This is a genomic window from Hydrogenophaga sp. T66 (assembly GCF_057219855.1).
This window is the reverse complement of the sequence record NZ_JBXVVX010000001.1, coordinates 323,001-378,763: the sequence shown is the minus strand read 5'-3', so window position 1 is coordinate 378,763 and position 55,763 is coordinate 323,001. Positions and strand designations below refer to the sequence as shown.

Below are 55,763 nucleotides of genomic sequence, written 5' to 3'. Positions count from 1 at the left end.
CTGGTTGACCACCAGGCGGGAACTGATGTCCATGATGCGCTCCACCTCGACGAGGTGGTTGGCCTTGAGGGTGTTGCCGGTGGAGACGAGGTCGACGATGGCGTCGGCCAGGCCGGTCAGCGGCGCGAGTTCCATGCTGCCGTACAGCTTGATCAGGTCCACGTGCACGCCCTTGGAGGCGAAGAATTCGCGGGCGATCGTCGTGTACTTGGTGGCCACGCGCAGGCGAGATCCCTGGCGCACGGCACGGGCGTAGTCGAAGTCGGCACGCACCGCCACGCTCACGCGGCAGCGGGCGATACCCAGGTCCAGCGGCTGGTAGAGGCCCTGACCGCCGTGCTCGATGAGCGTGTCCTTGCCGGTCACGCCCAGGTCGGCGCCACCCTGCTCCACGTAGGTCGGCACGTCGGTGGCCCGGACCAGCACCACGCGCACGTTCGGCTGGTTGGTCGGCAGGATCAGCTTGCGCGATTTCTCGGGGTCTTCAAGCACCTCGATGCCAGCCGCGCGCAGCAACGGCAGCGTCTCGTCGAAGATGCGGCCCTTGGACAGCGCCAGGGTCAGGGTGGGGGCGGACATGCTCATGAGATCCGTTCGATGTCGGCGCCGATGGCGCGCAGCTTGAGCTCCATCTGGTCGTAACCGCGGTCCAGGTGGTAAATGCGATCCACCACCGTTTCACCCTCGGCCACCAGACCGGCGATGACCAGGCTGGCGGAAGCGCGCAGGTCGGTGGCCATCACGGTGGCGCCGGACAGGCGCGGCACGCCCTCCACCACCGCGACCTTGCCGTCGGTCTGGATCTTGGCGCCCAGACGCACCAGCTCGTTGACGTGCATGAAGCGGTTTTCGAAGATCGTCTCGGTCACCTTGCTGGCGCCTTCGGCGATGCAGTTGAGCGCCATGAACTGGGCCTGCATGTCGGTGGGGAAACCGGGGTATTCGGTGGTGCGGAAGCTCTGGGCCTTCATGCGACCCGCCGCGCGCACGCGGATGAACGGGCCGGCCGCGTTGCTGCCGGCTTCGATGTCCACGCCGGCCTCGTGCAACTTGTCGATGACCGCGTCGAGGTGGTCGGCGCGGCCATGGCGCAGCAGCACATCGCCGCCGGTGGCAGCCACCGCGCACAGGAAGGTACCCGCCTCGATGCGGTCGGCCACGACCGCGTGTTCCGCCCCGTGCAGGCGCTCCACCCCCTGCACATGGATGCGGCTGGTGCCGTGGCCTTCGATCTTGGCGCCCATGCGGATCAGCAGCTCGGCCAGATCGGCGATCTCGGGCTCCTGCGCGGCGTTCTCCAGCAGGGTTTCGCCCTCAGCCAGGGCGGCCGCCATGAGAAAGTTTTCCGTGCCCGTCACGGTCACCATGTCGGTCGCGATGCGCGCGCCGTGCAGGCGGCTGCGGCCGGCTGGCAGGCGGGCCACCATGTAGCCGTGCTCCACCTCGATCTGCGCGCCCATGGCCTGCATGCCCTTGATGTGCTGGTCCACCGGCCGCGAACCGATGGCGCAGCCGCCGGGCAACGAGACCCGCGCATGACCAAAACGGGCCAGCAGCGGACCGAGCACCAGCACCGACGCGCGCATGGTCTTGACGAGGTCGTACGGCGCTTCCGGCTTGATCGCGCCGGCCGCGCGCAGACTGATGCCCCCGCGCTCGCCGTGGGTCTGGGTCTTCACGCCCATGTTGTCCAGCAACTGGCGCATGGTGGCCACGTCGCGCAGCCTCGGCACGTTGTGCAGCGTGACCGTGTCCTCGGTGAGCAGTGCCGCGCACAGCTCGGGCAGGGCAGCATTCTTGGCGCCGGAGATCGGCACCTCGCCGGTGAGGGTACGTCCGCCGCGGATGCGCAGTTTGTCCATGGGTGGCTTTCGGGGCGCTCAGGCCTGGGCGGCCCATTCGGCCGGGGTGAGGGTCTTCATGGACAGCGCGTGCACCTCGTCGGTGTGCATGCGCTGGCCCAGCGTGGCGTAGACGGCCTGGTGTCGCTGGATGAGGCGTTTGCCTTCGAACGCGCGCGAGACGATCACGGCCGACCAGTGGCGTCCGTCGCCGGTGACTTCGAGGTGGTCGCAGGCCAGGCCGGCGGCGATCAGGGATTGCAGGTCTTCAGCGGTCATCGCAGCGGGTGTGTCAGCGGGTGGGTCAGTGGCGGATCTTGTAGCCGGTGCGCAGCAGGTACAGCGCAAACGCGCTGACCACCGCCAGCGCCACCGACACCAGCGCCAGGCTCAGCCAGGGGGAGACGTCGCTCACGCCGAAAAAGCCGTAGCGGAACCCGTCGATCATGTAGAAAAACGGATTGAGGTGGCTCACCGTCTGCCAGAACGCCGGCAGGGAGTGGATGGAGTAGAACACGCCCGAGAGGAAGGTCATGGGGACGATCACGAAGTTCTGGAACGCCGCCATCTGATCGAACTTCTCGGCCCAGAGCCCGGCGATCACGCCCAGCGCGCCCAGCAGCGCGGCACCCAGGAGCGCAAACGCCAGAATCCACAGCGGCGCCACCACCGTGGGACGCGCAAACCACCAGGTGAACAGCATCACGCCGGCGCCCACGGTGAGGCCACGCAACACGGAGGAGCCGACGTAGGCGACAAACCAGGCGCGGTGCGACAGCGGCGTGAGCAGCAGGAAGACCAGGTTGCCCATGATCTTGCTCTGGATGAGGGACGAACTGCTGTTGGCGAACGCGTTTTGCAGCACGCTCATCATCACCAGCCCGGGCAGCAGGAAGGCGGTGTAGTTCACCGCGTCGTACACCTTGACCTGGTCCTCCAGGACGTGGCCGAAGATCATGAGGTAGAGGATCGCGGTGACCACCGGCGCGGCCACGGTCTGAAAGCCGACCTTCCAGAAGCGCAGCACTTCCTTGTAGAACAGGGTCTGCCAGCCGGTCATGCGGCGGTCTCCGGCGAGGCGGGTTGCGGGACTGCAACGGGCGGGCGCGGTGCGGCGCCGGTGAGGTCAAGGAACACGTCTTCGAGGTCCGCTTTGCGGATCTCGATGTCTTCGGGGGTGATCCCGGCCTGGCGCAATTGGCCCAGCAGCGCTTCCACGGCCGAGGCGTCGGGGGCGGGCAACTGCACCACGCGGCCGGTCACGCGGGCCTGCGCGGCGATCGCCGGGGGCAGGGTCGCGTCCGTCTTGAAGCGCAACACGTTCGAGGCCGCGCGGGCCAGCAGGCGGGAGGTGGCTTCCAGCGCCACCAGTCGTCCCTGCTTGAGCATGGCGATGCGACCGCACAACGCCTCGGCCTCTTCGAGGTAGTGGGTGGTCAGCAACACCGTGCTGCCCAGGCGCTTGTTGAGGCCGGACACGAACTGCCAGAGCGTCTGGCGCAGCTCCACATCCACACCCGCGGTGGGTTCATCCAGCACGATGACCGGCGGGCGATGCACCAGCGCCTGCGCGATCAGCACACGGCGCTTCATGCCGCCCGAGAGCTGCCGCATGTTGGCCTCGGCCTTGTCGGCCAGGCCCAGTCCGGTCAGCAGTTCGTCGATCCAGTCGTCGTTGTGGCGAACCCCGAAATAGCCCGACTGGATGCGCAAGGTTTCGCGCACGTTGAAGAACGGGTCAAACACCAGTTCCTGCGGCACCACACCCAAAGCCTGCCGGGCCGCGGCGTAGTCCGACTGCACATCGTGGCCCATCACCGTGACCCGACCGTCGGAGGCGCGGGTCAGGCCGGCCAGGATGCTGATCAGCGTGGTCTTGCCCGCACCGTTGGGACCGAGCAAACCGAAGAACTCGCCGGGCTCGATGTCGAACGTGACCGACTGCAGCGCGGAGAACGGGCCGCGCGCGGTGCGAAAGGTTTTGGAAACGTGCTGGAAAGAGACGGCAGACATGCGCGGGCGACGCCACGGGGTTCCACGGGGTTCACCGGCAAAGCGCAGACGGTCTGCGGCGGCGGGTGACCCGCGATTTTACGGCGGGGGCGGGTGGCGCGCCGGGCAAGGCGGCGGTGGCCCTCCGCGGAGCGGGCGCGCTCAGTGGGCCGGGAGCAGCGATTCCACGCCGTAAAGCGCCACCAGGTCGCGCAGGCGCGGCGGCCAGCCCGTGACCCGCAGACCGCGGCCGTCGGCGTCAAGCTGGCGGGCCAGTTCGAGCAGCACGGCCACGGCCGACGAGTCGAACGCGCTGAGCGCGGTGGCGTCGACGGTGAACGCCCCACGCCCGCCGCGCGCAGCCTGCACCAGACTGGCGAGCGTGGCGTCGGCCTCCGCCAGGGTGAGGCGCTCGGGCAGGCGGGCGTCGGCCATCGGCGTGGAGGAAGGCATCAGCTGGTCTTGGCGGTGGCGCCGGCGTTGCTCTTGTTGCGCTGGGCCAGCGAGGCAATCAGGCCGTCGATGCCCTTGGCGCCAATCTCCTGCGCAAACTGGGTGCGGTAGGTTTCCACCAGCCAGACACCGAGCACGTTCAGGTCGTAGATCTTCCAGCCGTCGGCGGCCTTCTCCAGGCGGTAGTCGAGCTGAATCGGCTCGCCGCGACCGCGCACTTCGGAGCGCACCACCACCTCGGTGTCGGCGGGCGCCATGCGCAGGGGGCGGAAGCTCAGGGTCTGGTCCTTGACCTCGCCCAGCGCGCCGGCGTAGGTGCGCACCAACAGGGTCTTGAACTCGTCCTGCAGCTTTTTCTGCTGCTCGGGCGAGGCCTGGCGCCAGTGGCGGCCCACCGCCGAGGCGGTCATCCGCGTGAAGTTCACGTGGGGCATGATTTTGGTGTCGACCAGGTTGACGATGCGGTCGATGTTGCCGGCCTGGATCGCCGGGTCGGCCTTCACCGCGTTGAGCACCTCGGTCGACACCCGCTTGACGAGCGCGTCAGGTGCCTCGTCGTTGGCCCAGACGGGCCACGCGGTGGCAGCGGCGGTGAGGGCCAGGGCGGTCAGGGCGGAGCGGCGGTCAATCATCGGAAATCCTTTCGTGCCCCGCGACGGCGGGGTGTGGGTCGCATGCTAGGCATGCGGCGCGGCGGGTGTGTGTCGGGGGGCTGGCGATGCGTGTCGAGAGGTATCGGCGCGATGGATGTTGGCACCCACTCACTCGCCGTCGCCCAGGCCAATGCCTTTGTCGATCATGCGATCGATCTGGCTCTGCCGGCGGTTGAGATAGAGGTCGCGGGTGAAACTGTATTTGTCGAGCGCGGCGCCCTCCAGCACCGTGGTGGCGCCCAGCAGGTTGGCGCGGGTGTCGACCACCCGCAAGCCGGTCAGGACGTTGCGGTTCGCCACGCGGTCCACGTCGCCCACCGGATCGGCCTGGGCGTCCACCACGAGACCGGCGGTGTCACGCACCGTCGACGGCCCGAGCAGGGGCAGCACGAGATAGGGGCCAGGGGGCGCGCCCCAGCGGCCGAGCGTCTGGCCGAAATCGATGCGGGTGCGCGGAATCTGCATTTCGCTGGCGATGTCGAGCACACCACCCAGCCCCAGCACGGTGTTCACGCTGAACCGCATCAGGTTCTCGCCGGCTTCCTGCGGACGCAGCTGGAACAGCGCGTTCGCGGCCGACCACAGGTCGGTCAGGTTGCTGAAGAAGTTGCTCACGCCGGTGCGCACCGGCGAGGGCGCGACCTCCACGTAGGCGGTGGCGACGGGCTTGAGCACCGCCTCATCCACCGCTTCGTTGAACGAGGAGACGCCCCGGTTGAAAGGCTCGAACGGGTCGCGCGGGTTGGCGTCCGGGCCCGTGGCGCAGCCGGTCACCAGCGCCAGCGCCGCCACGGCGCCGAGGGACTTCAACCAGGAAAACAGAAATGGCATGGTGTCGCTCCCGCAAAGCCGGATCAGGGTTTCTTGTCGTCGCTGCCCTCGGCCGCCCGGTTGAACAGGAACTGGCCGATCAGGTTTTCCAGCACCAGGGCCGACTGGGTCTGTGTGATCACCGCGCCCTCGGCGAAGTTCTCCGGGTCGCCGCCCGGCTCGATGCCGATGTACTGCTCACCAAGCAGGCCGCTGGTGAGGATCTTCATCGAGCTGTCGCGCGGGAACCCGTAGCGCTTCTCCAGGCGCAGCGTGATGCTGGCCTGGAAGGTTTTGTCGTCGAAAGCGATCTGCTCGACCCGGCCCACCACCACGCCGGCGCTGCGCACCGCCGCGCCGGGCTTGAGCCCACCGGCGTTGTCGAAGCGCGCCGTGACGCGGTACGTGGGCTCAAAGCTCAGGCTGAGCAGGTTGGCCGACTGCAGCGCGAGAAAGAGGATGGCGACACCGCCGATGAGCACGAACAGGCCGACCCAGAAATCGTTTTTGGAAGAGGTCATGCGGAACTCCGAGAAATGCGTCGGCCGTCAGATGCTGAACATCATGGCGGTGAGAATGAAGTCCAGCCCCAGCACGGACAGCGAGGCCACCACCACCGTGCGGGTGGTGGCGCGGGACACGCCTTCGGGCGTGGGTTGTGCGAGGTAGCCCTGCAACAGGGCGATGAAGGTCACGGCAAAACCGAACACCACGCTCTTGATGACGCCGTTGCCCACATCGGCCCAGACGTCCACGCCACCCTGCATCTGGCTCCAGAACGCACCGCCGTCCAGCCCGATCAGGCCCACGCCGACAATCCAGCCGCCGATCACGCCGACCGCGCTGAACACCGCCGCCAGCAGTGGCATCGTGATCACCCCGGCCCAGAAACGCGGCGCCAGCACGCGGCGGATGGGATCGACCGCCATCATTTCCATGGCGCTGAGCTGCTCGCCCGCCTTCATCAGGCCGATCTCGGCGGTCAACGAGGTACCGGCCCGCCCGGCAAACAGCAGGGCACTCACCACCGGCCCCAGCTCACGCACCAGCGACAAGGTCACCAACAGCCCCAGCGCCTCGGTCGCGCCATAGCGCTGCAGCGTGTAGTAGCCCTGCAGGCCCAAGACAAAGCCAACGAACAGGCCCGACACGCCAATGATGGCCAGCGAGTAGTTCCCCAGGAAATGGATCTGGTCGCGCACCAGGCCGAAGCGCCGCAGCGCCACGCCGGCCAGCCCCACCAGGCGCACGAACAGCCGGGCAGCGAAACCGAGCGCGGTGATCGTTTCGCGCACGGCGCGGCCGACGCGGACGGGATGCAGGGCGTTCATGGGCGCCCTCCCCGGCCGAAATCGGCGGCGAGCTCGGGCGCCGGGTGGTGAAAACGCACCGGTCCGTCGGGCAGGGCGTTGACGAACTGGTGGACCAAGGGGTCGGCGCTGTGGCGGACTTCGTCGGGCGTGCCCTGCGCGGCGATGCGGCCGTTGGCCAGCACGATCACCTGATCCGCGATGTGAAAGGTCTCGTCGAGATCGTGGGACACGATCACGCTGGTCAGGCCCATGGCGTTGTTGAGCTCGCGGATGAGTCGGGCGGCGGTGCCCAGCGAGATCGGGTCGAGCCCGGCGAACGGCTCGTCGTACATCACCAGTTCCGGGTCCAGCGCGATCGCCCGCGCCAGCGCGACGCGTCGCGCCATGCCGCCCGACAGTTCGCTGGGCATGAGCTGGCGAGCGCCGCGCAGGCCCACGGCGTTGAGCTTCATCAGCACGATGTCGCGCACGAGCGGCTCGGGCAGCCGGGTGTGCTCGCGCAGCGGGAACGCCACGTTGTCGAACACGCTCATGTCGGTGAACAACGCCCCGAACTGGAACAGCATGCCCATGCGACGGCGCGCGGCGTACAAGGCCTCGGGCGTCATGGTGGTGATGTCGGCGCCGTCGAACAGGGTTTGCCCCCGCTGGGCCCGGATCTGGCCGCCAATCAGGCGCAGGACGGTCGTCTTGCCACCGCCGGATGCGCCCATCAGCGCCGTGACCTTGCCGCGCGGCACGGTCAGGGACACGTCGTCGAGAATGACCCGCGCCCCGTACCCGAAGGTCACGTTGCGGAGTTCGACGAGGGGGGGCAACTGGGTGGTGCTCATCAATGAAAAGCCGGGTGTTCCAACCCGGCGTTTCATGATAAGCGAAGCGCTGTCGGCGCGCCGCCACAGGGTCTGGCGCCCGGCCCGGCCCTCAGGACACGGGGGCGGCGTCGGCCCGCGTCAGCGCGGCAGGTCGGAATAACCCATCAGGAACTCGTCCACCGCCCGCGCGGCCTGGCGGCCTTCGCGGATCGCCCAGACCACCAGGCTTTGGCCGCGCCGCATGTCGCCGGCGGCGAACACCTTGGGCACGTTGGTGGCGTAGCCGCCGGTGAACTCGGTGGTGGCGCGGGCGTTGCCGCGGGCGTCCTTGTCCACGCCGAAGGCGTCCAGCACGGTGGCCACCGGGTTGGTGAACCCCATGGCCAGCAACACCAGATCGGCCTTGTATTCCTTCTCGGTGCCCGGAATCTCGACCAGTTTGCCGTCCTTGAACTCCACGTGGACCGTCTTCAGGCCGGTGACCTTGCCGTTCTTGCCCAGGAATTCCTTGGTGGAAATGGCGAACTCGCGCACGCAGCCTTCCTCGTGGCTGGAGCTGGTGCGCAGCTTCATCGGCCAGTAGGGCCACACGAGCGGCTTGTTCTCCTGCTCGGGCGGTTGCGGCATCACCTCGAACTGCGTGACGCTGGCCGCGCCGTGGCGGTTGCTGGTGCCCACGCAGTCGGAGCCGGTGTCGCCGCCGCCGATGACGATGACGTGTTTGCCGTCGGCACGCAGCTGGCCCTTGAGCTTGTCGCCGGCGTTGACCTTGTTCTGCTGGGGCAGGAACTCCATCGCGAAGTGGATGCCTTCCAGATCGCGGCCGGGCACCGGCAGGTCACGGCTCTGCTCCGCGCCACCGGCCAGCAGCACCGCGTCGAACTCGGCCTGCAGCTGCTCCGGGCTCACCGTCTGCTTGGCCCAGTTCGTCACCTTGCTGCCCTCGGGCATGGTCCCCACCAGCACGCCGGTGCGGAAGGTGACGCCCTCGGCCTCCATCTGCGCCACGCGGCGGTCGATGTGGGTTTTCTCCATCTTGAAGTCGGGGATGCCGTAGCGCAGCAGACCGCCGACACGGTCGTTCTTCTCGAACACCGTCACGTTGTGGCCGGCGCGGGCGAGCTGCTGGGCCGCGGCGAGGCCGGCCGGCCCGGAGCCGATCACGGCGACCTTCTTGCCGGTTTTGTGGCGCGGCGGCTGCGGCAACACCCAGCCCTCAGCCCAGGCCTTATCGATGATCGCGTGCTCGATCGACTTGATGCCCACCGCGTCGTCGTTGACGTTGAGCGTGCAAGCGGCCTCGCAGGGCGCCGGGCAGATGCGGCCGGTGAACTCGGGGAAGTTGTTGGTGCTGTGCAGCACCGTGATCGCGTTCTTCCAGTCGCCCTGGTACACCAGATCGTTGAAGTCCGGAATGATGTTGTTGACCGGGCAACCGTTGTTGCAGAAGGGCGTGCCGCAGTCCATGCAGCGGGCGCCCTGTACCTTGGCCTGCTGCTCGTCGAGGCCGATGACGAATTCCTTGTAGTGCTTCACGCGTTCCGGCACGGGCGCGTAGCCCTCTTCCAGACGCTCAAACTCCATGAAGCCGGTGACTTTTCCCATGATGCGTGTCCTTGCGGGTGTGCGTTGTCGCGGGGGATTCTTCGCGGGTTGACTGGGTGGGTTTACTTGGCGGCGGCCACGGCCTTCTTCGCCGAACCCTGGGCCTTGCCGGTGGCGGCGGCTGCGGTCTGGCGGGCGTGGATCTCGCCCAGCGCGCGCTTGTACTCGTTCGGGAAGACCTTGACGAACTTGCCGCGCGCGGTCGCCCAGTGGTCGAGCAGTTCGCGGGCGCGCTTGCTGCCGGTCCAGCGGTTGTGCTCTTCGAGCAGCTTCTTCAGCTGGGCCTCGTCGGTCTGGCCGCGGTGCCACACCGCCTTGTCGACGGTGGCTTCCTGGTCCTTGGCGCTGAGCACCGGCTCCAGGCTCACCATCGCGGTGTTGCAGCGGCTGGCGAAGCTGCCGTCTTCGTCATAGACGTAGGCCACGCCGCCGCTCATGCCGGCGGCGAAGTTGCGGCCGGTCTTGCCCAGCACGGCCACCGTGCCGCCGGTCATGTATTCACAACCGTGGTCGCCCGTGCCCTCCACCACCGCGGTGGCGCCCGACAGACGGACCGCGAAACGCTCGCCGGCCACGCCGCTGAAGAAGGCCTCACCGCTGGTGGCGCCGTACATGACGGTGTTGCCGACGATGATGTTGCGCGTGGCTTCGCCGCGGAAATCGATGCTCGGGCGCACCACCACGCGGCCGCCCGACAGGCCCTTGCCGGTGTAGTCGTTGGCATCGCCGATCAGGTAGAGCGTGATGCCCTTGGCCAGGAAGGCGCCAAAGGACTGGCCGCCCGTGCCTTCGAGCTGGATGCGGATCGTGTCGTCCGGCAGGCCTTCGGGGTGGTGTTTGGTCACTTCGCCGGACAACATCGCGCCGACCGAGCGGTTGACGTTGCGGGCCACTTCGATGAATTGCACCCGCTCGCCCTTGTCGATGGCGGCGCGCGACTTCGCGATCAGCACGTTGTCCAGGGCCTTCTCCAGGCCGTGTTCCTGCGTTTGCGTGTGCAGACGCGGCACGTCGGCGGGCACGGCCGGCGTGGCCAGCAGGCGGCTGAAGTCCAGGCCGCGTGCCTTCCAGTGGGCGATGCCGGCGCGCATGTCGAGCAGGTCGGCGCGGCCCACCAGCTCGTCGAAGCTGCGGATGCCCAGCTGCGCCATGATCTGGCGCGCTTCCTCGGCGACAAAGAAGAAGTAGTTGACCACGTGCTCGGGCTTGCCCTGGAACTTGGCGCGCAGCACCGGGTCCTGCGTGGCCACGCCCACCGGGCAGGTGTTCAGGTGGCACTTGCGCATCATGATGCAGCCCTCGACCACCAGCGGCGCGGTCGCGAAGCCGAACTCGTCGGCGCCCAGCAGCGCGCCGATCACGACGTCGCGGCCGGTTTTCATCTGGCCGTCGGCCTGCACGCGGATGCGGCTGCGCAGGCGGTTGAGCACCAGGGTCTGCTGGGTCTCGGCCAGACCGATTTCCCACGGGCTGCCGGCGTGCTTGATCGACGACCACGGCGAGGCGCCCGTGCCACCATCGTGGCCGGCGATCACCACGTGATCGGCCTTGCACTTGGCCACGCCCGCAGCGATCGTGCCCACGCCCACCTCGGACACCAGCTTGACGCTGATGTCGGCGTGCGGCGCGACGTTCTTGAGGTCGTGGATCAGCTGGGCGAGGTCTTCGATCGAGTAGATGTCGTGGTGCGGCGGCGGGCTGATCAGACCCACGCCCGGCACGCTGTAGCGCAGCTTGCCGATGTAGTCCGACACCTTGCCACCGGGCAGCTGACCGCCCTCGCCCGGCTTGGCGCCCTGCGCCATCTTGATCTGGATCTGGTCGGCGCTCTGCAGGTACTCCGCGGTCACCCCGAAGCGGCCCGACGCGACCTGCTTGATCTTGGAGCGCAGGCTGTCGCCGTCGTTGAGCGGGAGATCCACCTCGACCACGTCCTCGCCGATGATCGACTTCAGGGTCTCACCCTTGGTGATCTTGATGCCCTTGAGCTCGTTGCGGTAACGGCGCTCGTCCTCGCCGCCCTCACCGGTGTTGCTCTTGCCGCCGATGCGGTTCATCGCCACCGCCAGCGTGGCGTGGGCCTCGGTGGAGATGGAGCCCAGCGACATGGCGCCGGTGGCGAAGCGCTTGACGATTTCCTTGGCCGGTTCGACCTCGTCGATCGGAATCGCCTTGCTCGGGTCGATCTTGAACTCGAACAGGCCGCGAAGCGTCATGTGGCGGCGGTTCTGGTCGTTGATGATCTGGGCGTATTCCTTGTAGGTGTTCCAGTTGTTCGCGCGGGTGCTGTGCTGCAGCTTGGCGATCGCATCCGGCGTCCACATGTGCTCCTCGCCACGGGCGCGCCAGGCGTATTCACCGCCGGCGTCCAGCATGGTCGCCAGCACCGGGTCGTCGCCGAAGGCCGCCTTGTGCATGCGGATCGCTTCTTCGGCGATCTCGAACACGCCGATGCCTTCCACGCGGCTGGCCGTGCCGGTGAAGTACTTGTCGATGGTTTCCTTGTTGATGCCGATGGCTTCAAACAGCTGGGCACCGCAGTAGGACATGTAGGTCGACACGCCCATCTTGGACATGATCTTCGACAGCCCTTTGCCGATGGCCTTGGTGTAGTTGTAGATGGCCTTCTCGGCCGACAGGGCGCCGGGCAGGTCCTGGTGGATCGCCATCAGCGTTTCCATGGCGAGGTACGGATGCACCGCCTCGGCACCGTAACCGGCCAGCACCGCGAAATGATGGACCTCGCGGGCCGTGCCGGTCTCCACGACAAGGCCGGCGGTGGTGCGCAGGCCCTCACGCACCAGGTGCTGGTGGATGGCGGACAGCGCCAGCAGCGCCGGGATGGCGATCTGCGTGGGCGAGACCGCGCGGTCGCTGATGATCAGGATGTTTTTGCCACCCTTGATCGCGTCCACCGCCGCGGCGCACAGCGACGCCAGCTTGGCCTCCACACCCTCACGGCCCCAGGCCGCGGGGTAGGTGATGTCCAGCGTCGTGCTGCGGAACTTGCCCTGCGTGACGGCTTCGATGTTGCGCAGCTTGGCCATGTCGGCGAAGTCCAGCACCGGCTGGCTCACCTCCAGCCGCATCGGCGGGTTCACCTGGTTGATGTCGAGCAGGTTCGGCTTGGGCCCGATGAAGGACACCAGCGACATCACGATGGCTTCGCGGATCGGGTCGATCGGCGGGTTCGTGACCTGGGCAAACAGCTGCTTGAAGTAGTTGTAGAGCGGCTTGTTCTTGTCGGACAACACGGCCAGCGGGCTGTCGTTGCCCATCGAGCCAATGCCCTCCTCGCCCGCTTGCGCCATGGGCGCGAGCAGGAACTTGATGTCTTCCTGCGTGGTGCCGAAAGCCTGCTGGCGGTCCAGCAGGGTCACGCTGCTGGGCTCAGGCAGGTTGTCCGCCGCGCCCGGCAGGTCGTCGAGCTTGATGCGCAGGTTTTCGATCCATTGCTTGTAGGGCTTGCTGTTGGCGAGGTTGGCCTTGAGCTCCTCGTCGTCGATCATGCGGCCCTGTTCCAGGTCGATCAGGAACATCTTGCCCGGCTGCAGGCGCCACTTGCGCACGATCTTGTTCTCCGGCACCGGCAGCACGCCGGATTCCGAACCCATGATCACGAAGTCGTCGTCGGTGATGCAGTAGCGCGACGGGCGCAGACCATTGCGGTCGAGCGTGGCGCCGATCTGGCGGCCGTCGGTGAACACGATCGAGGCCGGACCGTCCCACGGCTCCATCATGGCGGCGTGGTACTCGTAGAAGGCCTTGCGGCGCTCGTCCATGGTGGTGTGCTGCTCCCACGGCTCGGGGATCATCATCATCACGGCCTGCGCCAGCGGGTAGCCGGCCATGGTCAGCAGTTCGAGGCAGTTGTCGAACGTGGCCGTGTCGGACTGGCTGGGGAAGCTGATCGGGTAGAGCTTTTTGAGGTCCTCGCCGAGCACCGGCGAGCTCATCACGCCTTCGCGCGCCTTCATCCAGTTGTAGTTGCCCTTGACGGTGTTGATCTCACCGTTGTGCGCGACGTAGCGGTACGGGTGCGCCAGCGGCCACTCCGGGAAGGTGTTGGTGGAGAAACGCTGATGCACGAGACCCAGCGCCGACACGCAGCGCGGGTCTTGCAGGTCCATGAAATAGGTGCCGACCTGGTCGGCCAGGAGCAGGCCCTTGTAGACCACCGTGCGGCTGCTCATGCTCACCACGTAGTACTCCTTGGAGTGCGTGAGCTTGAGACGCTGGATCGCGGCGCTGGCGGTCTTGCGAATGACATAGAGCTTGCGCTCCAGCGCGTCCTGCACGATCACGTCGTTGCCGCGGCCGATGAAGACCTGGCGGATGATCGGCTCTTTCTCGCGCACGGTGGGCGACATCGGCATGTCGCGGTTCACCGGCACATCGCGCCAGCCCAGCAGCACCTGACCCTCGGCGGCAATCGCCCGCTCCATCTCCTGTTCGCAGGCCAGGCGGCTGGCGTGTTCCTTGGGCATGAAGATCATGCCCACGCCGTACTCGCCGGCCGGGGGCAGCGTGACGCCCTGCGCGGCCATTTCTTCACGGTACAGCGCGTCGGGCATCTGGATCAGCAGGCCCGCGCCATCGCCCATGAGCTTGTCGGCGCCCACGGCACCCCGGTGATCGAGGTTCTCCAGGATCTTCAGCGCCTGCTCGACGATGGCGTGGCTCTTCTCGCCCTTGATGTGCGCCACGAAACCGACGCCGCACGCGTCGTGTTCATGGGCCGGGTCGTACAGACCGGTGTGCTGGAGGTGCTGCTGCTCGGCTGCCGTGGTCATGGCGCTTCCTTCCGACGTCGGGGGTCGATCAAAAATGGAAGCGTGAGGATATTGCAACGCAGCACGCGCGACAATGAATTTATTTGGGGTCAGACTCCGATTAATTCGACGATGGATCGTCGTCGGTGTTTTATTGGGGACAGATACAAACCCGGCTCCCGGGTTTCGGTGCGTCAAGGTCACGGAGGCGCCGGATGAACCGCCGCCCGCGCCGCATCCCCGCCATCAGTCCCCGGCCTGCCCGCCAGCGTCGGGGATGCGGCGGGGGCGTCCGGCGCGGGCGGGAACCAGCCGCCGCGGGGTTCGTGCCTGCAGGGCGGCGCGGAAGGACTCGTCGCCGAGCGGCCATCCCTTGAGCGTGGCGTCGGTGAGCTGGGCCACCTGGGCGCTGGCCAAGCCGCCATTCACCCAGTCGGCGTAGGCCGCTTCGCGGGCGAATGGCGTGTTGCCGAGCGCCCAGTACACGGCGTGGGGCGTGAGGCTCCGGTCGTTGGTCAGGCCGACGTGGTGGCGGTGGCTGGACCAGGGGTACTGCCGGGCCTCGGGGACCAGTCCGGCTCGCACCGGATTGAGGTCGATGTAGGCCATGCAAGCCAGCAGGTAGCGCTCGCTGTCGACCAGCGTGGACCGGTAGCGCCCTTCCCAGAGCGTGCCGGTGCGGTGGTGGCGGTCGTTGAAGTAGCGCACATACGCCCGGCCGAGGCCCTGCATCATGGCGGGGAGCCCGTCGTCGGTGGACGGCGTGAGCAACAGATGGAGGTGGTTGTCCATGATCACCCAGGCGTGCAGCGCCACCCGCTGCCGCTGGGCGTGGTCGCGGATCAGGTCAAGCAGGCGCTCCCGGTCGGCGTCGTCGAGGACGATGGGCTGGCGGTTGTTGCCGCGGTGGATGACGTGGTGCGCGTAGCCGGGGACGGTCAGGCGGGGCAGACGGGCCATGGGGGAAGCGGTGCAGGGCGACGGGGATCGGGGCCGACGAAGGCCGCGGGCGATGGGGGCGGCGATGGGGGCGGCGATGGGTGTGGCGATGGGTGTGGCGGTGGGCGTGGCGGTGGGCGTGGCGGTGGGCGTGGCGCGGTGGGTGCTGTGGAGTCTGACCCCGATTTATAAGCGCGATTGTGCGCCCACAGCCGCCGCGCGCGACCCGACGCGGCCAGTCGGTCGGTCGGTGGCTGAAGCGGCGCCAATCCAGCCGGAGGTCGAGCCCGGTCAGGCCGCGCCGGTGCGCAAGCGGCGCGACAGCGCCAGCGAGATCCCCACGCCGGCGAGGGCGGCGGCGCCCGTGAGCCAGGGCGTGACCTGCCACCCCCCGGTGGCGCTGGCGGCCGACGCCACGGCCAGCGGACCGACGAACTGCCCGAAGGCCGAGCCTTGTTGCATCCAGCCCACCGTGACCGCCACCGTGTCCGGGCGGGGCGCCACCCGAACGGCCGTGGCAAACAGGGTACCGGGCACCAGACCGCCGGCGGCGGAAAAGAGCAGGAATCCCGCCGCCCGCAGCCCGCCATCCAGCGTCGGCGCGAACGCCCATGCGGCGCCAAGCGCCATCGCGCCAAATCCCAGCACCAGCAGCTGTCCCGGCGGGCGCCCGCGCGCCAGGCCACGCCCGGCCGCGATGTTGCCGGTCATGTTCACCAGCGCGACCAGCGCCGCGGCCGGTCCGGCGTACGCCGCCGGCACGGCCGCATCGGCCAGCACGGTCGGCAGGAAGCCGATGACCGCGATCCATTGGCTGGAATAGGCCAAAAAGGCGCCCGCCACCAGCCAGGGGCCGGCACATCCGAGCGTGGCGCGCAAACGCGCAGCACTCGCCCCTGCGACCGGACGAACGCGGGCATCGTCCGGCACCGCACGACTCAGCGCCCACGCCGCCGCCAGCGACAAACCCGCCAAAGCCACCCACAGCGACCGCCAGCCGCCCGCCGCGGCCCACGGGCCGCCCACCGCCAAGGCCAGCGCCGTGCCCAGCGGCATGTAGGCGCCCCACGCGCCGAGCGCCTTGGATTGCGCCTCACCCGACGGCAACAAACGGCGCAACACGGCCGGCGCCGGCAACACCGCCCACAGAAAACCCAAACCCTCCAGCGCCCGGCTGGCCAGAAGCAGGTGGGCGTCCTCGGCGGTGGCACCCACCGCACTGCTGAACGACAGCAACACGAGCCCGGCCACCATCAGGCGCCGGGCGCCCCACCGCTCCGCCCCCAAACCCACGGCCAGGCCCAGCGTCATGCCCGCCAGCTGCACCAGCGACAGCAGCCAGCCGGCTTGCACCAGACTGATGCCCAACGCCTCGCGCAAGGCGGGCAAGGCCGCTGGCAGCTTGCCAACGTGCAAGGCGGCACACACCCCGGCCCCGATCACCAGCGCCGCTGCCGTGCCGGGCGACGCTGCGCGGCTCACGGAAACAGCGCGCTGCCGAACAGGCGCTCGTGCTCGCGGATGGCGAAACGGTCGGTCATACCCGCGATGTAATCGGCCACCGCGCGGGGCCGGTCCGGGCGCAGCGCGTGCGCCGGGGGCAGCTCGGCCGGTGCCTCCAGGTAGCGCTCGAACAGATCGGACACGACCCGCCGCGCGCGGTCGGTGGTCTCCATGACCTGGGGGTGGCGATACAGGTTGCGAAACAGGAACTGCTTGAGCGCGCGGCTGCGCTGTCGCATGCCGTCCGAGAAGTCCACCAGCGGCCGGGCCGCGCGCACCTCCTCCGGTGAGGCCACCCCGGCATCGCGCAGGCGCTCGCGCGTGGTGTCGATCACGTCATAGACCTGATCGCTCAGCATCAATCGAATCGACTCAAACAGCAGCCGCCGCCCGCCGAGCTGCGGGTGCGCGGCCAGCGCGCGGCGCCGGTAGGTGTCAAACAGCTCCACCGAGGCCACCTGCTCCAGCGTGAGCAAGCCCGACCGCACACCGTCGTCAATGTCGTGGGCGTTGTACGCGATCTCATCCGCGAGGTTGCAGAGCTGCGCTTCGAGGGACGGCGAGCCGCCGCGCAGAAACCGGGTAGCCACGCCGCCCGGCTCGCGCGCCTCCAGGCGCTGCGCGTTGGCGCGCGAGCAGTGCTTGAGAATGCCCTCACGGGTTTCGAAGCAGAGGTTCAGGCCGTCAAACGCGGGGTATCGCTCCTCCAGTTCGTCCACCACCCGCAGGCTTTGCAGGTTGTGCTCGAAGCCCTGTCCGTCGTGCGCCGTGCCGGCATCGAGCGCCTGCATGCAGGCGTGCAGCGCATCCTGCCCGGCGTGGCCAAACGGGGTGTGGCCCAGGTCGTGGGCCAGCGCGATGGCCTCCACGAGATCTTCGTTGAGCCGCAAGGCGCGCGCGATGCTTCGGCCCAGCTGGGCGACCTCCAGCGAATGGGTCAGGCGGGTGCGGAACAGGTCGCCCTCGTGGTTGAGGAACACCTGGGTCTTGTAGACCAGCCGGCGAAACGCGGTCGAGTGGATGACGCGGTCGCGGTCGCGCTGGAAGGCGCTGCGCGTGGGCGCTTCCGGTTCAGCGTGACGCCGGCCACGCGATCGCGCCGGATCGCTCGCGTACGGGGCCAACCCGAGAGAGGACGCCTGCATCCGCGCGGCGCCCTCAGGCGCTGGCCTGCTCAATCACCGCGGCCACCGTGGCATCCGGCGCACCGCGCACGACCGCCCGGCCCGGCGGATCGATCACCACAAACTTGATCTCCCCGGCCTCGGCCTTCTTGTCCACCCGCATCAGCGACAGATAACGGGCGACGCTGTCGGCGTCGTCCAGGCGCGGCGCGCGAGTCGGCAAGCCGGCGCGGTCGATCAGGGCAGTGAGGCGTTGGACAAAGGCGGCATCGACGGTGCCCAGCGCGGCCGACAGCCGCGCGGCCATCACCATGCCGCACCCCACGGCTTCGCCGTGCAGCCAGGCGCCGTAGCCCATGCCGGCCTCGATCGCGTGGCCAAAGGTGTGGCCAAAGTTGAGGATGGCGCGCAGGCCGGCCTCACGCTCGTCCGCCCCCACCACCGAGGCCTTGATTTCGCAGCTGCGCTGCACCGCGTGCGCGAGCGCCGCGCGGTCGCGGGCCCGCAGCGCGTCGATGTGGGCTTCGATCCAGTCCAGGAATGCCATGTCCGAGATCGGTCCGTACTTGATGACCTCGGCCAGCCCCGCGCTGAGCTCACGCTCGGGCAGGGTGTCCAGGGTGTCGAGGTCGCAGACGACGCGCTGGGGCTGATAGAACGCCCCGATCATGTTTTTGCCCAGCGGGTGGTTGATTGCCGTCTTGCCGCCGACCGACGAGTCCACCTGCGCCAGCAGCGTGGTCGGCACCTGCACGAAGGGCACGCCGCGCATGAAGCTCGCGGCGGCAAAACCGGTCATGTCGCCGACCACCCCGCCGCCCAGCGCGTACATCACGGTTTTGCGGTCGCACCCCTGGGACAGCAACGCATCAAAGATGAGGTTGAGTGTGGGCCAGTCTTTGTGGGCTTCGCCATCGGGCAACACGACGTGCAGCACCCGGGTATGGTGCGGCGCGAGTGCCGCGCGCAAGCGCTCGAGGTACAGCGGCGCCACCGTGGTGTTGGTGACGATCAGTGCGCTGGCGCTGCGCGGCAGGCCGGCAAACGTGTCGGGGCTGTCCAGCAAACCGCTGCCGATCAGGATGTCGTAGCGGCGGTCGCCCAGGTCAATGCCGACCCGGGCCGAAAGGGAGGTGACGCGATCCATCCCCGAAGTGTAGTGGGCACCCTGGGCGCGCCAGGTGACCACGCTTCAGGCGCTGGGCGCGCCCAATTCCAGCTGCATGGCGATCATGTTGACCAGCGTCGCCACTGAAGGGCGGCCGGTGTCCAGCGTGAAGTGGGCCACCTCGGCGTACAGCGGGTCGCGCTGGGCGTGCAGGTCGCGCAACTTTTGCAAAGGATCGTCCACCTGCAGCAGCGGCCGCGACTTGTCGTGGCGAAGCCGGCGGTGCAACTCCTCGGGGGTGGCGCGCAGATACACCACCCAACCCCGTTCGTGCAGACAGCGCCGGTTCTCCGGCCGAAGCACCGCGCCGCCCCCGGTGGACACCACACCGCGCTCACCGCGGGTGAGCTCGTCGATCACCGTGGCCTCCAGGTCCCGAAAGGCGGGCTCACCCTGGGTCTCAAAGAACGCCCGGACGCTCCCGCCGGTGCGGCGCTCGATCACCTGATCGCTGTCCAGAAACGGCAACGCCAGTCGCTTGGCGAGCTGGCGTCCGACCGTCGATTTGCCGGACCCCGGCAAACCGACGAGAAAGATGGAGGCGGTGACCGTCAATTGATCGCGTTGCGACCCAGCACCCGCGGGGTGATGAAGATCAGCAGCTCAGAGCGGTCGAGGATGCGGTTGCGGGTCTTGAACAGGTTACCGACGCCCGGCAGGTCGCCCAACAGCGGCACCTTGTCGGTTTCGTTGCGGTCGGTCTGCTCAAAGATGCCACCGATCACCACCGTCCCGCCGTTCTCCACCAGCACCTGGGTCTTCACGTGCTTGGTGTTGATGGCAATACCGCTGACCGTGGTTTCGCCTCGGCTGTCTTTGTTGATGTCCAGGTCCAGAATGATGTTGCCCTCGGGCGTGATCTGGGGCGTGACTTCCAGCTTCAGGTTCGCCTTGCGGAAGGCAATGGCGGTGGCGCCGCTGGAGGTGGCCGTCTGGTACGGGAATTCGGTGCCTTGCTCGATCAGCGCCTTCACCTGGTCCGCCGTGACCACGCGGGGGCTGGACACCACGCGACCCTTGCCGTCGGATTCGAGGGCGGAAATCTCCAGCGCCAGGAAGCGCGAGGCGTTCGGGCTGAACAGCGACAGCGCGTAGCTGGCCGCCGTGGCCCCGCTCGGGTTGGCCGGCAGGTTGACGAAAGGCGAGGACGTCAGGGTCGGGCCGGTCGTGACCGCACCGTAGGTGGAGCCAAAGTTGCCATTGATCTGGTTGCCGTTCACCGAGCCGACACCCACGTTGCGGGCACCGCCACCGAGGCGCACACCGATCGACTTGCTGAAGGTGTCGTCCGCCTCCACGATCCGGGCTTCGATCATCACCTGGCGGATCGGCACGTCCAGCTTGTTGATCAGTTCCTGCACCTGCTCCAGCCGGGACGGGATGTCGGTCACAAACAACTGGTTCGTGCGGGGCTCGGAGATGACGCTGCCGCGGGGCGACAGGATGCGGGCGCTGTTGCCAGTCGTACCGCCGGACGAAGCGGTCAACTGGGCTGCGATATCGGCCGCCTTGGCGTAATTCATCTGGAAGCCTTGCGTGCGCAGCGTCTCCAGACCTTCGATCTGGCTCTTCGCCTCGAGCTCCTGTTTCTCACGCGCGGCGATCTCGTCCTTCGGAGCAATCCACAACACGTTGCCGGACTTGCGCATGCCCAGACCCTTGGCCTGCAGGATGATGTCCAGCGCCTGATCCCAGGGCACGTCCTTCAGCCGCAGCGTCACCGAGCCCGACACCGAGTCGGAGGTCACGATGTTGAAGTTGGTGAAGTCCGCGATCACCTGCAGCAGCGAACGGACTTCGATGTTCTGGAAGTTGAGCGACAGCTTTTCGCCGGTGAAGCCCGGGCCGCGGCTGAGCTTGGTCGGATCGATCTTCTGCTCGCGGACCTCCAGCACAAACTGGTTGTCGCTCTGGTAGGCCGAGTGCTCCCAGTTGCCGGTGGGGGTCACCGTCATGCGGACGCGGTCCCCGATCTGGGTCGTGGTGATGCTTTGCACCGGCGTGCCAAAGTCGGCCACGTCGAGGCGACGGCGGAGTCCCTCCGGCAGCGACGTCTTGAGGAAATCGACCACCAGATTTTGACCCTGCTGCCGGATGTCGACACCCACCTGGTTGTTGGCCAGCTCGACGACCACGCGGCCGGTGTTGGCGGCGCCACGCCGGAAATCGACGTCCCGCAGGGGCGCCACGTCCAGGTTGCGGCTTTCTGCAAAGGCCGAGGGCGGCGTCGTCGGACCCGAAACCGCTTCGGGGCGCTCCAACACCACCAGCAGGGTGTTGCCTTCCTGCCGCGTCTGGTAAGCCGCGGCTTGCTTGAGGTTGATCACCACGCGGGTGCGGTCACCCGCTTGCACCACGTTGGCCGAGCGCAGGTTGCCCTCGTTGATTTCGACCGCGCTGCGGCCCAGCGCATTCGTCACGCCCGGCAGGTCCAGCGCGATACGTGCCGGCGACTGGATGGTGAAGCCGGTGGGCGGCGCCTTGAGCGGCTCACTCAGGTTGATGCGCAGCACCTCGACACCCCCCTGGATGCTGCCGTTGACCGACTGGATGGCTCCTTGCGCATGGGCCCACGCGGCACCCGCCAGGAACCACACGGTCACGGCACCGCGGATCCATCGGCTCGCGGGCTGGCACATCAGATTGACCGGGTTCGCCTTGTTCATTTCGAAGTTCCCTCGACTAGCTGCAGCGTGGCGGGACGCTCGGTCCATTCACCGGCCGCGTCCTGCACGATCTCTCTCAACACGATTTCGGTCTCGCTGATGCGCGTGACACGACCATAGTTCTGACCCAGGTAATTGCCGGGCTGCACTTGGTACAGCAGTCCAGCGACCTTCACCAGCGCCACCAGCTTGCCCTTGCGGTCCAGGCTGCCCACCATGGTCATGGTGTCCAGCGGATACCCCTCCAACGGCTCCTTGCGCCGGTTGAGTTCGGGCGCAATCAAGGCGTTGTTGATCACAGGGGCGTTCGCCGCACCCCGCAGCACGCTGGCCAGCTTTTCCTGGCTGAACGGCGGTACCTGCGATTCCACACCGTAGGGGTGGGGCAGGAACTTGCTGGGTTCGGGAATGGGCTTCACCGACGGCTTGATCGCGTTGCGTTCGGTCAGCATCCAGGCCCGCAGATCGTCTTCAGATTGGCCGGTACAACCGGTCAGCGACACCACCGCCGCCAGCGCCGAGAGGGTCAGACGCGCGTTCATGGCTTGGCTCCCGGGGCTTTCGCCTTCTGCTGGGAAGCGACCTCGGCGGCATCAAGGTAGCGGTAGGTCTTGGCCACACCATCCATGGTCAGCACGGTTGCAGCGGTTCCAGGTCTGGTCTGGACTGGCAGTAGCGTGAGATTGTTGAGCGTCACGATACGCGACAGGTTGGCAATATCTGCAGCGAACAGGCCTACATCGTGGTACTGCCCCGTCACGCGGATGGAGATCGGGAGCTCGGCGTAATACTCCCGGACGATGACCTGCCCGGGGCGGAACAGCTCGAATTGCAGGCTTCGACCAAGACCCGCCTGGTTGATGTCCGACAGCAACGCGTCCATTTCGGCCTTGCTAGGCAGTTGCTTTTCCAACTGCGTCACGTACTGCTGCACCTGCTCCAGTTGCTTCTTCAGCGCGTCGAGATTGACGGCCTGCACCAGTTTGGTTTTGTAGGTTTCACGCAGCTGGACCTCTTTCTGCCGCTCGGTGTCGAGCAAGGCGTCGGAGTCCTTGAGCCAGACGAACCAGAGAATGGCCACCACACCGATGGCCACCGCCGCCATCAGCAGGTAACGGGGGGCCGCTGGCCACAGGGAAGGGTCGTTGGGATCGAGGCCGACAAACTGGGACTGCAGCTTGGACTGCAACCCCTTCAGGTCGATGTTGAGATTGGGCGATTTGGCCATGGGTACGGTTCCCGAATCAGACCTTGCCAGCGGGGGCAGCGGGAGCGGGCGGGGCCGCGTTGGCCGCCGGAGCGGCAGGGGCAGCCGGGCTCGCTGGCGTTGACGCGGCGGGCGGCGTCGCCGGGCGGGTCAGCGCCACGCGGACCGTGAAATTGGACACCCTGCGCTGCTCTCGCCCCACCACGGCCGCGTTCGCCGCCACGATCTCAACCAACTCAGGCTTCGTCAGCCAGGGGCTCTTGGTTCCCAGGTTGCGCAGCAACTCAGACACCCGCTCCTGCGACTGGGCTGTGCCGGTGAGCAACACCGACTGGTTCTCCTGCCGCATGGAGTTCAGGAACACGCCCTCGGGCAGCTGGGTGGTGAGCTCTTCCAGAAGATGCACCGGAAGATTTCGGTTGGCTTGAAGATCTTCCACCGCCGTTTGGCGGGCCCGAAGCGAGGCGATCTGCGCCTGCAGGGAGGCGATGTCCTTGATCTCGGTGTCCAGCTTGGTGATTTCCGCCTGAAGAAACGCGTTGCGCTCCTGCTGTGCCGTGATGTGGGCGTCGTACCAGAGATACACGCTGCCGGCCAGCACACCACCCAGCAGCGCGGCTCCGCCCAGCTGGGTGAAAAACTGTTCCTTCTGGCGCTTGCGGGCTGCCTCGCGGTGAGGCAGCAGGTTGATCAGGATCATTGGTAGAACCTCCGCAGGGCCAGACCCGTGGACGTGAGGTAGGCCGGCGCCTCGCGCGACAACTTGCGTGCCTGCACGGACGACCCCATTTCCATGGCATCAAACGGGTTGGCCACCTGGCAGGCGAACGACGTCTGGTGGGTGACCGCCTCCGTCAGGCCGGGCAGACAGGCACTGCCGCCCGCCAGAAGAATGTGATCCACGCGGTTGAACGGGGTGCTGGTGAAGAAAAACTGCATCGACCGGGCAATTTCCTGCGCCATCGTCTCCACAAACGGGTCCAGCACGGCGGCCGCGTAGTCCTCGGGCAGTTCGCCCGACCGCTTCTTCAGCTCAGCCTCCTCAAGAGAGAACCCGTATTGACGCACGATCATCTGGGTGAGCTGAGCGCCGCCGAACGCTTGATCCCGCTCGTAGAGCACCTCGTCGTTGCGCAGGACCTGCAGGCTGGTGGTGGCCGCTCCTAGCTCAAACAACGCCACGAGCGCGTCGGCGCCTTGGTTGGGCAAGGTTTCCACGAGACGGCCAGCCGCCAGCCGCGACGCGAAGCTCTCGACATCCATGACCACCGGTTTGAGTCCGGCGGCTTCGGCCAAACCCTGTCGGTCCGACACCTTCTCCCGACGCGAGGCCGCAATCAGAACCTCCACGTCGCCCACCGACGTGGCGCTCGGACCAATGACGCAGAAATCGAGACTGACCTCGTCGAGCGAGAAGGGGATGTACTGGTTGGCCTCGGATTCCACCTGGGCTTCAAGTTCCTTGTCGGACAAGCCGCCAGGCAGGATGATTTTCTTGGTGATGACAGCCGCAGCCGGGAGCGCCATCGCCACATTTTTCGTCTTGCTGCCGCTTTTGCGCACCAAGCGGCGGATGGCATCGGCCACTTCATCGAACTTCTCGATGTTGCCGTCGGTGATCCAGCCGCGCTCCAGCGGCTCCATCGCGCAGCGCTCAAGCACCAGATCGCCCGCGCGGTTGCGCCCCAGTTCCACCAGCTTGACGCTCGATGAACTGACATCAATGCCCAGCAAGGGCGCCGGTTCCCGGCTGAACAACGACCCCAATGCAATCAAGGCGGCCCCCAATTTCCGCGCCGCGAGGGCGCCCCAGACTTAACAATTCACTTCAATGCTAGCAGTAAGGCCTTTGTCGGGCAAAGATTTTTCACCCGCCGAACAATTCGCAACGTTGCCAAAACCCGACGTATTTCGCTGCCAACTGAAGGACCTGAAACCCCGGCAATCCGGGGCCTGACATCTGCTCACCATCGGTACGACCGATGGAAACCTGAGCCCGGGGGTGATTTCTATAATCCGCCACCCACTCCGATTGCCGGCATGCCGAACGACGACACTACCCCAGCCCGTACCGCTTCGAAACGAGTATCCGAGCGGCCCGTGGCCCTGGTCTGGATGGGGCGCTTGGTGGTGGGTCTGGTCGGACTGGCGGTGGCGGGTGTGGTGGCCGTGCTGATGGGCGTCGGGATCGCGCTGGCGGTGGCGTACCCCAATTTGCCCGATGTGGCCGGTCTGGCGGACTACCGGCCGAAGCTGCCGCTGCGGGTTTTGAGCGCCGACGGCCGTCTGCTTGGCGAGTTCGGCGAAGAGCGCCGCAACCTGCTGACCATCGACGAGATTCCCGAGGTGATGAAGAACGCCGTGCTGGCCATCGAAGACGCGCGGTTCTTCGAGCACAGCGGCGTGGACTACCGCGGCATGGTCCGCGCGGCACTGGCCAATCTGCGGCAGGCCAAGAGCCAAGGCGCGTCCACCATCACCATGCAGGTGGCGCGCAATGTCTACCTGTCGGCCGAGAAGAGTTACACCCGCAAGATCTACGAGGTGCTGCTCACCTTCAAGCTGGAACACCTGTTGACCAAGGAGCAGATCCTGGAGATCTATATGAACCAGATCTTCCTGGGTCAGCGGGCTTATGGTTTTTCAGCGGCCGCGCAGATCTATTTCGGCAAGCCGCTGAAGGACGTCACGATTGCCGAGGCGGCCATGCTGGCTGGGTTGCCCCAAGCGCCGTCGGCCTACAACCCGATCCGCAACCCCAAGCGCGCGCGCGCCCGGCAGCTCCACATCATCGACCGGATGGTGGACAACGGGTTCATCACCCAGGCGCAGGCCGAAGCGGCCAAGGCAGAGCCGCTGCGGCTGCGACCCCAGGGCACGCAAGACGGGGTGCATGGCGATTTCGTGGCCGAAATGGTGCGGCAGGCGATCGTGGACCAATACGGCGAAGAGGCCTACACCCGCGGGCTGGTGGTGACGACCACCATCAAATCTTCCCTGCAGGAAGCCGCCTACGACGCGGTGCGCGCGGGCGTGCTGGACTACGAGCGCCGACAGTTTTACCGCGGACCGGAACTGTTCATCACGCTGCCCGCCAACCCGGCCGAGCGCGACGCGGCCATCGATGAGGCGCTGGCTGAGCGGCCCGACAACGGCGATCTGCTCTCCGCGGTGGTCTTGTCGGCCGAGCCGCGCAAGGTGGTGGCGGTGCGGTCGGACGGCGAGCCGTTCGAGATCACGGGCGAAGGCCTCAAACCCGTGCAGTCCGGCCTGTCGGACAAGGCCGGTCCGAACATCAAGATCCGGCCCGGTGCGGTGATCCGCGTCATGAAAGTGGGCGCTCGCGAAGGCGGCTGGCGCATCACGCAACTGCCCGAGGTGGAGTCGGCCTTCGTAGCGCTGGACCCCCGCAACGGCCGGATCCAGGCGCTGGTGGGCGGGTTCGACTTCCAGAAAAACAAGTTCAACCACGTCACCCAGGCGTGGCGGCAGCCCGGCTCCAGCTTCAAGCCCTTCATCTACTCGGCGGCGCTGGAGAAGGGCGTCTCGCCATCGACCGTGGTGAACGACGCGCCCCTGTTCTACAGCGCCGAGCAAACCGGCGGGAAGCCGTGGGAACCCAAGAACTACGACGGCCAGTTCGAAGGCCCGATGTCGATCCGCCGGGCACTGGCAAAGTCGAAGAACATGGTGTCGATCCGTGTGCTGCAGGTCGTGGGCACGCAAAGCGCGCAAGAGTGGGTCACGCGCTTCGGCTTCGAGGCCGACAAGCACCCGCCCTACCTGACGATGGCTTTGGGCGCGGGCTCGGTCACGCCGCTGCACATGGCATCGGCCTACGCGGTGTTTGCCAACGGTGGCTACCGCGTCGCGCCGATGCTGATCACCCGCGTGACCGATCACAAGGGCAAGGTGCTGTTTGAGGCGCCGCAGACCACGCTGGACAGTGCCCCGCGGGTGATCGATGCGCGCAACGCCTTCGTGATGAACAGCCTGCTGCAGGAGATCACGCGCTCGGGCACCGCGGCCCGCGCGCAGGCCACGCTCAAGCGCCCCGACCTGTACGGCAAGACCGGCACCACCAACGACTCGGTGGACGCCTGGTTTGTGGGCTACCAGCCGACCATCGTGGCCGCCGCCTGGGTGGGCTACGGGACGCCACGCAACCTCGGCAGCCGCGAAACCGGGGGCGGGCTCAGTCTGCCGATCTGGATTTCCTTCATGCAGACCGCGCTGAAAGACGTGCCGGTGATGACCTATGAAGTCCCGCCGGGTGTCGTGAACGTGGGCGGCGAGTGGTACTACGAGGAATTCGGGCCCGCCGGCGGCGTGACCAGCCTGGGGATGAACGATCCCGCCGTGGGCGGCGCGGTGCCGGGCCTCGATCCGGGCACCAAGCCCACCGCGCCGGAAGACCGGCGCAGCATCCTCGACCTGTTCAGGAACTGAAAGTCAGCGGCAGACCGGACTGCTCGCTGGCGTAGCGGCTGAGGTTCTCAAAAAACTCGCCGTTGCCCTTGGTGTCGGTCCAGGCCACACCATCGAACTTGTAGTGGAAACCACCGGCGCGCGCGGCCAGCCAGACCTCGTGCAGCGGCTTCTGCAGGTTGATGATGATCTGGCTGCGGTTGCCAAAGGTCAGGGTGATCATGCCGCCGACGCGCTGGTTGTCGATGTCGGCGTCGGTGGTGTCGTTGAGCCGGTCGCAGGCCAGTTCGATGGCCCGCAGCAAGGCCTCGGCGCGGTCCTGGTATTCGAGGTCGGTCATTACAATGCGCGGATGTTTGAGCGGCAGCGGATTCTAGGCCGGCGGTGCGGCCCCACCACGCGCATGGCCTTGGGTGCGGCTGCCGCGGCTTTGCTGATCGGTTGCGGCCAAAAAGGACCCCTCCGCCTGCCGCCGACCACGCCAGCCCCATCGGCTGGCGCGTCCGCCCTCCCCTCCCCCACGCCCGCCCCGCATGTCGACGTTGCCCCTGCCCGCCTTCCTGACCCATCGACACGGTGAACTCCACCTGGAAGGCGTGGCGCTGTCGGCGCTGGCGCGCGACCACGGGACGCCCCTGTTCGCCTACAGCCGCCAGGCCATGCTCGATGCGCTGGCCGCCTACCAGCGCGGCCTCGCCGGCCGGCGGCACCTGATCTGCTACGCCATGAAGGCCAACTCGTCGCTGGCCATTCTGCAAACCCTGGTGCGCGCCGGATGCGGGCTCGACATCGTGTCCGGCGGCGAGTTGGAGCGCGCCCTGATGGCCGGCGTGTCGCCCGAAAAGATCATCTTCTCCGGTGTCGGCAAGACACGCGCGGAGATGCGCCGGGCGCTGGAAGTGGGCATCGGGTGTTTCAACGTGGAGAGCACCGCGGAGCTGGACGTGCTGGATGAGGTGGCCCGCAGCCTGGGGCGCCGTGCGCCGGTGAGCATCCGCGTGAACCCGAACGTGGACGCGCAAACCCACCCGTACATCTCCACCGGCCTGAAGGGCAACAAGTTTGGCATCGCCCACGAGGCGGTGGTGGCCACGTACCGGCACGCGGCGGCCTGCGGCGGGTTGCGCGTGGTCGGCATCGACTGCCACATCGGCTCGCAGATCACGCAGACCGGTCCGTACCTCGACGCGATGGACCGGGTGCTGGATCTGGTGGAGGCCATCGAGGCGGCGGGGGTACCGATCGAGCACCTCGATTTCGGCGGTGGTCTGGGCATCGACTACCACGGCGATACGCCGCCGGCGGCGGACGCCCTGTGGCAGCAATTGCTGGCCCGGCTCGATGCGCGCGGCTTCGGCGGGCGCACGCTGATGATCGAGCCCGGCCGCTCGATCGTCGGCAACGCCGGGGTGTGCCTCACCGAGGCGCTGTACCTCAAGCCCGGTGAACTCAAGAACTTCCTGATCGTCGATGCGGCGATGAATGACCTGCCGCGACCGGCCATGTACCAGGCGTTTCACCGCATCGAGCCGGTGCGCCCGCGGGCGGATGCGCCGACGGTGTGGGACGTGGTCGGGCCGGTCTGTGAAAGCGGTGACTGGCTGGGCCGGGATCGCCCACTCGCCGTGCAGGCCGGCGACCTACTGGCGGTGCTGAGTGCGGGCGCTTATTGCATGAGCATGGCCAGCAACTACAACACCCGCGGGCGGGCCGCCGAGGTGCTGGTGGACGGCGACCAGGTCACGCTGATCCGGCGCCGCGAGTCGACGGCCGATCAGGTGCGGCTGGAAACGCTGCTGCCCTGAGAGCCGCCCCGCGCGCGGCGGTGCACCACGCGCCACGCCAGCAGCGCGCCGAGCACCAGGGCATACACCGCCACCTCGGCGAAGTCATTCTTGCCAGCCCGCATCCAGAAGAAGTGCAGCACGGCCAGCACCGCCACCGCGTACACCGCGCGGTGCAGCGCCTGCCAGCGCGCCGCGCCCAGGGTACGGATGGCCCGGTTGAACGACGTGGCCGCCAGCGCCAGCAACAGCAACCACGCGAGCATGCCGACCAGGATGAAGGGGCGCTTGGCCGTGTCGCGCAGCACCTCGGCGATGTCCCAGCCCATGTCGAGCCAGGCGTAGGCCAACAGGTGCAGGCTCCCATAAAAGAACACGAACAACCCGATCAGGCGCCGCACCCGCGCCAGCGCCGTCCAGCCACTCACGACCCGCAGCGGCGTCACCAGCAACACCAGCACCAGCGCGCGCAGGGTCCAATCGCCCAAGCCGCGGATCAGCGCTTCGGCGGGGTTGGCGCCAAGCTGGTTGGCGACGGCGCCCCAGACCAGCCAGGCCAGCGGCACCAGACCAAGGACCCCCAGCAGCGGCTTGCACGCCGGGTGGAGCAACGCGCGCTGCGGCCAGGGCTGGACCGCGCGGGAGGCGGCTGCCATCAGTAGAAGGTGCGCAGGTCCATGCCGGCGTAGAGCTGCCCCACTTGCGGCTCATACCCGTTGAACATCAGCGTGGGGCGACGCTTGGCGAAGAGGCCGCCGTCGTCACCGATGCGCCGTTCGGTGGCCTGACTCCAGCGGGGGTGGGCCACCTGCGGGTTGACGTTGGAATAGAAGCCGTATTCCTGCGGTGCGGCCACGTTCCACGAGGTGCGCGGTTGCTGCTCGGTGAAGCGGATCTTCACGATCGACTTGCCGCTCTTGAAGCCGTACTTCCAGGGCACGACCAAGCGCACCGGCGCGCCGTTCTGATTCGGCATGACCTCGCCATACAAGCCAAAGGCCAGCAGGGTGAGCGGGTGGTTGGCCTCGTCGAGCCGCAAGCCTTCGAGATACGGCCAGTCAAGCACGCGAGACGACAGACCGGGCATCTGGGCGCGGTCTGCCAGCGTCACGAATTCCACGAACCTGGCGCTGCCCAAGGGTTGCACACGGCGAATGAGTTCGGCCAGCGAGTAGCCCACCCAGGGCACCACCATGGACCATCCCTCCACACAGCGCAGGCGGTAGAGGCGCTCTTCCATGGGGGCGAGCTTGAGCAGGGCATCGATGTCGTAGACCCCGGGTTTGGACACCAGCCCCTCCACCTGGACCGTCCACGGGCGGGTCTTCAGGCGGCCGGCGCGGGCCGCCGGGTCCGTCTTGTCGGTGCCGAACTCGTAGAAGTTGTTGTAGCCGGTGACGTCGGCGTAGGCGGTGGGTTTCTCGGCCGCCTGCGCCCCGGGCACGCGCGACGCCGCGCCGGGCAAGGCCGCGAGACGGCCGGGCGCCTTGATCACCGCGGGAGACTGGGCAAAGGCTTCACGCCCGGCCCAACCGAGCGCGCCGCCGGCTGCCGCGGCTGACAGCAGCCACTGCCGGCGGTTCTGGTAGGCGGCTCGGGGGGTGATCTCGCTGGAGAGCGGGTGCTGGAAGCCGTCTCGGCCGGTGCGGATGAGCATGAATCCGTCCTTTCAACAGGTCGCTGGCCCGCGGGGCGCGGGCGCTGACCCGTCAGTCGTGCGACCGGGCGGATTCTGACAAGTTCCGGCTCAGAGCTCGCCGTAGCTGTGCAATCCCGACAGGAACATGTTGACGCCCAGGAAGGCGAAGGTCGTGATCGCCAGACCGACCAGCGCCCACCAGGCGGCCACCGTGCCGCGCAGGCCCTTCATGAGGCGCATGTGCAGCCACGCGGCGTAGTTGAGCCAGACGATCAGGGCCCAGGTTTCCTTCGGGTCCCAGCTCCAGTACCCGCCCCAGGCCTCGGCAGCCCACAGGGCGCCGAGCACGGTGGCGATGGTGAAGAAGGCAAAGCCGACCGCGATGGCCTTGTACATCACGTCGTCCAGCACCTCGAAACTGGGCAGGCGAGCGCCGATCCGCCGCCGGGCGGCGATGATGCCGCCGACGATGAACGCAGAGATGCCGAAGTACATGAACCAATAGCCACCGCCCTGGTCCTGCGCGCCCTGGCGGAAGACCATGGGCTCAAAACACAGCACCACGCCCAGCAGCCACAAGGGCGCGAGCTTGTACCAGCGGGTTTCGCCGGCGCTCTGCTTGATGAGGTACGCAAAGGCGAGCATGGCCGCGATCGCGAAGGTGCCGTAGCCGACGAAGTTGGCCGGCACGTGCAGCTTCATCCACCAGCTTTGCAGCGCCGGGACGAGCGGCTGGATCTGGTGGGCTTCGCGCACCACCGTGTACCAGAGCAGGAAGCCCACGGCGGCGCTGACGATCAGCATCGAGAAGGCGCCCATGGTGCGGGTCGCGTAGCGGTCTTCGTAATATAGGTAGAAGAGCGCCGTCATCCAGCAGAACATGATGAACACCTCGTAGAGGTTGCTCACCGGGATGTGCCCGATGCCGGGGCCGATCTGGTGGCTCTCGTACCAGCGCACCATGGAGCCGATCAGGGCCAGAGTGACCGCCACCCACGCCATCCGCGAGCCCAGCAGTTCAAACGCGTCGCCCGCGCGGGTGAACACGCCCAGCCAGTAGAAGACCGTGCTCATGAAAAACAGCATGCTCATCCAGAGGATCGCGCTCTGGCTGGAGATGAAGTACTTGAGCAGGAACACCGTGTCGGCCCGCGCCAGGTCGGCGCCCTGCGGCGTCTGGTACAGCCAGATGGCCAGCAACGAGAAGGCCGCGACCACCGCCATCAGCACACGCAGCGGCCGCCAGAACCAGCCCAGCCAGATCAGGGAGGGCACCGTGCCGGCCAGGATCGCGGTCTCGTAAAAATCCATCGCGTGGCCGTAGCGCACGAAGGCCCAGATCGCGCCGGCCACCAGGGCGGCGGCGAACAGCCAGTCCCACCGGTCGCGGCGGGCGAAATAGCCGGTCACGCCGGTGGCAGCGGCACCGGACTTCTTGAGTTCGATGGTTTGCGTGGCGGTGTTCATGCGGTCCCCTTGAGCAGCTGGGCTTTGAGCGTGTCGAATTCGCGGTCGGCGTCCATGGTCTTGCGGTTGGTCGACAAGGCCACGCGGGCATTCGCGCCACCGCCCTCGGCCGGCGCCAGCCACACCCACAGGCGGCGGTCACGGACGTAGAGCATGGCGAAGATGCCCAGAATGAGCAACAGGCAGCCCAGATAGACGATGTTCTGGCCCGGCGCGCGGGCCACCTGGAACACGCTGGCCTGCACGTGCGTGAAGTCGGTGAGCTTGAACGCCATCGGCGCCGGGTAGAAGAAGGTGTCGCTCAGGCTGATCACGGCCTGGGTCATGAAGCGCTGGGTGTCGTCGCCGCGCGGCGCGGGAGCCAGGCCGGCGCGTTCGCGGCTGAGCTGCAGCAGCTCGAACAGCGTGCCGTTGAGGATGCGCACCAGAACATCGCTGGCGCGCTCGCGGTCGTCGGCCGGGACGTTGACTTCCATGAAAGCGGAGATCGCCTGCAGGCCGCCAGCCACCTCGGGTCGCTCCCCCGCCCCGGGCACCGGCTCGGCGCCGGCGAACAGCGCCAGCGCGCGCGTGGCCGATGCCTCCAGTGCCTCCACCAGATCGGGCCGACCGGGTTCGACCGACGCACGGGCATAACGACGCACCGCCTCAGCGCGCATCGCCGGGTCGTCCAGGGCCGCACGCAGCCGCACGAAGCCGTCCAGGCTGTCGTTCTCGTCGGCCGGCACGCGCAGATAGCGGAAGGTGTCTTGCGGCGTGTCGCGCAACCCGAGGAGGAACACCCGCTGCCCGTCCAGCTCAACCGGCAGCATGTAGTTGTGGTACTCGATCGCCTGACCGGATGCGTCGCGCAGCTTGTAGGTGATGCTCGGACCGACGTTGCGCAGGTTCTTCTCGGTCACCGTCTTGGCGCCCGACCCCAGCCGGCTCTCGATCGATTCCCGCAGGTTCACGGTGCGCACGTCGGCGCCGGTGGGGTTGTTGGCCGCGAAGTTCTCGACGTTGATGATGCGCAGACCGGTGTATTCCAGCGTCAGCTGCTCGGCCCCGTTGCCCAGCACGGTGGAGCTGCCGATCGTGCCTTCCACCTCAAACGGGCGGGTCGGCCGGCTGATCGGCACGGCCTGCAGCTTCACGCGCGAGCCACCATCGTCAAAGCTGCTCTGGTAGATGTTGATGCCGCGGTGGTTGGCCGGGTGGTTGACCTCCACGCGGGCCGGCTTTTTTTCACCGGTTTCGTGGTCGTGGATCACGATTTCGCTGGCAAACAGCCGCGGCATGCCCGTGTCGTAATACTCGACGATGAATTTCTTCAGCTCCACCGAGAAGGGCAGCTCCTGCAGCAGCACGCCTTGCGGCTGCGCCAGGATCGCCGTGCTCGACGCGGTGCCCTCGGTCACCAGCAGGTTGCCCCGGAAGGTCGGGTTGCTGGCCGACAGGCGATGCTGCGCCGGCACGTCGGCGATCAGGCCGCCGCCGGTGAAGGGGGTCTTGCCGTTGAACCAGGTCTGGGCGCGCACGATCAGGTCGCCGTCGAGCAGGCCCCCGACGCACACCAGCACGATCGCGCTGTGCGCGGCGATATAGCCCCATTTGTTGGCCGCCCCTGCCTTGGCGGCGACCATCCAACCGGTGCCCTGGGGCGTGGTCCGCGACTGCAGTTTGACCTTCCAGCCGGCGGCCAGCAGCGTCTGGCCCATGCGGTGGGCGGCCGCTTCCGGTCCATCCTCCACGCGCCCTTCGGCCTTGTGCGGAAAGGCCAGCAGGCTTTGCTCGCGGATGTTTTCCTTGTAGACGCGGAAGTCGGCCAGGATCTTGGGCGTGTTGCGCGCGATGCACAGGCTGGTGCTGACCACCAGAAACGCCAGGATCAGCAGAAACCACCAGGCGCTGTAGACAGAGAACAGGTTGACGCTGCCAAACAGCTCGGCCCAGAACGGCCCGAACTGGTTGATGTAGTTGTTGATCGGCTCGTGCTGCTTGACGACGGTGCCGATCACCGAGGCGATGCAGATGACGGTGAGCAGCGAGATGGCAAACCGCATCGACGACAGCAGTTCCACCACGTCGCTGAACAGACGCGAGCCGGTGTTCGGTCGGAGGCCTTGGGTGGAAACGCTCATGTCGGATCGGGACATCAAAAAGGGCGCTCCCGGTGGTCCGGAAGGCGCCCTGCTGTGATGCGAAGTCGGGTCACTGGTTCAACCCGTCCTCACAACTTTTGCGATCTTGCCCCCAAAAAATGAAGCCGGGCTGAAACCCGGCCACCGGCTGGGGGGATGGATCAGCGCAGACCGGCGATGTAGTCGGACACCGCCTTGATTTCGCGGTCGGTCATCTTGGCTGCCACGCCCGTCATCTGCAGGTTGTTGGCGCGCGTGCCGTCGCGGAAGTGGCGCAGCTGGGTTTCGGTGTACTCGGCGTGCTGGCCCGCCAGGCGCGGGTACTGCGACGGGATGCCGGCACCACCGGGGCCGTGGCAAGCCGCGCAGGAAGCGATCTGGCGGTCAGCGATGCCACCGCGGTAGATGCGCTCACCCAGCTTCACCAGGTCTTTGTCGGTGGCGAAGCCCGGCTTGCCCTTCTGGGAAGCCAGCCAGTAGCTGATGTCGCGCATGTCGCTGTCCGACAGGGCCGAGGCGAAGCCTTGCATGATCGCGTTCTGGCGCTTGCCGGACTTGTATTCCTGCAGCTGCTTGATGAGGTATTCGGGGTGTTGCTGGGCCAGCTTGGGGTTGGCCGGGATCATCGAGTTGCCGTCGGCGGCGTGGCAGGCCACGCACACATTGCCGTACAACGCGGCGCCCCTGACCAGATCCGGCTTGGCCGATTGCGCCTGGGCGCTGAACGACAGGGCTGCGGCGGCAGCGGCGCAAAGGAGGGAAACGGGCAATTTCATGACGGAGCGGGCGTCGTGGGCGACGTTTTCGGTTGATGATCGAACCCGGGTGGTCCCGGCAAAACCGCTCGATTTTACAATGCCCCACCGGGAAAGCCCCAATGACCCAGCACGCCGCCACCCCCACTCCCTCCGCCCTCCCCGACCCCGCCTTCATCCACGGCTGGCTGCACACCGCCCGGTTCCTCACCACCGCGCCCCAACTGGAACACCTCCCGGCCCTGGACGTGCCGGAAATCGCCTTCGTCGGCCGGTCCAATGCCGGCAAATCCACCTGCATCAACACGCTGACCCAGCAGAAACGGCTGGCTTTTGCGTCCAAGACGCCCGGGCGCACGCAGAGCATCAACCTGTTCACGCTCGGCCGGCAAGGCGCGACCGATGCGGTGCTGGCCGATCTGCCGGGCTACGGCTACGCGGCGGTGCCGCAAGAAGCGAAGCGGCGCTGGCAGCGCGTGATGGTGAATTACCTGCTTACCCGGCCCAATCTGCGCGCCGTGGTGATGCTGGTCGATCCGCGCCTGGGGCTGACGGAACTGGACAACGCCCTGCTGGAAGCCATCCGCCCGCGTGTGCAGGACGGGCTGCATTTCCTGGTGTTGCTGACCAAGGCCGACAAGCTCACCCGCGCCGAGGCCAACAAGGCGCTGTCGATTGCGCGACTGCAGACCGCCGGCGGGGAGGCGAGACTGTTTTCTGCCCTGAAGAAGCAAGGGCTGGATGACGTGGCCACGCTGTTGTGGCGCTGGAGCCAGGCACCCGCGCCCGGGGTCCTGCCCGCAGCGCCGGCCGACGACGACGAACCGCCCGCCGCCGACTGACCTCCCGCCCGGCCGCGCCGCCGCGGGCCTGCCCGAGCCCGCCATGATCGACACCTTCCCGCTGTCACTCCCCCACGGCATCACCCTGAGCTGCCGGGCGGCTGGCCCGCGGGGGGCGCCGGTGCTGTTGTTTCTGCACGGTTTTCCCGAAGCCGCCTTCGTCTGGGACGACCTGCTCACCCATTTCGCCCGGCCCGAGCACGGCGGCTGGCGGTGCGTCGCGCCCAACCTGCGCGGCTTCGAGGCATCGAGCGCACCGGCCGAGGTGGCCGCCTACCGGGCCAAGCCGCTGGTCCAGGACATCGCGGCCCTGATCGCGGTGGCGACCGCCGACAGCCCCACGCCGGGCCGCCTGGGCGCGCTGATCGCCCACGACTGGGGTGGCGCGCTCGCGTGGAGCGTGGCCGCGCAGCACGGCCCGGCGGTGCACCGCCTTGTGATCCTCAACGCCCCGCACCCCGGGCCTTTCCAGCGCGAACTGGCCCATTCGCCGGCCCAGCAGGCCGCCAGCGAGTACATGAATTTCCTGGCCCGGCCTGACGCGCCCGAGCGGCTGGCCGACGACGACTTTGCCCGGCTGTGGCCCTTTTTCGGGCGCATGGCTGGGGGCGAGGACCCGGCCTGGCTCGACGAGGCCACGCGTGAGCGCTACCGCGCTGTGTGGCGCCAGGGCCTGCGCGGGCCCTGCGCCTATTACGCCGCCTCGCCGCTGCGCCCGCCCACGGCCACCGACCCGGGCGCTGCGGCGGTGACGCTGCCGCCGGCGCTGGTGCGGGTGGATGTGCCGACGCTGGTGGTCTGGGGTCTGGCCGATACCGCCCTGCCGCCGGCCTTGCTCGACGGGCTGGACAGCTGGGTGAGCGATCTGCGGATCGAGCGGCTGCCGGGCGCGACGCACTGGCTGGTCCACGAGCGGCCCGCCGAGGTGGCCACGCTCATCGCGAGCCACCTGCCGCCTGCGGCGGCGTGATCGCCCGACCGCCCGCTCAATAGAACGGCGCCTCGCCCGGGGGGCGGGTCTTGAACCGCTTGTGCACCCAGTAGTACTGCTCGGGCATCCCGCGGATGAAGTCTTCCAGCGCGCGGTTCATCGCGGCGGTGTCGGCCACGATGTCCTCAGTCGGATAGCCCGGCCACGGCGGCAGCACGGTGACCTCGTAGCCCCCCGGCGTCAGTCGCGTGACCACCGGCACCACCCGGGCGCGGGCCAGGCGTGCGAACCGGGGCAGGGACGTGATGGTGGCGGTCTGCACGCCAAAAAACGGCACGAACGCAGAGTCGCGGGTGCCGTAGTCCATGTCGGGCAGCAGGTAGAGCGGCAGGCCCTGACGCAGCGCGGCGACCAGCGGCTTGAGGCCCTGGCGCATGGCGACGATGTGGGGGTGACCGAAGCGCTGGCGGCCGCGGGTCATCCAGCGGTCCACGTCGGCGTTGAGCTGCTCGGCATAGATGCCGCAGCAACGGCGCCGCAGGTGGACGGTCAGACCGGTCCAGCCCGCGTCCATGCCCACAAAATGGGGCGCGAAGAGCACCGTCGGGGCCTCGCCGTCCAGCGCCGCGAGATCGCCCTTGAGCAAGACGCGGCGCTTGACCACGTCGGCCGGCGCCTCCCACAGCCAGCTGCGGTCCAGCCACGCCTGGGCAAAGGCGACGAAGTGGCGGCGCACGGCGGCATCGCGCTCGCGGTCGGACTGGTCGGGAAAACACAGCGCCCAGTTGGTGCGGGCCACGTGGCGCCGGCGCCGCGCCACCGTGTGAAGCACCTGCCCCAGCAACCAGCCCAGGGCGCGCACCGCCGGCAGCGGCAGGTGCGACAGCAGGCGCATGAAACCCACGCCCAGCCGGTTGGCCAGGCCGCCCGGGGGTTTCTGGTGGGGTTTGTGGGTCGGCGTCTCGACCGGCTCGGAGCTCATGCGCGCGGGGGCTTGTAGCGGTCGTAGGACCACAGGTATTGGGCGGGCGATTCTCGCACCAGCGCCGCCATGGCCTCGTTGATCACGGCCGCCGCTGCCGCGGGGTCGTCGGGCAGCGCCGCCCCAAGGGGGCGGACGTGCACCACGTAACCCGCGCCGCGGGGCAGGCGTTCCCCCCAGCTCAACAACACGCGCACGCGACCGGCCTGCGCCAGCCGCGCCGGCAGCGTCATGGTGTAGGCCGGCCGACCGAAAAACGGCGCCCACACGCCCTGCCCGGCGGGCGGCACCTGGTCGGGCAACAGGCCGACGGCCTCGCCCGCCTTGAGCGCCTTGAGCAGCTGCTTCACGCCAGCCAGGCTGGTGGGCGCGGTGCGCAGCCCGGGCCGCGCGCGGGCGCCGGCGACGAGGTCGGTCAGCCAGGGCTGGCGCGCCGGCCGGTACAGCACGGTCATCGGTCGCGCGGCGCCGTGGCGGGCGGCGTAGGCCTGGGCGGTGATCTCGAAACAGCCGAGGTGCGGCGTGAGGAACAGCAGCCCGTCGCCGGCCGCCACGGCGGCATCGATGTGTTCGACGCCCTGCCAGCGCACCGGCACCGGGGCGCCCAGCCACAGCCGCGGCAGCTCGGCCACCAGCTTGCCGGCCTCGCCGACGGCCGCGCGCGTCTGGGCGGGCGTGAGGCCGGCGAGCTCGGCGTGCGCGTGCAAGCGCCGCCGGTACCGCGGGGACAGCGCCCAGGTGAGCCAGCCCAGCGCCACGCCCAGCGCATGGAGCGGGCGCAACGGCCAGCGCGCGAGCGTGCGAAAAATCAGGCGGACGAGCGTGGACAAGGGCGGCGGCCGGCGGGGGGCGGCGCGGCGTCGCTAGAATCGCGCCATCGCCGAGTTGATGAACTGATTGCGGGGCGATTCACAAGTACTGCTAAAGCGTTCGCCGACTTCTGCAAGACCGGCAACGCCGATCCACCCCGACACCGCAGGAGTTTAAAGACATGGCGAACGACTTTCTCTTCACGTCCGAATCGGTCTCCGAAGGACACCCCGACAAGGTGGCCGACCAGATCTCCGACGCGATCCTCGACGCGATCTTCACCCAGGACCCGCGCAGCCGCGTGGCCGCCGAGACGCTGACCAACACCGGTCTGGTCGTGCTCGCCGGCGAGATCACGACCAACGCCCACGTGGACTACATCCAGGTGGCGCGCGACACCATCAAGCGCATCGGCTACGACAACACCGAGTACGGCATCGACTACAAGGGCTGCGCGGTGATGGTCTGCTACGACAAGCAGTCCAACGACATCGCCCAGGGCGTGGACCACGCCTCCGACGACTACCTCAACATCGGCGCTGGCGACCAGGGCCTCATGTTTGGTTATGCCTGCGATGAGACCCCGGTGCTGATGCCCGCGCCGATCTACTACGCCCACCGGCTCGTCGAGCGGCAGGCGCAGCTGCGCAAGGACGGCCGCCTGCCCTTCCTGCGCCCCGACGCGAAAAGCCAGGTGACCATGCGCTATGTCGATGGCAAGCCGCACAGCATCGACACCGTGGTGCTGTCCACGCAGCACGCGCCCGAGTGGAGCCTGGGCGACAAGATGAAGCCCGAGTTCAACGAGGCCGTCATCGAAGAAATCATCAAGCCGGTGCTGCCCAAAGAGTGGCTGCAGAACACCCGCTACCTGATCAACCCGACCGGCCGTTTCGTCATCGGCGGTCCCCAGGGCGACTGCGGCCTGACCGGGCGCAAGATCATCGTCGACACCTACGGCGGCGCCTGCCCGCACGGCGGCGGCGCGTTCTCCGGCAAGGACCCGTCGAAGGTGGACCGCTCGGCCGCCTACGCCGCGCGTTACGTGGCGAAGAACGTGGTGGCCGCCGGCCTCGCGCGCCAGTGCCAGGTGCAGGTGGCCTACGCCATCGGCGTGGCCAAGCCGATGAACGTGACCGTCTACACCGAAGGCACCGGCGTGATCCCCGACGCCGAGATCGCCAAGCTGGTGGAGGCCCATTTCGACCTGCGTCCGAAGGGCATCATCCAGATGCTCGACCTGCTGCGCCCGATCTACCAAAAGACCGCGGCCTACGGCCACTTCGGCCGCGAGGAGCCGGAATTCACCTGGGAGCGCACCGACAAAGCAGACGCGCTGAAGGCCGCCGCCGGTCTCTGAGCGCCCTCGAGGCCCTTCCAGAAGCGGCCACTCACATCAATGAAAAGCCCCGCCGCTGTGCAGCGCGGGGCTTTTTTTCGGGCCTGTCCCGCGGTCGGGGGACCGAAAAGCGCTGAATTTTCCAGTGGGCCGACCGATACACCGGGTGTGAACGAATGCGACCTGCTTGAGAGACCCGGAGGCCCCGCCATGGACAACGACCGCAGCCCGGATGCCGCCACCCCCGTCGTGGCCCCCGACAGCCTGCTGCGCAGCATCGCCGACCGCATCCCGGCGCGGCTGGCCTACTACGACCGCGACCTGATCTGCCGCTTCGCCAACCGCGCTCATGCGCAGGCCTACGGCCAGGAGCCGGCGGCGCTGATCGGGCGCCCGATGAACGAGATCGTGCGGCCGGAGGTGATGCAGGAAATCCTGCCGCGTGTGCTGTCCACCCTGGCCGGCGAAGGCTGCACCTTCGAAGCGGCGCGGGCCGATGTGAACGGCACGGTGCGGTATTACGAGGTGCATTACATCCCCGACGTGCGCGACCACGATGTGCAGGGCTTCTTCATCGAGCTGCACGACATCAGCGAACGCCGGCGCACGGAAGAGCTGGTGCTGCACGCCAACCACGATCTGGAAGAACGCGTGCGCGAGCGCACCGCCGCCCTCTTCGCGAGCGAGCAGCGCTACCGCCTGATGGTCGACGCGATCCAGGACTACTGCGTGTACTTCATCGACGAGCGCGGCATCGTGACCGAGTGGACCGAGAGCGCGCAGCGCCTGCACGGCCACCTGAAGGCCCAGATGGTCGGCCGCCCCTACGCCGACCTGATCTGCGACCTCGACAGCGGTCTGAACGAGACCGACCCGGCGCAGGTGCTGCGCCTGGCCAAGTCCAACGGGCAGTGGGAGACGCGCGGCTGGCGCTGGCGCGCCGACGGCAGCCGCTTCTGGGCCCACACGGTGCTGACCGCGCTGCGCAACGAGCAGGGCGCGTTGCAAGGCCTGTCGAGCATCACGCGCGACATGACGGCCGCCAAGAGCCTGGAGGACGTGATGAACGACCTCAACCGCGAACTGGAAAAGCGCGTGGCCGAGCGGACGCAACAGCTGGTGGCGGCCAACAAAGACCTCGACGTGTTCTCCCACATGGTCTCCCACGACCTGCGCGCCCCGCTGCGGCACATCAGCAGCTTCGTCAGCCTGCTGCAGGAACACCTGCAGGAAGGCTCGGGCGACGCGACCGCGCTGCAATACCTCGACCTGATCGGCAAGGCCGGCAAGCGCATGGGTTCGATGCTCGAAGGCCTGCTGGAATACGCGCGGCTGGGCCGCGTGGCCTTCCAGCCGCAGACCGTGCCGCTGGCGCCGCTGGTGCACGGCGTGCTGGCCCACCTGCGCCACGAAAACGCCGGTCGGCAGATCGAGTGGGTCATCGACGAGGAGCTGCCCACGGTCAAGGGCGACCCGATGATGCTGGCCCAGGCGTTCACCGCCCTGCTCGACAACGCCGCCAAGTACACCCGCAAGACCGAGGACGCCCGCATCGAGCTCGGCTGGGAAATCAACCCGCTGGGCGGGCGGATGTTCTTCGTGCGCGACAACGGCGCCGGCTTCGACCTGCAGAAAGCGCACAACCTGTTTGTGATGTTCCAGCGGCAACACCACTCGATGGATTTCGACGGGCTGGGCACCGGCCTGGCGCTCACCCAACGGATCATCGAACGCCATGGTGGCCGCATCTGGTGCGACACCGCGCCCGGCGAAGGCTGCACCTTCTATTTCACGCTGCCGGCCGACGAATCCGAGCCAGACCTCGCGTTTCCCGCCTCGGCGATGGCCGAACTGACGGCCTGAGCTGTGGCGCCGGCACCGGCGCCGGCCGGATAATCCGGCGCCCATGAACCCGCCGTTGCCCACGCCCCACCCCGCCGCCGCAAACCCCTCGACGCTGTTCGACCTGCACGGGCGCGTGGCGCTCGTGACCGGCGCCGGGCGCGGCCTGGGCGCGGCGATCGCCACCGCCTTCGTCGCCCAGGGCGCGCGCGTCTGGCTGGTTGGCCGGGATCTCGCCCGGCTGGACGAACTCGCCGCCGCGCTCGGGCCGAGCGCGCGGCCGCTGCCGCTGGACATCACCGACGCCGCCGCGGCGACCGCCGCGGTGCAGCGGGTCGTGCGCGAGGACGGCGGGCTGGACGTGCTGGTCAACAACGTGGGCCAGCGCCGGCGCGCGCCGCTGGCCGAACTGCCGGCGCAGGCGCTGCGCGAGGTGCTCGACATCAACCTGGTGGCGGCCTGGCACCTCGCCCGCGAGGCGGCGCCCGCGCTCGCGGCGCGGCGCGGCAGCCTGATCAACGTGACCTCCATCGCCGGGCCCATCGCCCGCGCGGGCGACGCCGCCTACACCACCGCCAAGGGCGCGCTGGACGCGATGACCCGCGCGCTGGCGGCGGAATGGGGGCCGCAGGGGGTGCGCGTGAATGCGATTGCGCCCGGTTACTTCGCCACCGAGGCCAACGCCGCCATGACGTCCGACCCGGCCGTGGCCGACTGGCTCGCGCGGCGGACCTCGCTCGGCCGGTGGGGATCGCCACCGGAAATCGCCGGGGCGGCGGTCTTTCTGGCGAGCGACGCGGCGAGCTACGTCACCGGCCACACGCTGGCGGTGGACGGCGGCTACCTCGCCCACTTCTGAAGGATCGCGCAGCGGATCGCCGCCGGCGGGGGTCGCGGCGGGCGCGTCAGCGCCCGGCCGTCAGCTGGAGCGTTTGCCCAGCCGGTACTCGATCTCGCCGACGATGCCGCGGCGGAACAGCAGCACGCACACCACGAAGGTCGCGCCCATGATGATCGACACCATCGAACCCAGGTCGGCCAGGTAGTTCTGCATCGTCACGATGATCGCCGCGCCCACCGACGGCCCGAGGATGGTGCCCATGCCACCGAGCAGCGTCATCAGCACCACCTCGCCCGACATCTGCCAGCTCACGTCGGTCAGCGTCGCAATGCCGAAGGCGATCGACTTGGTCGCGCCGGCCAGGCCCGCGATGGTGCCCGACAGCACGAAGGCCATCAGCTTGTAGCGGTCCACGTGGTAGCCCAGCGACAGCGCGCGCGCCTCGTTCTCACGCACCGACTTGAGCACCTGCCCGAACGGCGAGTGAATGATCCGGTAGATCAGCGCGAAGCCGATCAGGAAGATCGCCGCCACCAGGTAGTACATGCGCGTGTCGCTGCTCAGGTCGATCACCCCGAACAGCGCGCCGCGCGGGATGCTCTGGATGCCGTCTTCGGCGTAGGTGAACGGGGCCTGCACACAGATGAAATAGATCATCTGGGCCAGCGCCAGCGTGACCATCGCAAAGTAGATGCCCTGGCGGCGCACCGCCAGCCAGCCCGTGACCACGGCGATCACCGCCGCGCTGGCCGTGCCGCTGAGGATCGCCAGTTCGGGCGTGAGGCCCCACACCTTCGCGGCGTGGCCCGACACATAGGCGGCGAAGCCGAAAAACATGGCGTGGCCGAAGCTGAGCAGGCCGGTGAAGCCGATCAGCAGGTTGAATGCGCTGGCAAACAAGGCGAAGCACAGCACCTTCATCAGGAAGATGGGGTAGCCCACGAAAGGAGCCACGAGCAGCGCCAGCACCAGCGCAGCAAAAACTAGACGGTTCGCGGTGGACATCATTTCTCCCGGCCGAACAGACCCGCCGGGCGGACCATCAACACGATCACCATGATGATGAACACCACGGTGGACGACAGTTCGGCGTAGAACACCTTGGTCAGGCCCTCGACGAGACCGAGCGCCAGCCCGGTGATGATCGAACCCAGGATTGACCCCATGCCACCAATCACCACCACCGCGAACACGATGATGATGATGTTGGAGCCCATGAGCGGGCTGACCTGATAGATCGGCGCGGCCATCACGCCGGCCAGGCCGGCGAGCGCGACACCAAACGCGTAGGTCAGCGTCACCATCAGCGGCACATTGATGCCAAACGCCTTGACGAGGTTGGGGTTCTCGGTGCCGGCACGCAGGTAGGCACCGAGCTTCGTCTTCTCGATCACGTACCAGACCGCGAGGCACAGGAAGATCGACGCGAACACCACCCAGGCACGGTACTTGGGAAGGAACATGAAGCCCAGGTCAAAACCACCGCGGAACACCTCGGGCAGTTCGTACGGTTGCCCGGACGAGCCGTAGAACTCGCGGAACAGACCCTCCAGCAGCAGCGCCAGACCGAAAGTCAGCAGCAGCCCGTAGAGGTGATCCAGCCCGTGCAGCCAGCGCAGCATGGTCTTCTCGATGATCACGCCGATCAGCCCCACCGCCAGCGGCGCCAGCAGCAGCGCGAACCAGTAATTCAGGCCGGCGTAGTTGAGCAGCATCCACGCGAAGAACGCGCCCACCATGTAGAGCGCGCCATGCGCGAAGTTCACGATGTTGAGCATGCCGAAGATCACGGCCAGGCCCAGCGAGAGGATCGCGTAAAAAGAGCCGTTCACCAGGCCCAGCATGAGTTGCCCCATGAAGGCCTGCACCGGCACGCCGAAGATTTGATCCATGCGAGTACGACGGTTGGGGGCGGGCCACGGCGTGGCCCGCCCGGTTGCCCGGAGGCGTCACGCCGGCTTACGCCGGCGCGGGTTCACTTCTTGATGCCGGGGCAGCGGCTCTGCGCCAGCGACTGGAAGGCGTCGTCGCCCTTGACCGTGCCGCGCAGGTGGTAGTAGTCCCAAGTGCCCTTGGATTCCGACGGCTTCTTGACCTGGAAGAGGTACATGTCGTGGACCATGCGGCCGTCCTCGCGGATCTTGCCGCCCTTGGCGAACATGTCGTTGATCGGCATTTCCTTCATCTTGGCCATCACCGCTGCCGTGTCGTCGGTGCCGGCGGCCTGCACGGCCTTGAGGTAGTGCATGGTGGCGGAGTAGACGGAAGCGTGGTTGGAGTTCGGCTTGCGGCCGTTCATGACCTTGCTGAACTTGTCCGACCAGGCGCGGGTTTCGGCGTTCAGATCCCAGTACCAGCCCTCGGTCAGGTACAGGCCTTGCGCCGTGTTCAGGCCGATGGCGTGCACGTCGGTCACCAGCATCAGCAGCGCGGCCAGGTTCTGGCGGCGGGTGATGCCGAACTCGGCGGCGGCCTTGATGCTGTTGACCGTGTCGCCACCGGCGTTGGCCAGGCCAACCACCTTGGCGCCCGAGGTCTGGGCCTGCAGCAGGAAGGACGAGAAGTCGCTGGTGCCCAGCGGGTGCCGCACGGCGCCATTGACCTTACCGCCCGAAGAGCGGACCACTTCGCTGGTGTCCTTCTCCAGGGAATGGCCGAAGGCGTAGTCGGCGGTCAGGAAGTACCAGCTGTCGCCGCCGTCCTTCACGATGGCCTTGCCCACCACGTTGGACAGCGCGATGGTGTCCATCAGGTAGTGGATGCCGTTGGCCGGGGCGCAGTCTTCGTTGGTCAGGCGGGCGGTGGCCGCGCCGGTGGTGATGGTGATCTTGTTCTTTTCCTTGGCCAGCGCCTGCACCGTCAGGGCCACCGCGGAGTTCAGGTTCTCCACGGAGATGTCCACGCCCTCGCGGTCAAACCACTGCTGCGCCACGTTCTTGGCGACGTCGGGCTTGTTCTGGTGGTCGGCGTTCACGACCACGATGTCCTTGCCGAACATCTTGCCGCCGAAGTCCTGCACGGCCAGACGTGCAGCGGCCACGGCGCCGGGGCCGCCGTAGTCGGCGTACAGGCCGGACATGTCGGTCAGCACGCCGATCTTCACGGCGTCGCCCGAGAGCTTGCCCTGCTGGGCGGTGGCGAGGGAAGCGCTGCCGGCGAGCACGGCGGCAATGGCGGTGGCGATCAGTTTGCGTTTCATGCGTGTCTCCTTGGGTGAATGAAGGGCCGACGCCGATGCGTCAGACGCCCAGGTACTCGTGCAGCATCGCTGCCTTGCTCTCGAGTTCGTGTTTTTCGACCGTGGCCACGATCTGGCCATGCTCCATCACGTAATGGCGGTCGGCCAGCGGGGCGGCGAAGCGGAAGTTTTGCTCCACCAGGATGATGGTCAGGCCCTTGGCCTTGAGCGCGCGGATCACGCGGCCCAGCGTCTGCACGATCACCGGCGCCAGGCCCTCGGTGATTTCATCGAGCAGCAGCACCTTCGCGCCCGAGCGCAGGATGCGCGCCATCGCCAGCATCTGCTGTTCACCGCCCGACAGGCGCGTGCCCTGGCTGTGGCGACGCTCCTTCAGGTTGGGAAACATCTCGTAGATCTCGTCCACGCTCAGACCACCCGGGCCGATGGTGGGCGGCAGCATCAGGTTTTCTTCGCAGCTCAGCGACGAGAAGATGCCGCGCTCTTCCGGGCAGTAGCCCAGGCCGAGCCGGGCAATGCGGTTCGTCGGCATCGCGATCGTCTCGACGCCGCCGATGCGGATCGAGCCGGTGCGCTTGCCCACCAGGCCCAGAATCGACTTGATCGTGGTGCTGCGGCCCGCGCCGTTGCGGCCCAGCAGCGTGATCAGCTCGCCCTCGTGGAGTTCGAAGTTGACACCGTGCAGGATGTGCGATTCGCCGTACCAGGCGTCGAGGTTCGCGACCTTCAGCAGGGGCTCACTCATGCGGCGGTCTCCTCGGTCGATCCCACGTAGGCTTCCAGCACGCGCGGATCTTTCGACACCGTGTCGTACGGGCCCTCGGCCAGCACACTGCCGCGCGACAACACCGTGATCGTGTCCGACAGGTTGGCCACCACGTTCATGTTGTGTTCCACCATCAGCACGGTGCGGTTGGCGGCGACCTTGCGAATCAGCTCCACCACCCGCCCCACGTCCTCGTGGCCCATGCCCTGTGTGGGCTCGTCCAGCAGCATCAGCTCGGGATCAAGCGCCAGCGTCGTGGCGATCTCCAGCGCCCGCTTGCGGCCATAGGGCAGGTTGACGGTCACCGTGTCGGCGAAGCTGCCCAGATCCACCTGCTCCAGCAACTCGCGCGCGCGGTCGTTGAGGCGGTACAGGCTGGATTCCGGCTTCCAGAAGTGAAAACTCGTGCCCAGCTGGCGCTGCAGCCCGATCCGCACGTTCTCCAGCACCGTCAGGTGCGGGAACACGGCGGAAATCTGAAACGAGCGGACCATGCCGTCGCGGGCCACGTCGGCGGCTTTCAGCGGCGTGATGTCCTGACCCTTGTAGAAGATCTGCCCGGCGCTGACCGGCAGAAACTTGGTCAGCAGGTTGAACACGGTCGTCTTGCCGGCGCCGTTCGGGCCGATCAGGGCATGGATCGACCCGCGGCGCACGCGCAGGTTGACGCGGTCAACCGCGACAAACCCTTTGAACTCGCGGGTCAGGTCCCGTGTTTCGAGGATGTAGTCAGTGCTCATGGATCGCGTCCGGCCGGCGGTACCGGCCCCGGTGGGTGAGCGCGCATTGTTAGCAAACTAACCATGCAGGGCCACTGGGGTAAACCCCCCGCAAAAGTCGCCCGGTTGACATCGACTGCCGGCTTGAAAAGCCGCCCGCGCGCCCTTATGATTAGCACTCGCCAGCGTTGAGTGCTAACACCGCACCGGCGCGCCGGGCGCCCGACGGGCGCCATGCACCGCTTCACCCCCATCCATTTCAGGAGATGCAATGAAACTTCGTCCTCTCGCCGATCGCGTGATCGTCAAGCGCATTGACAGCGAAACCAAGACCGCCTCCGGCATCGTCATCCCCGACGCCGCCGCCGAGAAGCCCGACCAGGGCGAGGTGCTGGCCGTCGGCCCGGGCAAGACGAACGACAAAGGCGAAACCAAGGCCCTGACCGTCAAGGTCGGTGACCGTGTGCTGTTTGGCAAGTACAGCGGCCAGACCGTCAAAGTCGACGGCGACGAGCTGCTGGTCATGAAGGAAGACGACCTGTTCGCGGTCGTCGAGAAGTGATCCTTCTCCCCCCTCACCCCCCCATTGACTGAATCGGAGAAATCAACATGGCAGCAAAAGACGTCATTTTCGGCGGCGAAGCCCGCGCCCGCATGGTCGAAGGCGTGAACATCCTGGCCAACGCGGTCAAGGTCACCCTGGGCCCGAAAGGCCGCAACGTGGTGCTCGAGCGCTCCTTCGGCGCCCCGACCGTGACCAAGGACGGCGTGTCCGTGGCCAAGGAAATCGAGCTGAAGGACAAGCTCCAGAACATGGGCGCCCAGATGGTCAAGGAAGTCGCTTCCAAGACCAGCGACAACGCCGGTGACGGCACCACCACCGCCACCGTGCTGGCCCAGGCCATCGTGCGCGAAGGCATGAAGTACGTGGCCGCCGGCATGAACCCGATGGACCTCAAGCGCGGCATCGACAAGGCCGTGATCGCCCTGATCGACGAACTGAAGAAGATCAGCAAGCCGACCACCACCAGCAAAGAGATCGCCCAGGTCGGCACCATCTCCGCCAACTCCGACGACTCGATCGGCAACATCATTGCCGAAGCCATGGACAAAGTCGGCAAAGAAGGCGTGATCACCGTGGAAGACGGCAAATCGCTGCAGAACGAGCTGGATGTCGTGGAAGGCATGCAGTTTGACCGCGGCTATCTGTCGCCCTACTTCATCAACAACCCCGACAAGCAGGCCGCGCTGCTGGACAACCCGTTCGTGCTGCTGTTCGACAAGAAGATCAGCAACATCCGCGACCTGCTGCCGGTGCTCGAGCAGGTGGCCAAGGCCGGCCGTCCGCTGCTGATCATTGCCGAAGACGTCGAAGGCGAAGCCCTGGCCACGCTGGTGGTCAACACCATCCGCGGCATCCTGAAGGTCGTCGCCGTGAAGGCCCCGGGCTTCGGCGACCGCCGCAAGGCCATGCTGGAAGACATCGCCATCCTGACCGGCGGCAAGGTGATCGCTGAAGAAGTGGGCCTGACGCTGGAGAAGGTGACCCTGGCCGACCTGGGCCAGGCCAAGCGCATCGAAGTCGCCAAGGAAAACACCACCATCATCGACGGCGCCGGCGCTGCCGCGGACATCGAAGCCCGCGTCAAGCAGATCCGCATCCAGATCGAAGAAGCCACCAGCGACTACGACCGCGAGAAGCTGCAGGAGCGCGTGGCCAAGCTGGCCGGCGGCGTGGCCGTCATCAAGGTCGGTGCCGCCACCGAAGTCGAGATGAAGGAGAAGAAGGCCCGCGTGGAAGACGCGCTGCACGCCACCCGCGCCGCGGTGGAAGAAGGCATCGTCCCCGGCGGTGGCGTGGCCCTGCTGCGTGCCCGTCAGGCCGCTGGCGAGATCAAGGGCGCCAATGCCGACCAGGACGCCGGCATCAAGCTGGTGCTCAAGGCGATCGAAGCCCCGCTGCGCGAGATCGTGTTCAACGCCGGTGGCGAGCCGAGCGTGGTGATCAACGCCGTGCTGAACGGCAAGGGCAACTACGGCTTCAACGCCGCCAACGACACCTACGGCGACATGATCGAGATGGGCATCCTGGATCCCACCAAGGTCACCCGCACCGCGCTGCAGAACGCCGCGTCCGTGTCGTCGCTGATGCTGACCACCGAGTGCATGGTCGCCGAGGCCCCGAAGGACGAGGCACCTGCCCCGGCCGGCGGCATGGGTGGCATGGGCGACATGGGCGGCATGGGCATGTAATGGCCCCTTGCCAGCGACGCCATGCCGGCGTTGCAAGGGCTTGCCGTGGCGATGCCACTGTCTGCGCCCTTGCCTTGGCCTGGCGCCGCTGGCGGCGTCGATGTGGCGTTTGGGCGTCCATCGACACGCCCCAAGAAAAAGCCCCGCGAGTGATCGCGGGGCTTTTTTCTTGGGGGCCGGTCGGGCCGGCGGCCGCCGGCTCACACCATCATGGCTTCCAGCTTGATCGTGTCCGCCACGAAGGCGCGGATGCCTTCGGCCAGTTTTTCGGTGGCCATGGCGTCCTCGTTGAGCGCGAAGCGGAAGCCGGCTTCGTCGTAGGCGATCGCCGGGATGTCGAGTGCGCGGGCGGCCTGGGGATCGAGCGCGCGCTGCAGCGGCGCGTCGCTGGCCGCCAGCTGGGCCAGCAGATCGGGACTGATGGTCAGCAGGTCGCAACCCGCCAGCGCGGTGATCTGACCCACGTTGCGGAAGCTCGCGCCCATGACTTCGGTGGCGATGCCGTACCTCTTGTAGAAGTGGTAGATGGCGCGGACCGACTTCACGCCGGGGTCGTGGGCGCCGGCCATGGCGGCCTCGTCCCAGGACGCACCAGCCTGCTTCTTGTACCAATCGTAGATGCGTCCCACAAAGGGGGAAATGAGCTGCACCTTGGCCTGCCCGCACGCCACGGCCTGGCAGAAGGAGAACAGCAAGGTGAGGTTGGTGCGGATGCCATCGCGCTCCAGGCGCTCTGCCGCGCGGATGCCTTCCCAGGTGGCGGCGATCTTGATCAGCACCCGCTCCCGCGCCACGCCCTCGGCGGCGTACAGCGCGATCAAGCGGCGCGCGCGCTCGACCGTGGCGTCGGTGTCAAAACTCAGGCGCGCGTCGACTTCGGTGGACACCCGACCGGGGATGTGGCGCAGGATTTCCACGCCGAACCGCACGAGCAAGCGATTCATCAGCTCGACCTTGTCCGCGGTGCCGTGGCGCGCGATCGCCTCCGCCAGCAGCGGCGCGTAATCGGGCTTTTGCACCGCCTTGAGGATGAGCGAGGGGTTGGTGGTGGCATCGCGCGGGGCGAAGGCAGCGAGCTGGTGGAAGTCGCCGGTGTCGGCCACCACGGTGGTGAACTGTTTGAGGGCGTCGAGCTGGTTCATGCCGCGATTATCGGCACGGCCAGCGAAATAAAATTCCGCCTTTGTCACCCTGGGGGTAACGCGCCATGCTCGACCGCATCACGGCTTCCCTGCCTTCGCTGGCGCCGGCCGAGCAGCGCGTGGGCGCGCTGGTGCTGCGCGACCCGCGCGCCTTCGCCAGCCTGCCGGTCACCGAGCTCGCCGCGCGCGCCGGCGTGAGCAAGCCGACGGTCGTGCGGTTCTGCCGCAGCATGGGCTACGACGGCCTGTCCGACTTCAAGCTCAAGCTCGCCGGCACGGTGAGTGAGGGCGTGCCGTTCATCCACCGCAGCGTGGACGCCGACGACAAGACCGGCGACGTGCTGGTGAAGGTGATCGACAACACCGTGGCGGCTTTCCTGAAGTACCGCAACGACGCCTCCACCCACGCCATCGAGTGCGCGGTCGATGCGCTGATGGCCTCGTACCGCGCGCGCGGCCGGATTGAGTTCTTCGGTGTCGGCAACTCGGGCATCGTGGCGCAGGACGCGCAGCACAAGTTCTTCCGCCTCGGCATCAACACCGTGGCCTACAGCGACGGCCACATGCAGGTGATGAGTGCCTCGCTGCTGGGCGCGGGCGACTGCGTGGTCATCGTCTCCAATTCGGGCCGCACGCGCGATCTGATGGACGCGGCGGACATCGCCCGCCAGCACGGCGCCACGGTGATCGGGGTGACGGCCAGCGGGTCGCCGCTGGCGCGCATCAGCCACATCCACCTCGCCGCCGACCACCCAGAAGGCTACGACCGCTACAGCCCCATGACCTCGCGGCTGCTGCACCTGACCATCATCGACATCCTGGCCACGTGCATGGCCCTGCGCATCGGCGGCGAACGGCTGCAGCCGCTGCTCAAGGAGATGAAGAACAACCTGCGAAGCAAACGCTACGCCTGAGCCGCGGCGACCACCCGCGCGCGACGGGCGGCGCTCAGGCCGCGGGAAGCGGCAGCGCGTGTTCGATCAGGCTGGCGTGCAGCGCCGCGCCCAGCGGCAACACTTCGTCGTTGAAGTCGTAACGGCTGTTGTGCAACACGCAGCTGCCCACGCCGTTGTCCGCGCCCTGCCCGAGACGCAGGTAGGCGCCGGGCTTGACCTGCAGCATGAAGGAGAAATCCTCGGCCCCCATGCTTGGGTCCATCGCACGGTCCACGTGCTCATGGCCGACCAGGCGCTGCGCCACGTCGGCCGCAAAACGCGCCTCGTCGCGGGTGTTGATCGTGGCCGGGTAGATCCGCTCGTACTTGAGCTGCGCGGTGGCGCCCAGCCCGAGTGCCACGCCCGAACACACCTCGTGCAGCCGGCGCTCGACCATCGCCTGCACCGCGGGGTTGAAGGTGCGTACCGTGCCCACCAGCGTCGCTTTGCCGGGGATCACGCTGAACGCCCCGAGGTCGCCCGCCTGCATGGCACACAGGCTGATCACCGCGCTGTCGATGGCCCTCACGTTGCGCGACACGATGCTCTGGACCGCCGTGATGATGTGCGCCGCCACCAGCACCGGGTCGACCGTCTGGTACGGATGCGCGCCGTGGCCGCCTTTGCCGGTGATTTCGATGGTCACCCGATCGGCGGAGGCCATCATCGGCCCCGGGTTGACGCCGACCGTCCCGGGCCGCATCAGGGGCCAGTTGTGCATGGCAAACACCGACGACACCGGAAAGCGCTCGAACAGGCCGTCGTCGATCATGGCCTTGGCCCCGGCGAAACCTTCCTCGCCGGGCTGAAAGATCAGCACCGCGGTCCCGTCGAAATGCCGGGTCTCGGCGAGGTAGCGGGCCGCGCCGATGAGCATCGTGGTGTGACCGTCGTGGCCGCAGCCATGCATCAGCCCCGGGCGCGTGGACTTCCAGGCAAATTCGTTGTGCTCGGTCATTGCCAGCGCATCCATGTCGGCGCGCAAACCAATCAGGCGGCCGGTGGTGTCCTGACGCCCGCGGATCGTCGCGACCACGCCGGTCTTGCCGATGCCGGTGTGGATGGCGTCCACCCCGCACACCTTGAGCGACTCCACCACGCGGCGCGCGGTGTAGTGCTCCTCAAAGCCCAGCTCGGGATGCGCGTGCAGCTCGCGGCGCAGCGCGGTGAGCTCGGGGTGGTAGGCCGCGATCTGGGCGAAGGCGCGGCCGTGAACCTTCAGTCGGGGAGCGGGTGCCATGGTGGGTTGAACCGGCAAGCGGGTGAGGGTTCCGTGATGAAGGCGGCATCGAGCCCGGCGGCGGCACTCAGTCGACCGCCGGCGACAGCGAGAGACCGCCGTACCACGCGGTCAGCCGGCTTTGCGTGTTGTCCGTGTCGGTCATGAAAGCCACGCCGCGCAAGGGGCCGGGCGCTTCGCCAAAGGCCCGCCGGAAATCGGCCTGCACGTCACGGCGGTGCTCCCGCCATTGGCCCAGGTGCGTCCGCCCGCTGTCGACCACCAACTTGCGGATGCGGTCCGTGCGCGGGTTGCTGATCACCGTGCCAACGGGGTGATGCTCGCTCCAGACATAGGCTAGCGTGGCGTACGGCAGCTCTTCGCCCGTGACCAGACGGGTCAGCTCACTCAGGCGGTGGGCCCGAGCCGGCCAGGTCCGTCGATCACCCTCAAACGCCAGCACCACGCCCACCGGCGAGTCCGTGCGGGCTGCGTCGGCCAGATCGCCGTCCAGCGGCAGATGGTCCGCCCGCCAGCGGAAGGTCAATGTGCCCGGCGCGGTCAGCGGCGGCTCGAAGCGCTGGCGCAGGATGCTCACCGATCGGTCGGCTTTCACCCGCAACGCCGGCTCGCCCGCCACCGTCGCCACCTCATACGGCGCCCAGCGCTTGCCCGGCATCGGCAGCGTCTGCCAGCCCAGACCCGGTGGCGTCAGCAGGTGTTCACCCGTCCAACCCGGCAGATCCAGCGACGGCGGTGGCGCCGCACAGCCCAGCATCGCGGCGGCCATGGTCATCACCGCCGCCCGCCGCCATGGTGTCGACGTCCCGGCGCCTTCCTTGCCCGCCCGATACCCCCGCATCCTGTGCTCCTTGGTGCCGCCTAGAGTCGCGCCCGCGTCGGCCAGACCATCCACTGGCATCGCCGCACGCCACGCGCGCCGGCATTCTGCCGCGCGTTTCATCCTGTCACACCACTTCGGAGGAAAACCATGAATCTGACCACCCACCTGCGACGCACGCTGACCGCCCTGACCCTCACCGCCCTTTGCAGCGTCGCGACCGCGGCGGATGCCAACAAAGCCAGTGCCGCCGACCTCGACGCCGTCGCCGGCATCGGCCCCAGCACCTCCAGCGCCATCATCGCCCAGCGCCAGAACAAACCCTTCAAGGACTGGGCCGACCTGAAAGCCCGCGTCAAAGGCATCGGCGACGCCCGCGCCCAGAAACTGTCCGCCGCCGGCCTGACCGTGAACGGCCAAGCCTACGGCCCCGCCCCAGCCACCGCGGCGCCGGCCAAAAAACCCGCCAGCCCGACACCGGCCGCCGCGTCCGCTCCGGCCAATACAACCCCTCCGTCCAGCGCACGCTGACGCCGAGGGAGCAGAGGGCGAAAAACGCCCCGCCATGAAAAAAGCCACCCGGCGAACCGGGTGGCTTTTGACTCAGCAGCTAAACGGTGGAAACCGATTAGAAGGAGTGCTGCAGGCCGACGGCGTACAGGTTGGACTTGACGTAGTCGGTGCTGGCGGCGTCCTTCAGCTTGGTCTGCGTCAGGGCAGCGTAGGCGAAGGTGCGCTTGGACAGGTTGTACTTCAGGGCGGCGCTGTAGCCGGTGGTCTTGAACGCGGACACGCCGTTCACCTTCACCTTGGACTGCGAGTAGCCCACGCCAACAGCCAGGTTGGCGCCCAGGGGGGCGTCAGCACCGATGTTGAACTCGTTGGCCTTGGCGTTGCCAGCCACGCCCACTTCGGTGACCTTCACCTGGTTGTAGCCGCCGATCAGCTTGGCCACGCCCAGGTCGTAAGAACCGTTGATCAGGGTGTAGGTGGCTTTGCCGTTGGACGGCACGGTGCGCAGGCCGGTGGAGTCCACCAGGGCGCCCTTGTCGTTCTCGATCTGGTGAGCGACACCAGCCACGATCGGGCCGTTGGCGTAGTTCAGGCTCAGCGAGGTGATGCTGCTGGCACCGATGGCGCCCGCGGTGTTCTTGTCTTCGCCGAAGGCGTAGGCCGCCGAAGCGGTGAAGCCGCCGAACGACGGGGTGTTGTAGCGGATCTGGTTGTTCGGGTTGTCTTCGTACGCCAGCCAGGTCGAGAACGACGAAGCGATGTTGGCGTTGAAGGTGTCGTTGGCCATCGCACGGGTGTCGTCGTACGGGGTCCACGACTTGCCCAGCTCAAACGAGCCGAAACCGCCGGACAGGCCGATAGAGGCCACACGGTTGCCCAGCGACGTCGGGGTCGGCTGGTCCGGGCTGATCGAGGTTTCGATGGTGAAGTTGGCCTTCAGACCGCCACCGAGGTCTTCGGTGCCCTTGAAGCCGATGCGGCTGGTGTTGAAGCCTTGGCTGTTCAGCACGGTTTCGCGGGCGGAACCGACCACGCCACCCACGGAGGTTTCGGCCTTGCTGGAACCCAGCCAGATGTCAACCAGACCGTACACGGACACGCTGGACTGGGCCATCGCGGCGCCGGAGGCGGCCATCACGGCCAGGGCGATCAGGGACTTTTTCATTGAGTCTTCCTTTAAATATCCACAAACAAGTTGCGGGTTGATGAAAACGACGGAGTGATCTTAGCGGCGGGCGGCGGCAAAGCTAGGGTTGATCCGGAGAAGCCGTGATTCAGCACCGCTTTTTGTGGGTTCTGCGCAACGCGGGTCGACCAAGATCCCGCGGATGGGGGACGAAAAAAAACCGGTGCCGAAGCACCGGTTTCGCTCGGGCGTCAGGCGCAGCGGTCGGCCGCGCCTGCGTCACCGGGATCAGAACGTGTGGCTGATGCCGATGTTGTAGCCCGTGGCGCGACCGTCCACCGCAGAGGTGGTGGCCGGGCCGGTCAGGGTGAAGGCGGCGCCGTTCTTGTTCTTCTGCGAAGCAACG

Annotated in this window: 53 protein-coding genes (2 of these 53 cut by a window edge); 12 read left to right on the top strand and 41 right to left on the bottom strand. The window is 67.6% G+C overall.

Features of this window, described 5'->3' with window-relative positions:
- From hisG to AC2D80_RS01645, 23 genes are all read right to left on the bottom strand, one after another.
- On the bottom strand, positions 1 to 579 hold the 5' portion of the coding sequence (gene hisG / locus AC2D80_RS01755) for an ATP phosphoribosyltransferase (protein ID WP_484631259.1). The gene continues 84 nt to the left of window position 1, outside the view; only the first 579 of its 663 coding nucleotides appear in the window; it begins with the start codon at positions 577 to 579; its stop codon lies beyond the left edge, outside the window.
- A 2-nt stretch (positions 580 to 581) separates the two neighbouring features.
- Complete coding sequence (murA, locus tag AC2D80_RS01750; protein WP_484631258.1) at positions 582 to 1,862, bottom strand: UDP-N-acetylglucosamine 1-carboxyvinyltransferase; 1,281 nt, start codon at positions 1,860 to 1,862, stop codon at positions 582 to 584.
- 18 nt (positions 1,863 to 1,880) lie between these two features.
- Entirely contained in the window at positions 1,881 to 2,120 is a 240-nt protein-coding gene (locus tag AC2D80_RS01745) for a BolA family protein (protein WP_484631257.1), read from the bottom strand.
- A gap of 25 nt (positions 2,121 to 2,145) precedes the next feature.
- Positions 2,146 to 2,901, bottom strand: coding sequence for an ABC transporter permease (locus tag AC2D80_RS01740; RefSeq protein ID WP_484631256.1), 756 nt, complete (start codon positions 2,899 to 2,901; stop codon positions 2,146 to 2,148).
- On the bottom strand, positions 2,898 to 3,854 hold the full coding sequence (locus AC2D80_RS01735; protein ID WP_484631255.1) for an ABC transporter ATP-binding protein: 957 nt from the start codon (positions 3,852 to 3,854) through the stop codon (positions 2,898 to 2,900). Before AC2D80_RS01735 ends, AC2D80_RS01740 begins: the two co-directional genes overlap by 4 nt.
- A 141-nt stretch (positions 3,855 to 3,995) precedes the next feature.
- Positions 3,996 to 4,286, bottom strand: coding sequence for an STAS domain-containing protein (locus AC2D80_RS01730; RefSeq protein WP_484631254.1), 291 nt, complete (start codon positions 4,284 to 4,286; stop codon positions 3,996 to 3,998).
- Positions 4,286 to 4,918, bottom strand: coding sequence for an MlaC/ttg2D family ABC transporter substrate-binding protein (locus AC2D80_RS01725; RefSeq protein WP_484631253.1), 633 nt, complete (start codon positions 4,916 to 4,918; stop codon positions 4,286 to 4,288). The genes AC2D80_RS01730 and AC2D80_RS01725 overlap by 1 nt, the downstream gene beginning before the upstream one ends.
- 129 nt (positions 4,919 to 5,047) lie before the next feature.
- On the bottom strand, positions 5,048 to 5,770 hold the full coding sequence (locus tag AC2D80_RS01720) for an MlaA family lipoprotein (RefSeq protein ID WP_484631252.1): 723 nt from the start codon (positions 5,768 to 5,770) through the stop codon (positions 5,048 to 5,050).
- A 23-nt stretch (positions 5,771 to 5,793) separates the two neighbouring features.
- Positions 5,794 to 6,270, bottom strand: coding sequence for an outer membrane lipid asymmetry maintenance protein MlaD (gene mlaD / locus AC2D80_RS01715; protein WP_484631251.1), 477 nt, complete (start codon positions 6,268 to 6,270; stop codon positions 5,794 to 5,796).
- 27 nt (positions 6,271 to 6,297) lie between these two features.
- A complete protein-coding gene (mlaE, locus tag AC2D80_RS01710) occupies positions 6,298 to 7,080 on the bottom strand; it encodes a lipid asymmetry maintenance ABC transporter permease subunit MlaE (protein WP_484631250.1) in 783 nt (260 codons plus the stop codon).
- Positions 7,077 to 7,931 (bottom strand): ABC transporter ATP-binding protein, encoded by an 855-nt coding sequence (locus AC2D80_RS01705; RefSeq protein ID WP_484631249.1) that lies wholly within the window; start codon positions 7,929 to 7,931, stop codon positions 7,077 to 7,079. The genes mlaE and AC2D80_RS01705 overlap by 4 nt, the downstream gene beginning before the upstream one ends.
- Before the next feature lie 84 nt (positions 7,932 to 8,015).
- On the bottom strand, positions 8,016 to 9,482 hold the full coding sequence (locus AC2D80_RS01700; protein ID WP_484631248.1) for a glutamate synthase subunit beta: 1,467 nt from the start codon (positions 9,480 to 9,482) through the stop codon (positions 8,016 to 8,018).
- A gap of 62 nt (positions 9,483 to 9,544) precedes the next feature.
- The gene (locus tag AC2D80_RS01695) at positions 9,545 to 14,275 is read right to left on the bottom strand and encodes a glutamate synthase-related protein (RefSeq protein WP_484631247.1); all 4,731 of its coding nucleotides are present in this window, start codon (positions 14,273 to 14,275) and stop codon (positions 9,545 to 9,547) included.
- A gap of 225 nt (positions 14,276 to 14,500) precedes the next feature.
- Positions 14,501 to 15,214, bottom strand: a complete 714-nt coding sequence (locus AC2D80_RS01690) for an REP-associated tyrosine transposase (RefSeq protein ID WP_484631246.1) — start codon at positions 15,212 to 15,214, stop codon at positions 14,501 to 14,503.
- 270 nt (positions 15,215 to 15,484) lie between these two features.
- The gene (locus AC2D80_RS01685; protein WP_484631245.1) at positions 15,485 to 16,675 is read right to left on the bottom strand and encodes an MFS transporter; all 1,191 of its coding nucleotides are present in this window, start codon (positions 16,673 to 16,675) and stop codon (positions 15,485 to 15,487) included.
- Complete coding sequence (locus AC2D80_RS01680) at positions 16,672 to 17,841, bottom strand: deoxyguanosinetriphosphate triphosphohydrolase (RefSeq protein WP_484631244.1); 1,170 nt, start codon at positions 17,839 to 17,841, stop codon at positions 16,672 to 16,674. Before AC2D80_RS01680 ends, AC2D80_RS01685 begins: the two co-directional genes overlap by 4 nt.
- 13 nt (positions 17,842 to 17,854) lie before the next feature.
- Positions 17,855 to 18,967: a 3-dehydroquinate synthase gene (gene aroB, locus AC2D80_RS01675; RefSeq protein ID WP_484631243.1), complete on the bottom strand. Its 1,113-nt coding sequence runs from the start codon at positions 18,965 to 18,967 to the stop codon at positions 17,855 to 17,857.
- Positions 18,968 to 19,012: 45 nt separating this feature from the next.
- Entirely contained in the window at positions 19,013 to 19,543 is a 531-nt protein-coding gene (locus AC2D80_RS01670; RefSeq protein WP_484631242.1) for a shikimate kinase, read from the bottom strand.
- Positions 19,540 to 21,627 (bottom strand): type IV pilus secretin PilQ, encoded by a 2,088-nt coding sequence (locus AC2D80_RS01665; RefSeq protein WP_484632625.1) that lies wholly within the window; start codon positions 21,625 to 21,627, stop codon positions 19,540 to 19,542. The genes AC2D80_RS01670 and AC2D80_RS01665 overlap by 4 nt, the downstream gene beginning before the upstream one ends.
- A 23-nt stretch (positions 21,628 to 21,650) precedes the next feature.
- Positions 21,651 to 22,196: a pilus assembly protein PilP gene (locus AC2D80_RS01660; protein ID WP_484631241.1), complete on the bottom strand. Its 546-nt coding sequence runs from the start codon at positions 22,194 to 22,196 to the stop codon at positions 21,651 to 21,653.
- Positions 22,193 to 22,882, bottom strand: coding sequence for a type IV pilus inner membrane component PilO (locus tag AC2D80_RS01655; protein ID WP_484631240.1), 690 nt, complete (start codon positions 22,880 to 22,882; stop codon positions 22,193 to 22,195). Before AC2D80_RS01655 ends, AC2D80_RS01660 begins: the two co-directional genes overlap by 4 nt.
- 16 nt (positions 22,883 to 22,898) lie before the next feature.
- Positions 22,899 to 23,561, bottom strand: coding sequence for a PilN domain-containing protein (locus AC2D80_RS01650; RefSeq protein ID WP_484631239.1), 663 nt, complete (start codon positions 23,559 to 23,561; stop codon positions 22,899 to 22,901).
- A complete protein-coding gene (locus AC2D80_RS01645; RefSeq protein WP_484631238.1) occupies positions 23,558 to 24,637 on the bottom strand; it encodes a pilus assembly protein PilM in 1,080 nt (359 codons plus the stop codon). Before AC2D80_RS01645 ends, AC2D80_RS01650 begins: the two co-directional genes overlap by 4 nt.
- Positions 24,638 to 24,901: 264 nt before the next feature.
- Here AC2D80_RS01645 and AC2D80_RS01640 point away from each other — a divergent pair, with 264 nt between their 5' ends.
- Entirely contained in the window at positions 24,902 to 27,310 is a 2,409-nt protein-coding gene (locus AC2D80_RS01640; RefSeq protein WP_484631237.1) for a penicillin-binding protein 1A, read from the top strand.
- Here the strand turns inward: AC2D80_RS01640 and cyaY are convergent.
- Entirely contained in the window at positions 27,300 to 27,629 is a 330-nt protein-coding gene (gene cyaY, locus AC2D80_RS01635) for an iron donor protein CyaY (protein WP_484631236.1), read from the bottom strand. The two genes, AC2D80_RS01640 and cyaY, sit on opposite strands and share 11 nt — an antisense overlap.
- Before the next feature lie 12 nt (positions 27,630 to 27,641).
- Here cyaY and lptM point away from each other — a divergent pair, with 12 nt between their 5' ends.
- Positions 27,642 to 27,869, top strand: a complete 228-nt coding sequence (gene lptM, locus AC2D80_RS01630) for an LPS translocon maturation chaperone LptM (protein ID WP_484631235.1) — start codon at positions 27,642 to 27,644, stop codon at positions 27,867 to 27,869.
- Complete coding sequence (gene lysA / locus AC2D80_RS01625; protein ID WP_484631234.1) at positions 27,823 to 29,094, top strand: diaminopimelate decarboxylase; 1,272 nt, start codon at positions 27,823 to 27,825, stop codon at positions 29,092 to 29,094. The genes lptM and lysA overlap by 47 nt, the downstream gene beginning before the upstream one ends.
- On the opposite strand, the gene AC2D80_RS01620 is transcribed toward lysA, so the two are convergent.
- The 5 genes from AC2D80_RS01620 to AC2D80_RS01600 form a co-directional block, all read right to left on the bottom strand.
- The gene (locus AC2D80_RS01620) at positions 29,064 to 29,729 is read right to left on the bottom strand and encodes a protein-methionine-sulfoxide reductase heme-binding subunit MsrQ (RefSeq protein ID WP_484631233.1); all 666 of its coding nucleotides are present in this window, start codon (positions 29,727 to 29,729) and stop codon (positions 29,064 to 29,066) included. The two genes, lysA and AC2D80_RS01620, sit on opposite strands and share 31 nt — an antisense overlap.
- The gene (gene msrP / locus AC2D80_RS01615) at positions 29,729 to 30,730 is read right to left on the bottom strand and encodes a protein-methionine-sulfoxide reductase catalytic subunit MsrP (protein ID WP_484631232.1); all 1,002 of its coding nucleotides are present in this window, start codon (positions 30,728 to 30,730) and stop codon (positions 29,729 to 29,731) included. Before msrP ends, AC2D80_RS01620 begins: the two co-directional genes overlap by 1 nt.
- 90 nt (positions 30,731 to 30,820) lie before the next feature.
- A complete protein-coding gene (gene ccsB, locus AC2D80_RS01610; RefSeq protein ID WP_484631231.1) occupies positions 30,821 to 32,179 on the bottom strand; it encodes a c-type cytochrome biogenesis protein CcsB in 1,359 nt (452 codons plus the stop codon).
- Positions 32,176 to 34,302: a cytochrome c biogenesis protein ResB gene (locus tag AC2D80_RS01605; RefSeq protein WP_484631230.1), complete on the bottom strand. Its 2,127-nt coding sequence runs from the start codon at positions 34,300 to 34,302 to the stop codon at positions 32,176 to 32,178. Before AC2D80_RS01605 ends, ccsB begins: the two co-directional genes overlap by 4 nt.
- A 161-nt stretch (positions 34,303 to 34,463) precedes the next feature.
- Positions 34,464 to 35,078, bottom strand: coding sequence for a c-type cytochrome (locus AC2D80_RS01600; RefSeq protein ID WP_484631229.1), 615 nt, complete (start codon positions 35,076 to 35,078; stop codon positions 34,464 to 34,466).
- A gap of 101 nt (positions 35,079 to 35,179) precedes the next feature.
- Between AC2D80_RS01600 and yihA the strand changes: the two genes are divergently transcribed.
- The gene (yihA, locus tag AC2D80_RS01595) at positions 35,180 to 35,899 is read left to right on the top strand and encodes a ribosome biogenesis GTP-binding protein YihA/YsxC (protein ID WP_484631228.1); all 720 of its coding nucleotides are present in this window, start codon (positions 35,180 to 35,182) and stop codon (positions 35,897 to 35,899) included.
- 43 nt (positions 35,900 to 35,942) lie between these two features.
- On the top strand, positions 35,943 to 36,869 hold the full coding sequence (locus tag AC2D80_RS01590) for an alpha/beta fold hydrolase (protein ID WP_484631227.1): 927 nt from the start codon (positions 35,943 to 35,945) through the stop codon (positions 36,867 to 36,869).
- A gap of 16 nt (positions 36,870 to 36,885) precedes the next feature.
- Here the strand turns inward: AC2D80_RS01590 and AC2D80_RS01585 are convergent, their stop codons facing one another.
- Positions 36,886 to 37,812, bottom strand: coding sequence for an LpxL/LpxP family acyltransferase (locus tag AC2D80_RS01585; protein ID WP_484631226.1), 927 nt, complete (start codon positions 37,810 to 37,812; stop codon positions 36,886 to 36,888).
- Positions 37,809 to 38,642: a lysophospholipid acyltransferase family protein gene (locus tag AC2D80_RS01580; RefSeq protein WP_484631225.1), complete on the bottom strand. Its 834-nt coding sequence runs from the start codon at positions 38,640 to 38,642 to the stop codon at positions 37,809 to 37,811. The genes AC2D80_RS01585 and AC2D80_RS01580 overlap by 4 nt, the downstream gene beginning before the upstream one ends.
- A gap of 161 nt (positions 38,643 to 38,803) precedes the next feature.
- Here AC2D80_RS01580 and metK point away from each other — a divergent pair, with 161 nt between their 5' ends.
- The 3 genes from metK (at position 38,804) to AC2D80_RS01565 (ending at position 42,662) form a co-directional block, all read left to right on the top strand.
- A complete protein-coding gene (metK, locus tag AC2D80_RS01575) occupies positions 38,804 to 39,982 on the top strand; it encodes a methionine adenosyltransferase (protein WP_484631224.1) in 1,179 nt (392 codons plus the stop codon).
- A 189-nt stretch (positions 39,983 to 40,171) separates the two neighbouring features.
- A complete protein-coding gene (locus tag AC2D80_RS01570; protein WP_484631223.1) occupies positions 40,172 to 41,824 on the top strand; it encodes a sensor histidine kinase in 1,653 nt (550 codons plus the stop codon).
- A 43-nt stretch (positions 41,825 to 41,867) separates the two neighbouring features.
- Positions 41,868 to 42,662 (top strand): SDR family oxidoreductase, encoded by a 795-nt coding sequence (locus AC2D80_RS01565; protein ID WP_484631222.1) that lies wholly within the window; start codon positions 41,868 to 41,870, stop codon positions 42,660 to 42,662.
- Between the two features lie 60 nt (positions 42,663 to 42,722).
- Here AC2D80_RS01565 and AC2D80_RS01560 read toward each other — a convergent pair whose 3' ends face one another.
- From AC2D80_RS01560 to AC2D80_RS01540, 5 genes are all read right to left on the bottom strand, one after another.
- On the bottom strand, positions 42,723 to 43,652 hold the full coding sequence (locus tag AC2D80_RS01560) for a branched-chain amino acid ABC transporter permease (RefSeq protein ID WP_484631221.1): 930 nt from the start codon (positions 43,650 to 43,652) through the stop codon (positions 42,723 to 42,725).
- On the bottom strand, positions 43,649 to 44,536 hold the full coding sequence (locus tag AC2D80_RS01555; RefSeq protein ID WP_484631220.1) for a branched-chain amino acid ABC transporter permease: 888 nt from the start codon (positions 44,534 to 44,536) through the stop codon (positions 43,649 to 43,651). Before AC2D80_RS01555 ends, AC2D80_RS01560 begins: the two co-directional genes overlap by 4 nt.
- A gap of 83 nt (positions 44,537 to 44,619) precedes the next feature.
- Positions 44,620 to 45,843, bottom strand: a complete 1,224-nt coding sequence (locus AC2D80_RS01550; RefSeq protein ID WP_484631219.1) for an ABC transporter substrate-binding protein — start codon at positions 45,841 to 45,843, stop codon at positions 44,620 to 44,622.
- A gap of 40 nt (positions 45,844 to 45,883) precedes the next feature.
- Positions 45,884 to 46,588 (bottom strand): ABC transporter ATP-binding protein, encoded by a 705-nt coding sequence (locus AC2D80_RS01545; protein WP_484631218.1) that lies wholly within the window; start codon positions 46,586 to 46,588, stop codon positions 45,884 to 45,886.
- Positions 46,585 to 47,349, bottom strand: a complete 765-nt coding sequence (locus AC2D80_RS01540) for an ABC transporter ATP-binding protein (RefSeq protein WP_484631217.1) — start codon at positions 47,347 to 47,349, stop codon at positions 46,585 to 46,587. The genes AC2D80_RS01545 and AC2D80_RS01540 overlap by 4 nt, the downstream gene beginning before the upstream one ends.
- A gap of 250 nt (positions 47,350 to 47,599) precedes the next feature.
- Between AC2D80_RS01540 and groES the strand changes: the two genes are divergently transcribed.
- Together groES and groL are read left to right on the top strand one after the other, a co-directional pair.
- On the top strand, positions 47,600 to 47,890 hold the full coding sequence (gene groES, locus AC2D80_RS01535) for a co-chaperone GroES (RefSeq protein WP_086122008.1): 291 nt from the start codon (positions 47,600 to 47,602) through the stop codon (positions 47,888 to 47,890).
- Between the two features lie 47 nt (positions 47,891 to 47,937).
- A complete protein-coding gene (gene groL / locus AC2D80_RS01530) occupies positions 47,938 to 49,581 on the top strand; it encodes a chaperonin GroEL (RefSeq protein WP_484631216.1) in 1,644 nt (547 codons plus the stop codon).
- A gap of 200 nt (positions 49,582 to 49,781) precedes the next feature.
- On the opposite strand, the gene tal is transcribed toward groL, so the two are convergent.
- On the bottom strand, positions 49,782 to 50,723 hold the full coding sequence (tal, locus tag AC2D80_RS01525; RefSeq protein ID WP_484631215.1) for a transaldolase: 942 nt from the start codon (positions 50,721 to 50,723) through the stop codon (positions 49,782 to 49,784).
- A 65-nt stretch (positions 50,724 to 50,788) separates the two neighbouring features.
- On the opposite strand from tal, the gene AC2D80_RS01520 reads away from it, so the two are divergent.
- Complete coding sequence (locus tag AC2D80_RS01520) at positions 50,789 to 51,637, top strand: MurR/RpiR family transcriptional regulator (protein WP_484631214.1); 849 nt, start codon at positions 50,789 to 50,791, stop codon at positions 51,635 to 51,637.
- A gap of 34 nt (positions 51,638 to 51,671) precedes the next feature.
- Here the strand turns inward: AC2D80_RS01520 and AC2D80_RS01515 are convergent, their stop codons facing one another.
- Positions 51,672 to 52,898: a M20 aminoacylase family protein gene (locus tag AC2D80_RS01515; protein ID WP_484631213.1), complete on the bottom strand. Its 1,227-nt coding sequence runs from the start codon at positions 52,896 to 52,898 to the stop codon at positions 51,672 to 51,674.
- 67 nt (positions 52,899 to 52,965) lie between these two features.
- Positions 52,966 to 53,667, bottom strand: coding sequence for a DUF3047 domain-containing protein (locus AC2D80_RS01510; protein WP_484631212.1), 702 nt, complete (start codon positions 53,665 to 53,667; stop codon positions 52,966 to 52,968).
- 201 nt (positions 53,668 to 53,868) lie between these two features.
- Here AC2D80_RS01510 and AC2D80_RS01505 point away from each other — a divergent pair, with 201 nt between their 5' ends.
- Positions 53,869 to 54,249, top strand: coding sequence for a ComEA family DNA-binding protein (locus AC2D80_RS01505; protein WP_484631211.1), 381 nt, complete (start codon positions 53,869 to 53,871; stop codon positions 54,247 to 54,249).
- 97 nt (positions 54,250 to 54,346) lie between these two features.
- On the opposite strand, the gene AC2D80_RS01500 is transcribed toward AC2D80_RS01505, so the two are convergent.
- Together AC2D80_RS01500 and AC2D80_RS01495 are read right to left on the bottom strand one after the other, a co-directional pair.
- Positions 54,347 to 55,396, bottom strand: coding sequence for a porin (locus AC2D80_RS01500; RefSeq protein ID WP_484631210.1), 1,050 nt, complete (start codon positions 55,394 to 55,396; stop codon positions 54,347 to 54,349).
- Between the two features lie 249 nt (positions 55,397 to 55,645).
- Positions 55,646 to 55,763: the 3' portion of a porin gene (locus tag AC2D80_RS01495; RefSeq protein ID WP_484631209.1), read on the bottom strand. It continues 968 nt past the right edge of the window; the window shows 118 of its 1,086 coding nt (coding positions 969-1,086); its start codon lies beyond the right edge, outside the window — the gene reads right to left on this strand; its stop codon occupies positions 55,646 to 55,648.

What these genes read in the sequence shown, in the direction of transcription:
- murA (WP_484631258.1), bottom strand. Translation starts at nt 1,862, where the DNA reads ATGGACAAACTGCGCATCCGCGGCGGACGTACCCTCACCGGCGAGGTG.
- AC2D80_RS01745 (WP_484631257.1), bottom strand. Translation starts at nt 2,120, where the DNA reads ATGACCGCTGAAGACCTGCAATCCCTGATCGCCGCCGGCCTGGCCTGC.
- AC2D80_RS01740 (WP_484631256.1), bottom strand. Translation starts at nt 2,901, where the DNA reads ATGACCGGCTGGCAGACCCTGTTCTACAAGGAAGTGCTGCGCTTCTGG.
- AC2D80_RS01735 (WP_484631255.1), bottom strand. Translation starts at nt 3,854, where the DNA reads ATGTCTGCCGTCTCTTTCCAGCACGTTTCCAAAACCTTTCGCACCGCG.
- AC2D80_RS01730 (WP_484631254.1), bottom strand. Translation starts at nt 4,286, where the DNA reads ATGCCTTCCTCCACGCCGATGGCCGACGCCCGCCTGCCCGAGCGCCTC.
- AC2D80_RS01725 (WP_484631253.1), bottom strand. Translation starts at nt 4,918, where the DNA reads ATGATTGACCGCCGCTCCGCCCTGACCGCCCTGGCCCTCACCGCCGCT.
- AC2D80_RS01720 (WP_484631252.1), bottom strand. Translation starts at nt 5,770, where the DNA reads ATGCCATTTCTGTTTTCCTGGTTGAAGTCCCTCGGCGCCGTGGCGGCG.
- mlaD (WP_484631251.1), bottom strand. Translation starts at nt 6,270, where the DNA reads ATGACCTCTTCCAAAAACGATTTCTGGGTCGGCCTGTTCGTGCTCATC.
- mlaE (WP_484631250.1), bottom strand. Translation starts at nt 7,080, where the DNA reads ATGAACGCCCTGCATCCCGTCCGCGTCGGCCGCGCCGTGCGCGAAACG.
- AC2D80_RS01705 (WP_484631249.1), bottom strand. Translation starts at nt 7,931, where the DNA reads ATGAAACGCCGGGTTGGAACACCCGGCTTTTCATTGATGAGCACCACC.
- AC2D80_RS01700 (WP_484631248.1), bottom strand. Translation starts at nt 9,482, where the DNA reads ATGGGAAAAGTCACCGGCTTCATGGAGTTTGAGCGTCTGGAAGAGGGC.
- AC2D80_RS01695 (WP_484631247.1), bottom strand. Translation starts at nt 14,275, where the DNA reads ATGACCACGGCAGCCGAGCAGCAGCACCTCCAGCACACCGGTCTGTAC.
- AC2D80_RS01690 (WP_484631246.1), bottom strand. Translation starts at nt 15,214, where the DNA reads ATGGCCCGTCTGCCCCGCCTGACCGTCCCCGGCTACGCGCACCACGTC.
- AC2D80_RS01680 (WP_484631244.1), bottom strand. Translation starts at nt 17,841, where the DNA reads ATGCAGGCGTCCTCTCTCGGGTTGGCCCCGTACGCGAGCGATCCGGCG.
- aroB (WP_484631243.1), bottom strand. Translation starts at nt 18,967, where the DNA reads ATGGATCGCGTCACCTCCCTTTCGGCCCGGGTCGGCATTGACCTGGGC.
- AC2D80_RS01665 (WP_484632625.1), bottom strand. Translation starts at nt 21,627, where the DNA reads ATGTGCCAGCCCGCGAGCCGATGGATCCGCGGTGCCGTGACCGTGTGG.
- AC2D80_RS01660 (WP_484631241.1), bottom strand. Translation starts at nt 22,196, where the DNA reads ATGAACGCGCGTCTGACCCTCTCGGCGCTGGCGGCGGTGGTGTCGCTG.
- AC2D80_RS01655 (WP_484631240.1), bottom strand. Translation starts at nt 22,882, where the DNA reads ATGGCCAAATCGCCCAATCTCAACATCGACCTGAAGGGGTTGCAGTCC.
- AC2D80_RS01650 (WP_484631239.1), bottom strand. Translation starts at nt 23,561, where the DNA reads ATGATCCTGATCAACCTGCTGCCTCACCGCGAGGCAGCCCGCAAGCGC.
- AC2D80_RS01640 (WP_484631237.1), top strand. Translation starts at nt 24,902, where the DNA reads ATGCCGAACGACGACACTACCCCAGCCCGTACCGCTTCGAAACGAGTA.
- cyaY (WP_484631236.1), bottom strand. Translation starts at nt 27,629, where the DNA reads ATGACCGACCTCGAATACCAGGACCGCGCCGAGGCCTTGCTGCGGGCC.
- lptM (WP_484631235.1), top strand. Translation starts at nt 27,642, where the DNA reads ATGTTTGAGCGGCAGCGGATTCTAGGCCGGCGGTGCGGCCCCACCACG.
- lysA (WP_484631234.1), top strand. Translation starts at nt 27,823, where the DNA reads ATGTCGACGTTGCCCCTGCCCGCCTTCCTGACCCATCGACACGGTGAA.
- AC2D80_RS01620 (WP_484631233.1), bottom strand. Translation starts at nt 29,729, where the DNA reads ATGGCAGCCGCCTCCCGCGCGGTCCAGCCCTGGCCGCAGCGCGCGTTG.
- msrP (WP_484631232.1), bottom strand. Translation starts at nt 30,730, where the DNA reads ATGCTCATCCGCACCGGCCGAGACGGCTTCCAGCACCCGCTCTCCAGC.
- ccsB (WP_484631231.1), bottom strand. Translation starts at nt 32,179, where the DNA reads ATGAACACCGCCACGCAAACCATCGAACTCAAGAAGTCCGGTGCCGCT.
- AC2D80_RS01605 (WP_484631230.1), bottom strand. Translation starts at nt 34,302, where the DNA reads ATGAGCGTTTCCACCCAAGGCCTCCGACCGAACACCGGCTCGCGTCTG.
- AC2D80_RS01600 (WP_484631229.1), bottom strand. Translation starts at nt 35,078, where the DNA reads ATGAAATTGCCCGTTTCCCTCCTTTGCGCCGCTGCCGCCGCAGCCCTG.
- yihA (WP_484631228.1), top strand. Translation starts at nt 35,180, where the DNA reads ATGACCCAGCACGCCGCCACCCCCACTCCCTCCGCCCTCCCCGACCCC.
- AC2D80_RS01590 (WP_484631227.1), top strand. Translation starts at nt 35,943, where the DNA reads ATGATCGACACCTTCCCGCTGTCACTCCCCCACGGCATCACCCTGAGC.
- AC2D80_RS01585 (WP_484631226.1), bottom strand. Translation starts at nt 37,812, where the DNA reads ATGAGCTCCGAGCCGGTCGAGACGCCGACCCACAAACCCCACCAGAAA.
- metK (WP_484631224.1), top strand. Translation starts at nt 38,804, where the DNA reads ATGGCGAACGACTTTCTCTTCACGTCCGAATCGGTCTCCGAAGGACAC.
- AC2D80_RS01570 (WP_484631223.1), top strand. Translation starts at nt 40,172, where the DNA reads ATGGACAACGACCGCAGCCCGGATGCCGCCACCCCCGTCGTGGCCCCC.
- AC2D80_RS01565 (WP_484631222.1), top strand. Translation starts at nt 41,868, where the DNA reads ATGAACCCGCCGTTGCCCACGCCCCACCCCGCCGCCGCAAACCCCTCG.
- AC2D80_RS01560 (WP_484631221.1), bottom strand. Translation starts at nt 43,652, where the DNA reads ATGATGTCCACCGCGAACCGTCTAGTTTTTGCTGCGCTGGTGCTGGCG.
- AC2D80_RS01555 (WP_484631220.1), bottom strand. Translation starts at nt 44,536, where the DNA reads ATGGATCAAATCTTCGGCGTGCCGGTGCAGGCCTTCATGGGGCAACTC.
- AC2D80_RS01550 (WP_484631219.1), bottom strand. Translation starts at nt 45,843, where the DNA reads ATGAAACGCAAACTGATCGCCACCGCCATTGCCGCCGTGCTCGCCGGC.
- AC2D80_RS01545 (WP_484631218.1), bottom strand. Translation starts at nt 46,588, where the DNA reads ATGAGTGAGCCCCTGCTGAAGGTCGCGAACCTCGACGCCTGGTACGGC.
- AC2D80_RS01540 (WP_484631217.1), bottom strand. Translation starts at nt 47,349, where the DNA reads ATGAGCACTGACTACATCCTCGAAACACGGGACCTGACCCGCGAGTTC.
- groES (WP_086122008.1), top strand. Translation starts at nt 47,600, where the DNA reads ATGAAACTTCGTCCTCTCGCCGATCGCGTGATCGTCAAGCGCATTGAC.
- groL (WP_484631216.1), top strand. Translation starts at nt 47,938, where the DNA reads ATGGCAGCAAAAGACGTCATTTTCGGCGGCGAAGCCCGCGCCCGCATG.
- tal (WP_484631215.1), bottom strand. Translation starts at nt 50,723, where the DNA reads ATGAACCAGCTCGACGCCCTCAAACAGTTCACCACCGTGGTGGCCGAC.
- AC2D80_RS01520 (WP_484631214.1), top strand. Translation starts at nt 50,789, where the DNA reads ATGCTCGACCGCATCACGGCTTCCCTGCCTTCGCTGGCGCCGGCCGAG.
- AC2D80_RS01515 (WP_484631213.1), bottom strand. Translation starts at nt 52,898, where the DNA reads ATGGCACCCGCTCCCCGACTGAAGGTTCACGGCCGCGCCTTCGCCCAG.
- AC2D80_RS01510 (WP_484631212.1), bottom strand. Translation starts at nt 53,667, where the DNA reads ATGGCCGCCGCGATGCTGGGCTGTGCGGCGCCACCGCCGTCGCTGGAT.
- AC2D80_RS01505 (WP_484631211.1), top strand. Translation starts at nt 53,869, where the DNA reads ATGAATCTGACCACCCACCTGCGACGCACGCTGACCGCCCTGACCCTC.
- AC2D80_RS01500 (WP_484631210.1), bottom strand. Translation starts at nt 55,396, where the DNA reads ATGAAAAAGTCCCTGATCGCCCTGGCCGTGATGGCCGCCTCCGGCGCC.